This is a genomic window from Rubellimicrobium roseum, assembly GCF_006152145.1.
GTDB lineage: Bacteria > Pseudomonadota > Alphaproteobacteria > Rhodobacterales > Rhodobacteraceae > Rubellimicrobium > Rubellimicrobium roseum.
On sequence record NZ_VDFV01000028.1, the window covers coordinates 1 to 49,686 of the forward strand.

The following is a 49,686-nucleotide window of genomic DNA, read 5'->3' on the forward strand; positions in this document are numbered from 1 at the left end:
CGAGGAGCTGCTGCCCGAGGAGCTGCGCGGCCTCACTTGATCTGCTGCTCGGCACCCGCGCGGGAGCGGAGCCGACGCTGCTCTCGCCGACCTACTGATCGAAGCCTTGCCATAAAACGAGCCTCTACTACGCAAACAGCGATGGACCGACACAGGCCGCCTCAGTCCACCGCAGTGCCTTAGACGCTGACCCGTAACATCTGCCAGGAGTGAGGCGGCAAGTCGACGCGGGCGATGCCATCCTCGACCACAGCCCCCTGTCCGGGCCGGGGCACGACCTCGTTCGGCCGCTCCACGCTGTTCACGACGTGCAGGTCCGGATGGGCGATGACCTGATGATCGATCACCCGGGCCGTCGTCCCGAAGCCCTGAAGCGAGAGGTCCACCGAGAGCGTCTTGGACGGATGACGGTTCACGGCGAAGAAGGTGACGACCTTCTCACCTTGATCGAGCACCCCAGCCACGTCGAGATAGGGCACCTCTCCAGCCATTTCCGTTTCGTAGCTCGGCGAATCGACGGCAAGTTGCAGGGCCGTGCCACGCCCATAAAGCGAGGTGAGCAGGAAAGGCCAGTAGGTGGTCTGCCGCCAGGCGGGGCCGCCGGGCTCGGTCATGATCGGGGCAATTACGTTCACGATCTGCGCGATGCAGGCGATCTTCACCACGTCCGCGCGGCGGATGAAGGTGTTGAGCGTGAGCCCCACCTGCAGCACGTCCTCGAAGTTGTAGATGTCCTCGAGCAGGCGGGGGGCATGCGGCCAGCCCTGCATCCCCTCGAGGATGGAGCGGTCCTGTTCGTGGGAGTGGTACCAGACGTTCCATTCGTCGAAGCAGATGGCCACCTCGCGCTTGGAGCGCTTGTTGGCCTTCACGACGTTGATGACCGACTGGATGGTGGCGATGTAGGTGTCGAGCTTCGAGCTCAGCGCCAGATACTCGGCCGTGTTCTTGGCCTTGTTCTGTGAGTACATATGGAGCGAGAGGTAATCCACCGTGTCGTAGGTGTGCTCCAGCGTGATTCGCTCCCACTCGGGATAGGTGGGCATGTCTGGCTTAGAGGACCCGCAAACCACGAGTTCCAGCTTTTTGTCGAACGCCCTGAGCGCCTTGGCGACCTCGCCCGCCACCCGCCCGTACTCGACGGCGGTCTTCTGACCGATCTGCCAAGGCCCGTCCATCTCGTTGCCGAGGCACCAGAGTTGGCAATTCCATGGCTCCGCGCGACCGTTCTTCTTGCGAAGATCGCCCCAATAGGCGCCCGTCGGTCCATTCACGTATTCAACGAAATTGCGGGCTTCGTCGAGCCCCCGCGAGCCGAGGTTCAACGCGAGCATGGGCTTGGTCCCGACAAGCTCGCACCAATCCATGAACTCGTGGATCCCGACGGCATTCGACTCCGAGGTGTGCCAGGCGAGGTCGAGCCGCGTGGGGCGGCTTTCGCGGGGGCCGATGCCGTCCTCCCAGTTGTAGGAGGACACGAAATTGCCGCCGGGATAGCGGATGAACGGCATCTGGAGCGCCCGCACGAGCTCGGCCACATCTCCACGGAAACCCTGGGCGTCGGCCGTCGGATGCCCCGGTTCATAGATGCCCGAATAGATGGCGCGCCCTAGGTGCTCGAGGAAGCCCGAGTAGATCCGGTCATCGATGCGCGAAATGGTATAGTCGCGATGCACCGTGACACGCGCCGTCAACGCATCGCCTTCCGCCGCGGTCCCGCTGCTACGGGCCCCAACCCTGACGTTCATCTTTGTATCCTCCCGCCGCGCATCTTGGCGCACTATTCGTATCGTGTTGGTCGATACTTATCCGGAGGAGGGATGCAGTGGTCAAGCTCCGTCTTCGTCAGCGGCGCCGGATGAGCCTCAGAAGGATGTCCTGATCGTAATTTCCGAAACCGCGCCCGAAGATGTTGATGCCGCCCGGGTGCCGGGCATCTTCCCGGACCGCGACCGTGAGCCTGATCGAGCGGTGATCCGACAGGCTCAGGTCCTTTATGCTGACGGGAGAGATCTTCATCCCGTCGACGAAGGACCCCTCGGGCGTCACCCGGAAGCTCTTGAGCATCCCGTACTGACTTCCCTTCAGCTTCCACCAGTCGGGCGTGTAGACCCCTCGCTTGTCGCCGAAGTCCCCGGGCGAGGTCCACGTCCCGATCTCGACCCCGTTGATGGAGACCGTGATGTCGGAGGGCCAGTTCGGGGAAGTCCCCGGAACCTCCGACGACAGCTCCATCGATACTTCCAAGACGGCGACCTCCCCGCCCAAGATCCTGGCATTGTTGGGAAACTGGTATTCGACATAACCGCGCATGAACCAGATGAGCGCGGCACCCATCCGACCCGGATCGAGGAAGCTGTCGGGCACGTCGAGCAAGCCGACCACGCCGTGGGGCGAGCAAAGGCCGCAAGGCGCGCTGACGTGGCAGCTCGTGTAGAGGCCAAGCGGCATCGCGGTCTCGATGGTGTCGGAATTCGTCGGCTGGCCGGCGTCCTTGAAGGTGACCAGGACCTCATCGAAGAGCGTGTGGCAGAGCTTCTGGGTGCCCTTGCGCGCGCGCTGGTTCTCGGACCGTACGAGGCCGGCATCCTCAAGGATCTGGATGTTGGCCGAGACGCTCGACTGCGGCAAGCCAGTCGCCGCCGAGATCTCATTCACGTTCAAGGGGCCTGAGCGTAGCAGCTTGAGGATGCGGGCGCGGGCCGGGGACGCGAAGGCCCTGAGCACCAGCTGGTCCTCCTCGGGGTCCACGATGAGGAAATCGCGGGCCATGGCCATGTCCTTCACGTCAGTTGGTTCAGTGGGTGACGCTAGCAGGTTTCTTGGTGCATTCAACGCGGCGTGAGCAGGCAAGGAACTAAAAGCGCCTCTTGGTCCGCAGATAAGCGACCGGAGCAGGCTACGAACCGGGCAGATCAGTATGTAGCACGAAAACTGTTGAGAATGGCGACCGAGCGGCTACAGTGCTCGCAACAAGGCGGCGAAGTGCCGCAACAACGGGAGGAAAGCATGAACGCAGTGTCGAGATTCGGCGCGGCCGCAGTAGCTGCGCTTGTGGTGGCGGGACCTGCCGCCGCGCAGGAGACCGTGGTCTGGTGGGACTTCCTGAGCGGCGGCGACGGCGTGCGCATGAAGCAGCTGATCGACGACTTCAATGCCGCGCACGACGGCCAGATCGCGATCGATGCCACCACGCTCGAATGGGGCACGCCGTTCTATTCCAAGGTCCAGACCTCAGCGGCCGTCGGCGAGGCGCCGGACATCATGACCTACCACGCGAGCCGAATCCCGCTCGCCGTGGAGCAGGGCGTGCTTCAGCCGATCACGGAAGCGGACTGGCAGGCGATGGGCCTCTCTCCGTCCGACTACGACCCGGCGACCCTGGAGGCTGCAACCGTCGATGGGCAGATCTACGCGGTGCCCTTCGACACCCACCCGATCGTCCTCTACTACAACAAGGACGTCCTCGCGGAAGCGGGACTCCTGACAGAAGATGGACTACCCATGGGTCTCGACTCGCGGGAAGGGTTCACGGCAACTCTGCAAGCGCTCAAGGATCACGGCGTAGCCTTTCCGATGGCGAGCGTGACCGCCGACGGGAACTTCATGTTCCGCACGATCTACTCGCTCATGGCCCAGCAGGACGGCGAACTGCTGACGGACGGCGAGTTCCTCGCCGGCGACAACGGAGAGAAGCTGCAGAACGCGCTTTCCGTCCTGGCCGAATGGACCGAGGCCGGGCTCCAGTCCACCTACACCGACTACCCCGCCACCGTCGCGCTCTTCACCTCGGGCGAGGCCGCGATGATGATTAACGGAGTCTGGGAAGTCCCGACGATGATGGACGCGCAGGCCGCCGGCAACCTGTTCGAGTGGGGCGCCGTCGAGCTTCCCGTGATCTTCGACCATCCCGCGACCTATGCGGACAGCCACGCCTTCGCGATACCCGCCAACCAGGGCGTGGAGATGTCGCCCGAAAAGCGTGCCGCCGTGCTCGAGGTGATGGGCTGGATGGCCAAGAACTCGCTGTTCTGGGCAACCGCGGGGCATATCCCTGCCTATGGTCCGGTCACGCAGTCCGAGGACTACAAGGCCATGCAGCCCAACGCGACCTACTCGTCGCTGACGGCCAACATGATCTTTGATCCCAAGACGCCGCTCGCCGGGGTCGCGGGACCGATCTTCGATGTCATGTCCACCTACTTCGTGCCAACGCTCAACGGCGAGATGGACCCGGCCGAGGCCGTCGAGGAAATCCGTTACGAACTGAACGACATGTAAGAGCGAAGCCCCGGGGCGCCCTTCCGGCGCCCCGGACCCAATTCGCCGCCGGGAGAGCCGCACATGCTCCGGAATGCCAAGAAGGAAGCGCTCATCGCCCTGGTCCTAGTCGCGCCTTTCGCGGCCATCTACGGGCTGGCTTTCATCTACCCGACCATCCAGATGTTCCTGCTGAGCTTCACGGACGCGCCGCTGATCGGGCAGGGCGACTACGTGGGCGTCGAGAACTACGCCCGGCTGCCTGGGGACCGTCGCTTCCAGACGGCCCTATGGAACACGGGATACTTCGTGGTCCTCAGCGTGATCCCGGGCACCTTCGTGGCCCTGGCGATCGCGCTTGCCGTTGACCGGCTGAAGGGCCGCTTCCAGTCGCTCGTGCTTGCGCTCTTCTTCCTCCCCTACATCCTTCCGGTCTCCGTGGTCTACCTGATCTGGGACTGGACCCTGAACTTCCAGTTCGGGATCGCCATGCACCTGTTCGACCTCCTGGGCATCCAACGGGTGCCGATCTTCAAGTCGACGGCCTGGTTCATGCCCGCCGTGGCGCTCGTCACGGTCTGGTGGACCTGCGGCTTCTCGATCCTGCTGTTCCTGGCCGGCCTGCGGGCCATTCCGGCCGAGATATATGAGGCGGCCGCCCTCGACAACGCGGGCCGGTGGACGACCTTCCGGCGAGTTACTTGGCCGCTCATCTGGCCCGTGACGGCGTTGGTGCTGACGATCCAGCTCATCCTTCAACTCAAGATCTTCGACCAGGTCTACCTGTTCTCGACCGGCGGGCGCCCCAACGACAACCTCGTCCTCGTCTACTACATCTTTCAGCGGGCCTTCCAAAGCGACCAGGGCGGCCGCGCCGCCGCCATCGCGGTGGTCCTCTTCGTCATGGTGGTGATCGTGTCGGTCTTCAACTTCCAGCTCGTGCGGATGAGCCGCGGGAGGGCGCAATGACGGCACTGCCAGCCCAGGGCATCGCGCCCTTGCAGCGGATCCAACGGCTCAACGTCGCCGGGGCTATCCTGTCCATCCTCACCGTCGTGGCCGCGGTCATCTGGGCCTTCCCGATCTACTGGGCCGTCGTGACCTCTCTGAAGCCCGAGAACGAGACCGTCCGGGCCGCCGTCGAACTCTGGCCCGAAACCCTCACCTTCGAGCACTACCGCTTCGCGCTCTTCGAGACCCAGATCGGGAACTGGTATCTGAACTCGCTGGGCACGGCGTTCGGCACCATGATCCTGACCGTGAGCTCGTCGCTCCTGTGTGGATATGCCATCTCCCAACTGCGCTTCCCGTTGCGCCAGCCGCTCTGGTGGCTCATCCTGGCGAGCTTCATGGTCCCGACCCAGACCCTCATCATTAACCACTTCGAACTCGTGGCAAACCTCGGGCTCCTGAACACCTGGGCCGGAATCATCCTTCCGCAGCTGATCCACCCCGTGGTCATCATCGTCTACAAGCAGTTCTTCGACGGCGTTCCCAAGGAGTTCCGGGAGGCCGCCGTGATGGACAACGCCTCGGAGTGGCGGATCCTCACGCGCGTCTACATCCCCATGAACTGGGGGGTGACCACGGCGCTCTGCATCGTGACCTTCATCTGGTCGTGGAACGCCTTCTTGTGGCCGTTTCTTGCGGTGACCCGGACCGAGGAGATGACCATCACCGTAGGGATCACGCAGGTGAACGACGCCTTCGGGGTCTACTACGCCCGCCAGCTGTCCGCGGCCGTCCTGGCCGGCCTGCCGGTGGCGCTCGCCTATCTGATCTTCCAGCGGCGCGTCACGCAGGCGATCACTTTGTCAGCCGGGATAAAGGGCTGAAGGATTAAGGGTTGAAGCGGAAAGAAGGGGGGCGTCACCCACGCCCCCCATGGTTTCAGGCCATGGCCAGGGAGCCGGCAGCCGGTTCCGCATGCCAAGCCCGCCCAGCCTGATCGAAAAGGTGGACTTCGCTCCGGTCGATCTCCAGCCCCACATGCGCGCCCGCGGCAAGGGAGGAGCGGCCCGTGTCCTGGGCCGTCACGCTGGCCCCATCCGGCAGGCGCACATGGACCAGGGTCCGGTCGCCCAGGCGTTCGACCACGGTCGCCTCGCCCTGGAGATCGCCGCCGGCGGGGGTGACCCGCAAGCTCTCGGGGCGGATGCCGAGCTGGTAGCGACCGGCTTCGGCGACGGTGACGTGGAGGGGCAGCCGCACTCCGGACGGCAGGACCGCCCCACGATCCGTGCCCCGCCGCTCGACCGTCACGTCGATGAAGTTCATGGCGGGACTGCCGACGAATCCCGCGACGAAGCGCGAGGCGGGACGCGAGTAGACTTCCATCGGCGTCCCGATCTGCTCGATCCGGCGGTCGTTGAGGACTACTATCCGGTCCGCCAGCGTCATGGCCTCGGTCTGATCGTGGGTCACATAGATCATCGTGGACCTGATCCGCTGATGGAGTTCCGCCAGTTCGACCCGCGTCCGCACGCGCAACGCCGCGTCGAGGTTCGACAGTGGCTCATCGAAAAGGAATGCCCTCGGCTCCTTCACGATGGCGCGCCCGATCGCCACCCGCTGCCGCTGCCCCCCCGAGAGCTGGGCCGGGCGCCGGTCCAAGAGTTGCCCTATTTCCAGAATCCGCGCCGCTTCGCCCACCCGGCGCGCAATCTCGTCCGAAGCCATCCCGACGTTGCGCAGTCCGAATGCCAGATTCTCACGCACCGTCATATGGGGGTAGAGCGCATAGTTCTGGAAGACCATCGCCACACCCCGCTGGCCGGGAGGCAGGCTCTCGCACCGCGTCCCACCGATGGTGAGCGTGCCCGAGTCGATCGTTTCAAGGCCGGCGATCATGCGGAGAAGAGTGGACTTGCCCGATCCTGACGGTCCAAGGAACACCACGAGTTCGCCCGAGCGTATGGCGAGCGACACGTCGTCGATCACCGGCACGGCCCCATAGCTCTTGGAGACATTGGTCAGCACGATTTCGGCCATGTCTTGCTCCTCCCCGTTTTCCATTCATCCTTGTGGATATAGATCAATAGTCAAGGATCAAATGACCGGGGCAGGGCGGCGACAGTTACGTCGACTTGGTGGGCACGACCATTGACCGGCCTCTCGCCTTCGAAGGTGCCAACGTTACCGTCATCGACAATGTTGCGGAGCCGGCCCGCCGCGCCGCCGAGAGCTTCGACGTGACCAGCGTGGTGGGCCGTGCCTCCCATTCAGGCGTCCTCGAGAAGGCCGGCGCTCAGAACGCCGGCCTGCTGATCGCGGTCACGCGCTCGGACGAGTTGAACATGGTGGCCTGCCAGGTCGCCCATTCGCTCTTTTCGGTGAAGCGGCGCGTCGCCCGTGTGCGGCACAACGGCGACCTCGCCCGATCTGGAGGAACCTCTACGCCAGCGACCAACTGTCTATAGACGTCATCATCTCCTCCAAGCTGGAGGTGGCCAACGGCATCATGCAGCGGCTGAGGACGCCGGGGGCGTTCGATGTGGTCGCTTTGGCGGACAGGCGCGTCCAGCTCCTGGGTATCCACTGCAACACCGAAACCTGCAGCGCCTCTGGCCACGGAATCCGCGACCTTCCCGGACGCTTCCTCGACGCCCACGTAGTGGTCTTGGCGCTGGCGCGGGAGGGGCGCGCCTTCGTTCCCACCGGAGACGACATCATCGAGCGTGGCGACGACGTGTTCGTGGTCACTACCCCCGGGGCCTTGGCCGGGTTCATGGACGCCTTCGGCCACAAGGAGCAGATCGCGCATCGCATCGTGATCGTCGGCGGCGGCGGCAATGTCGGGCTGAACCTTGCCCAGCAGATCCGGCGCCGCTTCGGTGTCGCGTCGCTCAAAGTGATCGAGGCGAGCCGTCCTCGGGCCGAGTTCATCGCGCGGGAACTCGGCTCCTCGGTGGTGATCCTTCAGGGCAACGCTCTCGACCGTGAGGTTCTGGGGGAGGCCAATGTCGGCGACGCCGAGACCCTCGTGGCCGTCACCAGCGACGACGAGACCAACCTCTTCGCCTCATTGCTCGCGAAGCGCAGAGGTTGCGAACGGACGATCACGCCCGGCCTCAATCTTTGGCAGGCTTTTCGGATCACTCCGCTGAGCTGGACCGCCGTGGCGCTCTTCGGGGCCTTGCCGCTCTTTCTGTCCGACCACTCTCAGTTCGAGCGCAACGCCAATAACGCCGTCGTCGAAGCCATGTCCGGCCTGACCACGACGGGTGCCACGATTCTCGTGGGGCTCGACCATGCGCCCCCCGGCATCCTTCTCTGGTGCGCCCTGCTCCAGTGGATGGGCGGCATCGAGATCATCGCCGTGGCGCTCGCGATCCTGCCGACGCTTGGCGTAAGCGGCTGGCAGCTCTTGCGGACCGAGAGCTCGGACCGCTCCGAGAAGGTAATGCCCAAGGTGAAGCAGATCGCCCTCGCGATCTTTGGCGTCTATGTTCGGCTACCCTGCTTTACACGTCGAGCTACCGCCTCCTCGGGATGACCACCTTGAGTCCAGCGCTCACGCCCTGAGTACCGTGTCCGCGGCCGAATTCTCCACCTCCGACAACTCCCTGGGTCACTGGGACCTCCCGGCCCTGCACTGGGTGCCCACCCTGGTCATGCTGACGGGCAGCACCCCCTTCGTCCTTTACGTGCGCCTCCTGCGGGAGGAGGGAGCGGCGCTTTGGGATCAGCAGGTCCGCACGTTCCTCACGGTGCTGGTGATCGTCGTCGCGGGGCTGACGATCGGACTCGTCGCCACGGGGCAGCATGGCGCGGCCGACGCCCCGCGCCACGCAGCCTTCAACACGGTCTCGGTGGTGACAACGACCGAATACGCCACGACGGACTACAGCCTATGGGGGGATGCCGGCGTCGCGGCGTTCTTCGTGCTTACCTTCCTAGGGGGCTGCACCGGCTCCACCATCGGCGGCATGAAGATCTTCCGGTTCGAGGTGATGTGGATCCTGCTCCGGCGCCACTTCCTGCTGCTCCTGCCTGCTCGCGCCCTTGTAGCGAAGAAATACGCAAGGCGCCCGCTGCCCGAGGACCTGGTTGGGTCCGTGGTGGCATTCCTGGCACTCTTCTTCGTCTGCTACAGCCTGCTGACGGTCTCGCTGATGGGCTTGGGCCTCTATTTCCTGACAAGCGCCAGCGGAGCGGCGACGACGCTGGCCGTTGTGGGTTCTGGCCTGGGCTAGACTAGCGGTTCGGCGGGGAACTTCTCCACGCTCCTAGATGGCGCCAAGTGGCTACTGTCCTTCGCTATGCTGCTTGGGCGGCGGGCGTTCATCACAGTGCTGATCGTGTTCGTGCCCAAGTTTTAGCGCGGCTGAGGCTGGCACACGGACCCGTCAAGGTCCTGGCGAGTTCGCACGCGATGGGCGCGCCTCGTTCTGGATTGCCGACCGGCGTCACAGCGGGCAGGCTTGGTGCGAGGGTCTGAAGGGAGTGCCTGATTGGACGGAGATGGCGTAGACGCAAGGCCCGCCTCGGACATACTGCGCCCCGGCGACACCTGCTGGCGTATCGCGCACGCCGACCGGCTTCGCGTGATCGTCGATGCCGCCGACTATTTCGCGACCTTCCGGTCCGTCGCCCAGGAGGCCCGGCACAGTCTGCTGCTCATCGGCTGGGACTTCGACACCCGCATCGAGCTTGACCGAGCCGATGGCCACTCCGAGGTGCCCAACCGCCTGGGACGTTTCCTGAGCTGGCTGGTCCGGAACCGGCCCAATCTTCAGATCCATATGCTGGAATGGGATGTGGGCCTGCTGCTGGCGCTCGGCCGGGGGTCCACGCCGCTGCGGGTTGCCGACCTCGTGTCGAGCAAGCGGGTCCGGCTCCAGCTCGACCACGCTCACCCGGCCGGGGCGGCCCATCATCAGAAGATCGTAGTGATCGACGACGTGCTGGCCTTCTGCGGCGGCATCGACATGACGGCCGGCCGGTGGGACACCCCAGCGCACCAAGATCACGATCCCCTTCGCGTCAGCCCCACCCTGGGATGGCGCTTTCCGCCCTGGCACGACGTCACCACGGTAGTGGACGGGGACGCCGCCCGCGCCTTGGGCGACCTCGCCCGGGAGCGTTGGAGGAGGGCCTGCGGCGAGGAGGTCGCACCGCCCCCGCCGACCGCGCCGATCTGGCCGGAGGGGCTTGTTCCAACGCTGGAGGATGTCGAGGTGGGGATCTCGCGCTCCGCGCCGGACTATGACGGGCGGGACGGGGTCCGCGAGATCGAGGCGCTTTACCTAGATATCGTCAAGTCCGCGCGACGGCATCTTTACATCGAGAGCCAGTACTTCGCCTCTCGCCGCATCGCCGAAGCCATGGCCGAGCGGCTGCGCGAGCCGGACGGGCCGGAAATCGTGGTGGTGAACCCGCTTTCCGCCCAGGGCTGGCTCGAGGAGGAGGCCATGGGCTCGGCCCGGGCCAAGCTGCTGCGGATGGTCCGGCGGGCTGACCGCTACGGTCGCTTCGGCCTCTACACGCCGGTGGCCAAGGGCGGCACGCCCATCTACGTCCATGCCAAGGTGGTGATCATGGACGACCGGCTGCTGCGGGTGGGGTCTTCCAACCTCAACAACCGCTCCATGGGCTTCGACACTGAATGCGACCTGACGGTCGAGGTCGGGCCGGGCGACCCGGACGGGGCCAACCGGCGCCGGCACATAGCGGCGCTCCGGGCCGATCTCCTGGCCGAGCACCTCGGTGTGCGTCCTGATGATGTGGAGGTCGCGTTGGCGCAAGCTGGTGGCTTCCTCATCGGCGCCATCGAGGCGCTGCGCTCCGATGGGCGTTCCCTTGTGCCCTTCAAGCCGCCGGAACTGAATGCCCTTGAAGAGGAGGTCCTAGCCGAGAACGAGCTTCTCGACCCGGAACGCGCGTCAAGGCGCTGGCGCCCGCTCAGCCTGCCTAAGCGGCTGCCTTGGTCAGCAGCTTAAAAGAACCTGATGCTAACTTGCTCCCAAACTTGTCACGGTCCTGTTCGTGGCCACGATCGGCTTCTGGAACATCTCGGGCGCGATTCAGGGTGGGGTGAGACAGCGCGCCAGGACGCTCGCATCGTGCGGGATATCCGTTCGAAGGGAGAAGACGAGACAAAAAGCGTCGATGGAGTCCCGTTCAACGGAGCTTTGAAGCAACCCGGACCGCAACGGGGTCGGTGACTGTGCCAGCAGAAGACGGCGCCACGTCGTTCGAGATGCGTCTCCTTGGGACGCATTGACCACATGTTCATCCGCCCTGTGAACCAGCATGTGCATCGCGGAGTGCACCGGGATGTACAAATGAGAGGGGGTCTCCTACTCCGAGGAGCGAGAGCACAGCCATCTCAATAGCTTGGTAAGTCTATGGCTCCGGCGGTAGGGGCCGGACCGACACCCCGAAAGCAATTGAGTCAGCAGGATTTTCGCCCGATTCCGCGTGCGACTCCGACGATGTGTCTCAACGTGTGCCGTACCTTGTGCACCTGTTCAAGGGAATTCGCCGCAAACTTGTTCGACACAGACGAGAGGAGCCATTTGGAAGATAACTGCCCTTCTCCGCCTTACGATCTATCGGCGAGCAGGGGGAGAAGGAGCGAGAACAGCTCGGCTTGAGAACTGATGCCGCAGCGACTGTAGAGTTGCTTACGAAAGACCTTCACGGTCTGAGCCGCGACATCGAGCCTCAAGGCGATCGAGGCAGTGGAATGTCCCCGCAGGATCAGAAGGGCGACCTCGGCCTGGCGGGGCGACAGATGAATGCCATGCACTGTCCGAAGTGCCTGTATCAGCTGTGCGGCCACGTCCGGCCGGGGCGCGGACTGCATGGGAAGCGTCTCCCAATGCGACTCCGCGAGAGCGACGACAAGCGGCGCGAGCCTGTGACAAACCTCGATGTCTCGAGGGGAGAAGGGGCGGCCCGAGGACGCATCACGCCCGAGGCAGATGAACAGCGACACGTCCTGCGCGGGGTAGGCAATGTAGCTCAACTCATCGAGAAGCGTTGTCTGCTGGTAGTATTCAACGAAGTAGCGGCTGCGGTGGAAGGCGTCAGGCGCCACGTCCGTCAGCCGGTAAAGCCCGGCGGGCACATGGTTCAGGTGCAGTTCGTGATACGGGTCGAGAAGGTAGGCCCCGTCGAGGAAGATCGTCTCGATCCGGGCAAAGACCTCCGGGCTCGTGGAATGGCGGTACAGGATCTCAGGCGAGGCCGAGTCGCGGTAGGCCAGGATGATGATGTTGTCGGGCGCCACGCATCGGCAGAAGAAGTGCCATAGGGCGCTCTCGAACCCCGTCCGGCCCAGCCGTCGCACGACCTCGGCCAACTGACGCTCGGCCGAGTTGGGCAGCGCCTTCATCCCGTATACCTCCCGAGGGGTATATACCTCCTCGATCAATCTCGTACCTCTGGGAACGCCCAGAACAGGGGGTATGAGGTAGCATGAAGGCCGCCATCGAGCTTCGTCAAGTTGTCAAGCGCTACGGGGCGACGACCGCGCTCCATGGGGTGACGCTCGAGATCGGGGACAACGAGTTCTTCACGCTGCTGGGACCGTCGGGCTGCGGCAAGACCACGCTGTTGCGGATGATCGCGGGCTTCGAGGATGTCACCGAGGGGCAGATCCTCCTGTTCGGAGAGGACATCTCGGGGCGGGAGCCGAACCGGCGGCCCGTGAACACCGTGTTCCAGCAATACGCCCTGTTTCCCCATATGTCGGTCATCGACAACGTGGCCTTCGGGCTCAAGATGAAGGGCATGGACCTCGCGTCGCGCCGCCAGCGCGCGGGACGGATGCTGGAGATGGTGCACCTGTTGGCCTTTGCCGACCGCCTGCCGTCGCAGCTGTCGGGCGGGCAGCAGCAGCGGGTCGCGCTGGCCCGAGCGCTCGCGCCGGAGCCCAAGGTCCTCCTCCTCGACGAGCCGCTGTCGGCGCTGGACCTCAAGCTCCGTCAGGCGATGCGGGTGGAGCTGAAGCAGCTCCAGGAGGAGACGGGTATCACCTTCGTCTTCGTCACCCATGACCAGGAGGAAGCGCTGACCATGTCGGACCGGATCGCGGTGATGAGCGCGGGTCGTGTCCAGCAGGTCGGCCCCCCGCGTGAGATCTACGAGGCGCCGGTGAACCGCTTCGTGGCCGATTTCATCGGCGAGACGAACCTTCTGGAGGTCGAAGTCGAAGCCGTGGAGGGGGGCATGGCCCGCGTTGTCCTGCCGGGCGGGCACCGGATCGCCTGTCCCGCCGCCGCCGGCACCGCCGGGCGGCACCACCTGTCGATCCGGCCCGAGCGGCTGGCCATCGCGTCCCAGGGCGGCGAGATCGAGGCCACGGTGGAGCGGGTCGTGTATCTCGGCACCGACCTCCAGATCATCACCCGGCTCGACGGCGGGGCGGCCTTCGACGTGCGGCTCCAGAACTCGGCGCGGGTCGCGGTGCCCGCGCCCGGCACGCGGGTCGGCCTACATCTGGAGGAAGGCGCTGCGCGCCTTCTGGCCGACTGATGGCGGCGCGACGGCCGGGCGAGCGGAGCCTTCTCGTCCCCCTCCTGCTGCCGACCTGGGCGATGATCGGCGTCTTCATGGTCCTGCCAGTGGGGGTCATGGCGCTCTATTCCTTCCTGACCCGTGAGTTCCGGGGCGGGGTGGACTGGACCTTCTCTCTCTCTGCGTACGACCAGTTCTTCTTCGACCGCGGCCTGTTCGGGGACGAGGCTCCCCGCCTCCAGTGGGCCTACATCTCCATCTTCTGGCGGTCGATCTGGCAGGCGGTCATCGCGACTGTCCTTTGCCTCCTCGTCGGGTTCCCGACGGCGTGGTTCATCGCGACGCGGCCCGCCCGCTCGCGCGGCGTATGGCTGTTCCTCATAACCGTGCCCTACTGGGTGAACCTGCTTATCCGCACGGTGTCGCTGCGGTTCCTGTTGCGCGATACCGGGCCCCTGAACCAGGGCCTGATGAGCCTCGGTCTCGTTGACGCGCCGCTGCCGGTGGTGAACACCAATCTCGCGGTGCAGCTTGGTCTTTTCTACAGCTACCTGCCCTTCATGGTGCTGCCGATCTACGCCGCCGTGGAGCGCTACAACTTCGCCCTGTCGGAGGCCGCGGCCGACCTTTACGCCAGCCGCTGGACGACCCTGAGGGAGATCGTGCTCCCGCTCGTCAAGCCCGGCATCGTCGCGGGGTGCCTTCTCGTCTTCGTGCCGTCGCTTGGCGCGTTCCTTGCGCCCGACCTCCTGGGAGGGGCCAAGACCTTCATGATCGGCTCCCTCATCGACGAGCAGATCAAGGGCAGCCAGGGGAACTGGCCCTTCGGCGCAGCCGTGGCGGTCATCCTGATGACGCTGGTCCTGATCGCCCTGGTCGCCTACGCGCGGTCGGTGACGCGGGAGCGGTCGGCATGAAGGGTGTGCGTCATTACCCGGGCTTCACCGCCATCGCGCTCGGCTGCCTGTTGGTGCTCTACGCGCCCATGATCGTGGTGGGGATCTACAGCTTCAACGGCTCGACCTCTCTCACCACCTGGGGCGGGTTCTCGCTCCGCTGGTACGCCGACGTCTTTACGGGGGAGGAGGCTGAGCGCTTTGGCATGGCCACCTGGAACTCGCTCACCATCGCGTTCATGGCCGCCACGGTCTCGACCGTCATCGCCACGGCCGCCGCGGTCGCGATGGTCCGGGGCGGGCGCTTCCGGGGGAAGGCGGGGACCTTCGCCCTCATCAACCTGCCGCTCATGGTACCCGAGATCGTCATCGCGGTCGCCACGCTGATCTTCTTTTCCACCATCGGGCTGGAGACCGGCTACCTCACGGTGCTGATCGCCCATGTCACGTTCTGCATCCCCTTTGCTTACCTTCCCATCTCGGCGCGTCTCCAAGGGATCGAGGGGACCTACGAGCAGGCGGCGCGCGACCTCTACGCGTCCCGCTGGCAGGCCTTCAGCCTGATCCTCTTGCCGCTGATGGCGCCCGGGATCGTGTCGGGCTACCTCCTCGCCTTCATCATCTCGCTCGACGACTTCATCATTACGAACTTCGTCAAGGGCGCGGGGATGGAGACGCTGCCGACCGCCATCTTCGGATCGGTCAAGCAGGGGCTCAAGCCCAACATCATGGCCATCTCGACCATGCTCCTCGTGGTCTCGATCCTGTTCGTCACGCTCAGCTACCTCATCAACCGCAGGGGGCAGAAGACCCTCGTTCAGCAAGGAGATCGCGCATGAAACGACTTCTCGGGGCCGTCGCCCTCTCGGCGCTCGCCTCGGCCGCCCAGGCCCAGGAGGAGCTGAAGGTCTACATCTTCTTCGAATACATCCCCCAGGAGCTGGTGGAGAAGTTCGAGGCCGAGACGGGCATCGACGTCACGGTCGACACCTTCGACAGCAACGAGGCCATGCTCGCCGCGCTCAAAGCCGGGCGACTGGGCGAGTACGACGTGGCCGTGCCCGGCGACTACATGGTGGAGATCCTGCGAAACCAGGGCCTCGCAGACACCTTCACGCCCGAGGAGCTTCCGAACTTCGGCAACATCGACCCGCAATGGATCGACGTGCCCTTCGATCCGGGCCGAACCTCGTCCATCCCCTACCAGTGGGGCCTCACGGCCTTTGCGGTGAACCGCGACGTGTATCAGGGGCCCATCGATTCCCTGTCCATCATCTTCGATCCGCCGGAGGAGCTGTCGGGCCGCATCAACGTGCTCGACAGCCAGGGCGAGGTTCTGGCGCTCGCCTCCATGTATCTGGGCATCCCCCAATGCACGCAGGACCGCGACCAGCTCCGGGCGCTCAACGACATGCTTCAGGAGGCGCGCCAGCACTGGGCGTCCTTCGGGTCGGACACCTCCAAGGAGGTTCTGGTCTCGGGTGATGCGGCGGCGGGGATGATCTACAACGGCTTCGCCACCAAGGCCCGGGACGAGGGCGCGAACATCGAATACGCCTTCCCCAAGGAAGGGTCGGTGATCTGGATGGACAACGTCGTCCTCCTCAGGGACGCGCCCAACCGCGATAACGCGCTCCGGTTCATGAACTTCCTCCTCGACCCGGAGAACGCGGGCGCGGTCACGAGCTATGCCGCCTATCAGGCCGGGGTGCTGGGCGCGGAGGAGTTCACCGACCCCGCGATCCGCGACTCGCCGGAGAACAACCCGCCCGAGAGCGTGAACCTAGGCGATTTCGTCATGGCCTGCGACGAGACCACCCAGGCCACCTATGACGCGATCTGGACCAACCTGAAACAGTGAGCCGAACCGCGCCGGGACCCCTCCGGTCCCGGCGCTCTCTGATGCCACAACGGCAGGGGCTTCGACCCTCGATGGAGGATTCATGAAGATCGCCATCTGGCAGGACCGCTCCCCCTTGGGCGACACGGAGGCCGCGCTCGGTCGCCTGACCTCGGCCCTTGCCGCGGCGGGGGCCATGGGGGCCGCCACCCTTGTCGCGCCCGAGGTCTATTTTCCCGGCTACAACCAGCCCGACATCCCGGCCGCCGCCCTGGCCCGTGACGCGGCCGCGATCCGACGCCTGTCCGACGCCTGCCGTTCCGCGTGCTGCGGCCTCGTCGTAGGCTATGCCGAACGCGACGGCGACCGTCTCTGCAACAGCGCCCTCGCCCTCGACGCCCAAGGGCGCGAGGTCGCCAACTACCGCAAGATTCAGCTTTATGGCGCCCGCGAGAAGACGATTTATGCGCCGGGCGAGGGCTATGCCACGTTCGACCTCGGCGGCGTCCGCGCGGCGCTGCTCATCTGCTACGACGTGGAGTTCGCGCCCCACATCGCGGAGCTCGCGGCGCGCGGGGCGCAGGTCATTCTTGTCCCCACGGCGAACATGCACCCCTTCGTCCACGTCGTCCGCCACACCGTCCCGGCCATGGCTGCAAACCACGGGGTCACTATCGCATATGCCAACTTCTGCGGCGACGAAGGAGACCTCCGCTACACCGGCGGGTCGCTCATCGTCGGACCGCACGGGGAGATCCTGGCCCAGGCGGGCGAGACTCCGGCGCTCCTCGTGGCCGAGATCCCCGATGCCGACCTGTCGCGCCTGTCCACCCAGGCCGCTGATCTAAGGAGAATGCCCGATGCCCAAGGATAGCCGCGACACCCGCTACGACATCCTGTTCGAGCCGATCCGCATCGGCCCGAAGGTCGCGAAGAACCGCTTCTACCAGGTGCCCCACTGCAACGGGGGCGGCTACCGCGACCCCTCCGCCGTGGCCGAGATGCGCCGGACCAAGGCCGAGGGCGGCTGGGGCGTCATTTTCACCGAGCAGACCGAGATCCACCCCACCTCGGAGATCACCCCCTTCATCGAGCAGCACCTTTGGGAGGATCGCGACATTCCCGCTCTCGCGCGGATGGCCGACGCGATGAAGAGCCACGGGGCGCTGGCCGGGGTCCAGCTGGCCTATTCTGGTGTCAACGGACCCAACCTTTACTCGCGCGAGGTGCCCTTGGCCGTGAGCGGCGGACCGATCCTCACCTTCACCGCCGATCCCGTGCAGGCGCGCACCATCGACCGGGAGGACATCCGCGACATCCGCCGCTGGTTCCGCAACGCTGTCCGCCGGAGCCAGACCGCCGGTTTCGACCTCGTCTGCTTCTACGGGGCGCACGGCTTCGGCATCCTCCAGCACTTCCTGTCCCGCGCCACCAATCAGCGGACAGACGAATACGGCGGCTCGCTCGAGAACCGGGCGCGCTTCCTGCGCGAAATCGTCGAGGACGCCCGGGAGGAGACTAAGGGCGCGCTGGCCGTTACGCTTCGCCTCTCCCTGCACGAGGCTGGCGCGATGGGCTTCTCCAACGCCGAGCTTCGAGACTTCATCGAGATGCACGGGGACCTTCCAGACCTTTGGGACCTCGCCCACGGCACCTGGGAGCAATGCTCCGGAACGTCGCGCTTCAAGCCCGAGGCCGCGCAAGAAGATCTGGTCCGCGGGATCAAGGCTCTTACCACGCGGCCAGTCGTGGGAGTGGGCCGCTTCACCAGTGCCGACGAGATGGTGCGGCAGGTCCGCTCCGGCGTGCTCGACTTCATCGGCGCGGCACGGCCCTCCATCGCGGACCCGTTCCTTCCCCGAAAGATCGAGGAGGGCCGCTTCGATGACATCCGCGAATGCATCGGCTGCAACATCTGCGTCAGTGGCGATATGACGGGCGGCATCTCGCGCTGTACGCAGAACACCGCCTTCATGGAGGAATGGCGAAAAGGCTGGCACCCTGACCGCGTGCGGCCCAAGGGTGTGTCCGAAACCGTGCTTGTCGTAGGCGCGGGTCCCACGGGGCTGGAAGCGGCCATGCAACTGGGACGGCGCGGCTACCGTGTGACACTGGCCGAGGCCTCCTCAGCCTTGGGCGGACGGGTGGCGCGCGAGCGGCGGCTGCCTGGACTGTCCGCCTGGGGCCGCGTGGCCGACTACCGGACGGGCCAGATCACGCCCATGCCGAATGTGGAGATCTACCTCGAAAGCGCGCTCACACCCGAGGACGTGCTGTCCCTGGGCTGCGAGCACGTCGCCATCGCTACGGGCGCGGAATGGCGGCGCGATGCGGTCGCGCGGTTTCACCTCGCCCCCATCCCGACCGACCCGGCCCTACCGGTCTACACGCCCGACGACCTCATGGCGGGGCAGGGACCTACCGGCGGGCGGGTGATGCTGTATGACGACGACCATTTCTACATGGGCTCGGTTTTGGCCGAGATGCTGGTTGCGCGGGGCTGCGCGGTCGATTTCGTCACGCCGGCGGCCATCGTCGCGGACTGGACGCGCAACACGCTGGAGCAGCCGACGATCCAGCGCCGTCTTTTGGAGATCGGCGTGACGCTGCACCTGTCGAGGGCCCCGCTGTCCGTCGGCCCCGACCGGGCGATCTTGGCCTGCACTTATACGGGGAGCGAGAGCGTCCTGGCTGCCGACGCGGTGGTCATGGTCACCTCGCGGCTGCCCAAGGACGGCCTCTACCATGCGGTGCGGGCGCTCGACTGGCCGGGGGCCGGGATTCGAAGCGTGAAGCTGATCGGCGATGCCGCCGCGCCCGGGCCCATCGCCTGGGCCACTTACGCGGGCCGCCGCTACGCCGAGGAGCTCGACGAGCCGGATCGTGGCGACGCGCTGTCGTTCCGGCGCGAGATCGCGGAACTGCTGCCCCACGTGCCCCTCACCCCGGCCTGACCCAAGGAGGTTCCGATGCTCGACCATTCTCACGACTCGTGGAAGGCCAAGGCCCAGGCGCTCCGCTTCCGCCATCGGGCCTTCATCGGAGGTCGCTTCGTTGATGCAGCAGGGGGCGGCACCTTCGACAGCATCAACCCGGCCACCGGCGAGGTGCTGGCCCAGGTCGCTGCCTGCGAGGCGGAGGACGTTGACCGGGCGGTGGTCGCCGCGCGCCGGGCCTTCGACTCCGGCGTCTGGTCTCGCGCCGCGCCGTCCCACCGCAAGGGGGTCCTGCTGAGGCTCGCCGGGCTGATCCGCGACAACCTCGAGGAGCTGGCCCTGCTCGACTCGCTCGATATGGGCAAACTGGTGAAGGATGCGGCGACCATCGACGTGCCCGGATCGGCTGGCATCTTCCAGTGGTATGCCGAAGCCATCGACAAGCTTTACGACGAGGTCGCGCCGACGGGGCAGGGAGACCTCGCGCTCGTGCGGCGGGTGCCCCTGGGGGTCGTGGGGGCGGTGGTGCCCTGGAATTTCCCCCTCGACATGGCGACCTGGAAATGCGCGCCGGCGCTCGCCGCCGGGAACTCGGTCGTGCTCAAGCCCGCGGAGCAGTCGCCCCTGTCGGCATTGCGTCTGGCGGAGCTGGCCGCCGAGGCCGGTGTGCCGGAGGGCGTGCTGAACGTCGTGCCGGGACTCGGCGCGACCGCCGGCCGGGCGCTGGGCCTCCATGGGGACGTGGACTGCCTCGCCTTCACGGGGTCCACCGCCACCGGCAAGCTCTTCATGCAGTATTCGGGCCAGTCCAACCTCAAGCCGGTCTGGCCCGAGACGGGGGGCAAGAGCCCGAACCTCGTCTTCGCGGATTGCGACAACCTCGACCGGGCCGCGGACATGGCGGCCTTCGGGATCTTCTTCAACCAGGGTGAGGTCTGCTCGGCCAACTCGCGGCTCTACGTGGAGCGATCCATCCGCGACGCCTTCGTCGAGAAGTTGGTGGAGCGCGCAGAGGCGGCCCAGCCCGGCGATCCGCTCGACCCCGCCTCGCGCATGGGCGCCATCGTGGACGAGCGGCAGACCCGGAAAATTATGAGCTTCATCGAGGGAGGCCGCGCGACGGCGCGCCTCGTGACCGGGGGGGAGCGGGTGAGCGTGGATGGCCGCGGCTGCTTCGTCGCTCCCACGATCTTCGAGGATGTGCGCCCCGACGACCCACTGGCGCGGGAGGAGATCTTCGGGCCGGTGCTGGCCGTGGTCCCTTTCGACACGGAGGAGGAGGCCGTGCGGATGGCGAACGACTCGCTCTATGGCCTCGCTGCTTCGGTCTGGACCGATGACCTGGGCCGCGCGCTGCGGGTGTCAGATGCGCTGCATGCAGGCACCGTATCCGTGAACACGGTGGATGCCCTTTCGGTGGGGACACCCTTCGGTGGCATGAAGCAGTCGGGCTTCGGGCGGGACCTGTCGTTGCATTCGCTCGACAAATACACCGCGCTCAAGACGGTCTGGATCAAGTACGGCGCGTGAAAAATGGACAGCCTCGACATCCTCGCCCGGCTTTTGGCGCATGACAGCGTGAGCCGGAATCCGAACCGCGCCCTGGTGGACGAGGTGGCGGCACTCCTGCGCGGGGCGGGGCTAGATCCGGTGATCCTGCCCGATGCCTCGGGCGGCAAGGCGAGCCTCTTCGTGACGGTCGGCCCCGCCGACCGCGCCGGGGTCATGCTGTCGGGGCACACCGATGTCGTCCCTGTGGAGGGGCAGGCCTGGACCGTACCACCCTTCGCGCTCACCCGGCGGGATGGGCGCCTCTACGGACGCGGGACCGCGGACATGAAGGGCTTCGTCGCCTGCGCGCTGCGGGCCGTGCTGGACGCCGCGCATCGCCCCTTGCGCACGCCCCTGCACCTCGCGCTGTCCTATGACGAGGAGCTGGGCTGTCTCGGCGTGGGCTCCCTGATCGGGATGCTCTCCCAGGCCCCGCAGCGCCCCCTCCTCTGCATTGTGGGGGAGCCCACGTCCATGCAGGTTGCCACCGGGCACAAGGGCAAGATCGCGCTTCGGGCCACCTGCACGGGGCGAGAGGCGCATTCCGCCCTCGCCCCGCTCGGCCTCAACGCCATCCACCTCGCGGCCGATCTCCTGTCCCGGCTCCGCGCGTTGCAGGAGCGGCTGGAGCGCGAGGGGTCGAGGGACGCCGACTACGACGTGCCCTACACGACCGTACATGCGGGCCGCATCGACGGGGGCGTCGCGCTCAACATCGTGCCGAACCGCTGCATTCTGGACTTCGAGATTCGCAACGTGGTGGAAGACGACCTCTCCGCGCTCGTAGCCGATCTGCGCGCAGAGGCCGCAACCATCGCCCAGGCAGCTCGCACCCACGCGCCGGAGGCCAGCATCGCGATCGAGGAGCTGTTCTCCTATCCGGGCCTGGGGACGCCCACGGATGCCGGGGCCGTGCGCTTCGTGCAGTCGCTCACGGGTGCCAACGGGACGATCAAGGTGGCCTTCGGGACCGAGGGCGGGCTCTTCTCCGAGCGGCTGGGCGTGCCCACGGTGATCTGCGGCCCGGGCTCCATGGCACAGGGGCACAAGCCCGACGAATACGCCACCGAGGAACAGATCGCCCGCTGCGACGCCATGCTTTCGCGGCTGCTTGATCGGTTGGAGGCCGGGCTCGACCAGATACCGGACGCCGCCTGAGGCGGAGCCGGGCCGGGGCAGGCGAGGCCTGGGTGCCGACACGGCAATGGCGGACATGGCGGGCGGCGAGGTCTTGGCAGGAGGCCTGACGATGTGCGGCATTCCTTCCGTTATGGCACGGAATTTTTGGATGGCAGGTTAACGGCCCCACCGATCAGTCCGTCCGGACGCCCGGAATCGACGTCGGGGTGACGAGCGCGCGGCAATGGGCCTCGAAGGCGTCGGTGACGCGGGTGGGGCGAATCCCCTGGAGCCGCGCCATCCCGAGGCGAAGCGCGCGGGGCCCCCCCGAGAGCGGGCGGTAGACCAGCGGCTTGCCGTCCGGCGCGAGCTCGGATGCCGGCCGGACGTTCACCAGAAGGAAGCCGAAGCCGTTGGCGACCATGGACCGCGCAAGCGCCATGTCCCGCGTGCGCTCCGCGATGCGGGGAGCGAGGCCCTCTGGTCCGAAGGCCGAGAGGAAATAGGCGGTGCTTCCGGGCAGATCGAGCAGAATCATCGGGTGGTCGGCGAGGTCGGCGGGCGTCACGGCGGGGCGACGGACCAGCGGGTGGTCGGGGGGCAGCGCGACATGGGGCGGGATGGGGGCGAGGGGCTCGAACCCGATGCCGGGCGGCACGTCGAGGTCGTAAGTCAAGCAAAGGTCGAGGGTGCCTTGCCGCAGTCCCTCCATGAGGCCCGCGTGGTCGCCCTCCACCTGCCGGACCTCGACCTCGGGGTGCTGGAGTTCGAAGCGGGCGCGCAGTTCAGGCAGGACCAGGGCAGAGAAGCTGGACAGGCAGCCGATGGACAGGGGGCCCGACACGCTGGAGCGCAGGTCGGCGGCGAGGACCACGACCCGTTCGGCCTGTCGGAGCGCGTCGCGAGCTGCCCCGACGATCCGGTGCCCCCCGGGCGTGAGCGCCAGGCCATGCGCGTGGCGCCTGTGGAAAAGTTGGACGCCGAGCTCGGCCTCGAGTTGGGCGACGGCGGTCGAGATCGACGGGGCTGAGATGTGGAGCCGCTGGGCCGCCTGGGCGATCGATCCTTCCTCGCCTACGGCGACGAGGTATTCCAGTTGGCGGAGGGTGACTCGGAGGGCCATGGCCCCGGTTGTCCCGCGAAGCGCGGCGGGGCTCAAGCCTCAGGGATCGCCGGGAACGCCATAGGAGGGAGACGCGGAGGGGTCGAGCGCCCGCTGGACATAGGCGCCCATCTGCGGACGGTACACGGCCCAGGCTGTGCCAAGGGCGGCGATGGGGTCATCCTCCGTCCAGTCAATGCGGAGGTCGGCCAGGGGCCAGGGCTGGTCGTCGACGAGGAGGAGCCCCGCGGAATGGACCGGCCCGGCCTCGCCGCCTGAATCCCGTCCGGCCGTTAGGGCCACCATCAGCCGGTCCCCTAGATGGCCTTGTGAGCCGTCGAAGGCGTCGAGCATGGCCTGGGGGACGCCCTCGTGGGACAGGAGGTTCCCGCCTGCCACCGCGTCCCGTCCCCTCGCCTCGGACCAGAGGCCGAGCGCGTGGACTCCCGAATGGATGGCCGGGGGGCCGTCGGTGCCGACCGCGAGAACCTGCCGCCACTCCATCGCTGCGCCGCCGCGCCTCAGGATCACGACGGCCTCCTCGGCGGTGGCGCCCTTCGCCATGAGGTCGAGGGCGCGCGGGCCGAGGCGAGGGTCGGTAACGTTCTGGCTGGCGACCGCGCCCACGCCGGCGCGGGCATGGGCGCATCGGGCCGCGACCGCGGGGGAGGAGGACGAGATCACCATCCCGAACATAACGGTGCGGGCGCAGCGCGCGACAAGGGAGAAGGTCATGACCCTAGTCCGGGATCACGGCGGTGGCGTCGATCTCCACCAGCCAGTTCGGGCGCGCCAGCGCCACCACGACGAGGCCCGTGGAGACGTAATGGATGCCGGGCAGCATCTCGCCTAAGGTCCGGTAGACCGGCTCGCGGTGGCGCACGTCGGTCAGGTAGATCACGAGCTTGCAGATGTGCTCGGGCTTCGCGCCGGCTTCGGAGAGGAGCTGGAGGATGTTGTCCACCGCCTTGCGCGTCTGTTCGGCCGGATCGTGGCTGTCGATGTCGCGCCCGGTGTCGAGGTCCTGCGGGCACTGGCCGCGCAGGAACACGGTCGTCCCCCGCGCCACCACGGCATGAGCGAGGTCGTTGGACAGGCGTTGTTCAGGGTAGGTGTCGCGGGTGTTGAAGGGGCGGATCCGGGTATGGGCCAAGGGGTCCTCGTGACGGTCAGGCGGTGAGCGGCGCGGGCGCGCGGGCGGCGATGCGATCGGCAATCTCGCCCGCGTCCCGCCAAGCGCCCCAGATGAAAGCGGAGCCGCGGCAGGTCAGCCAGGGGAGGCCCACGAACCAGAGCCCCGGCTGGGGGGAGGCGCCGCGGTCGTGGACGGGCCTGCCGGCCGCGTCGAAGGTGCCGGCCTTGAGCCAGCCGAAGTCGAAGGCGTAGCCGGTGGCCCAGATGATGGAGTGGATGCCGGCCGCCTGGAGGTCGAGGTCGAGGATCGGCTGGGACAGGCAGGCCGGGTCGGGAAAGGTGCGGCGCGCCTCGGCGTCCTCGGGGAGGTCGAGGCCGTGACGCGCGGCATGGGCGTCGGCTTCGTCGAGGACCGACAGGTAGTTCGCGTCGCCCCTCGCGATGTTAACCGCTAAGTCGGGGGCGAGGCGGAGGCGCCCGTCCGAGAAGCCCTCGGCGCGGCCGAGGAGGGTGATGCCCTCGTTTCCGAGGCGGCGGAAATCGATGGTCTCTCCTCCGCGGGCGCCGGAGACGGCGATGGTGACATGCTCTGTCCCGGGGGTGCGGGCTCGGGCGTCCCACTTGCCGAGAGCGCCGAGCCACCATGTGAAGTCGCGGCCCCGGTAGCGGCGGGGCGGACGGTCGTGGGGGCCTACGCAGAGATGGACGGCCCGGCCGGCGCGGTTCAGCTCGTCGGCGATCTGGGTGCCCGACGAGCCGGCGCCGACCACGAGGACGCCGCCTGCGGGGAGCTGGTCCGGGTTCCGGTAGGCAGCGGAGTGTATCTGAAATGGAACGGCGTCGCGCGGGACGAAGTCTGGCACGATGGGCCGCTGGAAGGGACCGGTGGCCGCCACAAGGTTTCGCACCTCGATAGGTCCCGCGGTCGTCTCGATGCGGAAACCCGCGCCCGAGGGCAGGGGACGTGCCTCGGTCACCTCGACGCCGCAGTGGATCGGGGCGGCGATGCGTGCGGCGAAGCATTCGAAGTAGGCGACGATCTGGTCCTTGGAGGCGAAAGCGTCGGGATCGAGGCCGTCGAACTCTTGCGCGGGGAAGCGATCGTGCCAGGCGGGGCCATTCGCCACGAGGGAGTCCCAGCGCTCCGACCGCCACCGTTCCGCTATCCGCTGCCGTTCCAAGACGAGGTGGGGCCGTTCGAGCCGGCCCAGATGCGCGCTCACGGCCAGACCGGCCTGACCGGCCCCGATGATGAGGGTCTCGACCTCTTCCACTGACATCCTGCCCCCTCAGCCATTGAGCCGAGCCCACCGCATTCGGGCCGACTCCGAACGCCAGTCTAGCGAAGCGACAGTTGGCGCGAAAATAGGATATGGCTTCGCCCCGGTTAGGCGCGCCCTAGGATCGGTGCTGTCCGACATCAGACGACCCGAGCCGGCGAGGATCCTGCCCCGATCTCCGGCGAGACGAGGAAAGAGAGCACCGAAGGCCAGCCGCGCGCGGGAGATCGGGCGCAAGCGGCGCCACGGCTGGGACCGCGGCTTTACCCCGCAGGAGGATGGCGTCTCCTCGATGCCAGATTCCGCGACGGCAAGCCGGGCGCTGGGCCCACACGCACCTTCTTCCGGCGCGGGCAAGAAGTCGCGGGCGGGGTCTGTCGAGGTCCTGCCGCTGACCGTCAGAACAGGTCGAGGTTTCGCAGAACCTCTGGCCAGCGGTCCAGCCTCTCGCGCGTTCGTTCCGGATCCCTCCCTGCCACGGAATGGGTGATGAGATTGAGCAGCGTGGCGAGAGGCCCCGTGCTTTCGAGAAAGGTCCCTACTTTCGTGGGGGCAAAAAAGACCAGCGGAGTGTGCCGCGCGGCCCACGTGTTGAGTTCGTCCGTCACGACGACGGCAGACATGCCCGCCTGCCGGGCCATCTGGACGATAGGCTCAGCCTGTCGGGCATAGGGAATGGTGTCGACCAGCAGCAGACAGTTCCGGGGCGCATGGCCTGGCGGGTGGATCCACTCGGCCAGGCCCGTATCGTGAGGCGAGACGAAGCGCACCGACGGCCGGACGATCGAGAGGCGCCGGGCGAAGTCCTCGGCCAGGCCCCGAACGGTCTGGAACCCTGTGACGAAGACATCGGACGCGCCCTCGAGGGCCAGGACAGCGTCGGTCCATTCCGGCCGGGCGATCTGCGAACCCAAGCCCAGCACCGCCTCGGCGTCCCGCTTGATCAGCGTCCCGATCTCCCCCTCCAGCAGGCGCAGGGTGCGTCCCACAGCGTCGAGGTGCAGGTTGGCCGCCGAGGCCTGGAGGTCTGTCTTTAGGGCGGGCAGTCCCTTGTAGCCCAGGCGGCGGAAGAACCGGCTCACCGTAATGGGGCTCACGCCCGTCTTGGCGGCGATGCTCGCTCCGGTTTCGAGGCCGATCGTGCCCTCGTTCAAGATGAGCCACTGCGCGATGGCTGCCTCTGATTTGGTCAGTTCTGGTCGAACTGCCCTGAGACGGGCAGAGAAGGAGGACTCCGGAGCCTTGGCGACCGAGCTGCTCATGCCATCTTTACATCATCATAGGGTGATTGTTAGCGTTCTGTCATTGGACCTAACACGGCCCGGACCTTCGCGCCAAGGTGGAACCGCCCCGAGCAGAGGGCGGCCACTGCTGAACCAATGGGGATGACACCATGATCGCACGATTGGCTGGACTCGCCTTTCTGGCCTCCACCACGGCGCTTGCGGCGCAGGACGCCGGCACGCTCGCGCTCTACAACTGGGGCGACTACATCAACCCCGAGGTCCTCCAGCGCTTCACGGAAGAGACGGGGATCGAGGTGACGCTGGACACCTACTCCTCGAACGAGGAGATGCTGGCCAAGATCCAGGCGGGCGCCACTGGCTACGACATCGTCTTCCCGTCCGTCCACATGCAGGACATCATGCTCCAGCTCGGCCTGCTGGAGCGGACGGGCATCAACGAGAGCCCGAGCTTCGCCAATATCGACCCGGCCTTCCTGCGCTCGTCCCAGGACCCCAACGGCGAGTACTGCCTGCCCTATGCCTGGGGAACGGTGGGCATCTACTACAACGAGGACGTGACCGGACCCATCGCCGGCTGGGAGGATTTCTTCGCCATCCCCGAGCGGACCGGCGGCAAGATCAGCCTGCTCGACGACATGCGCGAGGTCATGGCGATCGGCCTCATCATGACCGGCGCCTCGGTCAACTCGGCCGACCCGGCCGAGATCCAGGCCGCAACCGACTACATCCTGTCCCACAAGGAAGACGTGACCGCCTTCACCTACGAGAGCATGGCGCTGATGTCCTCGGGGGATCTGGCTGCGGCGCATTTCTTCGTGGGCGGCAACGTGTTCTTCACCGAGACGCCGAACATCAAGTACGTCATCCCCGCCGAGGGCGGCACGATGTACCAGGAGAACATCTGCGTCCTCGCCTCGGCGCCGAACAAGGAGGCGGCCATGCGCTTCCTCGAGTTCTACCTCCAGCCCGAGATCGCGGCCCTGAACGTGGCGCAGCAGTTCAACGGCACGCCCAACGTCCCCGCCAACGAGCTCACGCCGGAGTTCATCCAAGGGAACCCCAACATCAACGTGCCCCCCGAGACGATGGAACGTCTCCAGATATTCGAGGACCTGGGTGCCGCGCTGCGCGCCTATGACCGCGCCTGGAATACCATCCGGACTGTGCAGTGAGACAGAGGAGGGCGGCCTTGGAAGGCCGCCCGTGCGACCGGGGGCTTCGATGACGGCACTTCTCGAGATCCGCGGGGCGCGGCGGCGCTTCGCCACGCCCGAAGGGGGCCATATCGCCGCTCTCGACGGCGTAGACCTTGATGTCGGGGGCAACGAGTTCGTCACGCTCCTGGGCCCATCCGGCTGCGGCAAGACCACGCTTCTTCGCGCCATCAGCGGCTTCGAGCAGCTCGATGGGGGCTCCGTCCGGCTCGATGGCGCGGATCTCGGAGCGCTGCCGCCCTTCCGGCGGCCTTTGAACACGGTATTCCAGAGCTATGCCCTGTTCGGGCACATGACGGTGGCGCGGAACGTGGGCTACGCACTCGAGGTCCGGGGCGTGGACCGCGCGACCTACGAGCGGGAGGTGGGCCAAGCGCTGGAGAAGGTCGGCCTGTCGGGGATGGGCGCGCGCAAGCCCTCTCAGCTTTCGGGCGGGCAACGGCAGCGGGTGGCCCTGGCACGGGCGATCGTCGCGAAGCCCAGGCTCCTCCTGCTCGACGAACCGCTGTCGGCGCTCGACCGCAACCTGCGCCAGCAGATGCAGCTCGAGCTCAAGGACCTCCAGCACCGCCTGGGCATCGCCTTTGTCTTCGTGACCCACGACCAGGAGGAGGCGCTGACGATGTCCGACCGCGTGGTCCTGATGCGTGCAGGCCGGATCGAGCAGCAGGGCAGCCCCCGCGACATCTACCGCCGCCCTCGCAGCCGCTTCGTGGCCGAGTTCATCGGCGAGACCAACCTTTTCTCCATCACGGTCGAGCGGATCGAAGGCGGGCTCGCGGTCGGGCGCACGGCACAGGGCCTCGCGCTGTGGCTTCCGGCGGCGGGCCTGCGGCCGGGGCAATCGGCCGTGGCCGCGCTCCGGCCGGCCGACTTCACGCTAGAGGACGGCGACATCGCGGGTCAGGTCTCGCGATCGGTCTACTTGGGCTCGGACCTGCACCTCTTCGTCAGGCCCAACGCGGGCGGCCCCGAGATCCGCGTCACCGCGCGCGACCGGGCAGGGGCCCCGGAGGTGGGGACGCCGGTCAGCCTCGGCTACGATCCCGCCGCGGCCCATGTCTTGGAGGAGGCGTGATGGCGGCCCCGCGCGAAAGGATCGTGCTGGCCGTCCTCCTGGCGCCGGCAACGCTGATCCTGGGCGTGTTCTTTCTTCTGCCGCTTCTCATCGTCGCGCTGTTCTCGGTCCTGATGCCTGGGCTTTACGGCGGCGTGGAGTGGGCCTTCTACCATTGGAACTACGGGCGGATCTTCGGCTGGGCCGACGGGCTGATGGAGATCTTCGAGCCCATCTACCTTCAGATCCTGCTGCGCTCGCTTGGCTTTGCGACCCTCACGGTCCTGCTCTGCCTCATCCTCTGCTACCCGGTTGCGTTCTGGATGAGCCGTCTTCCCGAGCGGTGGCGGCTCCTGTTCCTGTTCCTCGTGACGCTGCCCTTCTTCTCGAGCCTGATCGTCCGGCTCTACGCCTGGCTCCTGATCCTGCGGCCCTCGGGCCTCCTCAACCAGGGGCTCCTGGCGCTCGGGGTCGTGGATGCGCCGCTGGATATCCTCTATACGCCGGCCGCAGTCGTGCTGGGCATGGTGTACATCATGGTTCCCTTCATGTTCCTGCCGCTCTTCGCGGCGGTGGACAATCTCGACCGCAGCCTGGTCGAGGCCTCCTTCGACTTGGGCGCGACGCGGGCGCAGACCTTCCGAAAGGTGATCCTGCCACAGACCCTGCCGGGGATCGTCGCGGGCTCGGTGATCGTCTTCATCCCCTCCGTGGGCAACTTCATCGTCCCGGACATCCTGGGCGGGGCCAAGGGCCTGATGATGGGCAACCTGATCGAGCAGCAGTTCCTGTCGGCCCGCAACTGGCCCTTCGGCTCGGCCCTGGCCATGGTCGTCATGTCGGTCGTGCTCATGGTGCTTCTCACCATGGTGGCGCGATCCCGACGGGTGAGGGGCTGAACGATGCAAAGCCGCCTGGGCTGGGCCGTCCTGACGATTGTCGCGGTCCTGTTCTTCGTCTTCATCTACGCGCCCCTCCTTGTCATCGTGGTCACCTCGTTCAACGCCAACCCGGTGAACATGCTGATCTGGGACGGCTTCACGCTCGACTGGTACCGTGGCCTCCTTGGCCTCGGGGAGCGGGCGACCGATGTGAGCAACCGCGCCCTCTACATCGAGAGCACTGACCAGCTCCTCGCAGCAGTTCGGAACTCGCTCACCGTGGCCGCCGCCACGACGGCGATCTCGACCGTTGTAGGGACCGCCACGGCTCTCGCGTTGGCGCGGCACAGGTTTAAGGGCCGAGGGGTCTACAGCGGCGGCCTGCTGCTGCCCATGATGATGCCCGACATCGTGCTGGGGATCGGGCTCCTGATCTTCTTCGTCACGATCGGGATGCAGCTCTCGCTTCTGACGATCATCATCGGGCACTGCACGTTCCTGATCTCCTACGTTTACCTCATCGTCCAGGCACGGCTCGCGGGTCTCGACCCCGCGCTTGAGGAGGCCTCGGCCGATCTGGGAGCCTCGGAATGGACCACCTTCCGGAAGGTGCTCCTTCCGCAGCTCGCGCCGGGGATCCTGGGCGGGGCGCTGCTGGCCTTCGTGATCTCCATGGACGACCTCGTCATCACCTACTTCATCGCAGGGACGGGCAGCACGACCCTTCCCGTATACATCTTCGGGATGATCCGCCGCGGCGTGAAGCCCGAGATCAACGCCATCGCCACGATGATCATCCTGGCCTCGATCCTGATCGCAGCCCTGGGCCTGTGGCTGCGCAGCCGAAAGACCGACTGATATGATGCGTCCCCGCGCCCGCGACCTCGGGCTGCCCTTTCCCGGCGAGCCGGGCCCATTCAACGCCATCACCGACGTCCCGGGCGTGGAGGTTGGATTCTGCACCCTCACGGATCTGTCGCGCCGGATGCGCACGGGCGTGACCGCCGTCCTCCCGCGCGGGAGGTTGCCCGAGCCGCAGCCCGTCTGGGCCGGGCACTACTCGCTCAACGGCAACGGCGAGATGACGGGCACCCACTGGATCGACGACGCCGGCTACTTCATGGGGCCGGTCCTCATCACCAACACGCATGGGGTGGGGGCGGCCCATACCGGCGCTACCCGCTGGATGATCGACACTTATGCCGACTTTTTCCGGAACGGCCATGCCTGGGCCATGCCAGTGGTGGCCGAAACCTATGACGGCGTCCTGAACGACATCAACGCCATGTTCGTCGAGCCGCATCACGCCGTCGCCGCAATCGAGGACGCGCGGACTGGTCCCGTCGCCGAGGGATCGACCGGCGGCGGCAACGGCATGATCGCCTACGAGTTCAAGGGCGGCACCGGGACGGCCTCGCGGCGCGTAGTCATTGGCGGGGAAACCTACACGATCGGCGCGCTCGTGCAGGCCAATCACGGGCTCCGGCCGTGGCTGACGATTCTGGGGCAGCCTGTGGGGCGGCTCATGCCCGAGGGCGCGCTCTACAGCACGGAGATGGGGTCGATCATCGTTCTGCTCGGCACGGACGCGCCGGTGTCGGGCCTTTCACTTCGGGCGCTCGCCAAGCGCTCGGCCATTGGGATCGGCCGGGGTGGCACCCCGGGCGGGAACAATTCGGGCGACATCTTCCTCGCCTTCTCAGTCGCCAATCCCGGCCCGATGCCCCAGCGGGCGGCGGTCCTCCAGGACGTGCGTCATCTCAACGGCGAATACCTCGATCCTTTGTACCTTGCCGGCGTCGAGGCCATCGAGGAAGCCGTGGTCAATGCCCTAGTAGCAGGAGAGGACGTGGAGGCCGTGAAGCCCGCGGGCAGGATTTGCCGTGCCCTTGATGCAGAAGGCTTGGCCAAGCTGTTCACCTCCGCCTGACCTTTAGACGAGGAAGGCTGATCCGACGGTGGGGGCCGAAGTCATTCCTACAATCCTGTTGACTCAGCAGGATTTTCGCCCGATTCCGGTGCGCCTCCAGCGATGTGCCTCAAGGTGTGCGGTACCTTGTGCACTGGTTCAAGCGGCTCTTCTCGGGTGCCCGCGACAGTTCAGTTGCTAGAGACGCCCGCCGCATACGCACGTGCATGGAAGGTAGTCGCCTGATCATGTGATGTCCAGCGTTGCGGGCGAAGGTTCAAATCCTGCCCCCGCAACCATTCGAACCTCTGTAACACCAAGTGGTGAAGGTTCGTTTCTGCTGGTTCGAACGGTGCGGCGGAGCCGAGGCGCGCGACCAGTGTTGCGTCAGCTTATGGCGAACATGCGACGTCTGTCCTGAGTTCGCTCTGGCCTACTTCTTCTCTCGTCGACTAGGCAGAAGTGCTGTTAGGACTTCGGGCGGGGCGGGGCGACGCCACACCGTCTGGAAACTCTCGGCGACATTGGCGCGCGTCACGGGAACGCCGGGCAGGGCTACCCAGTCAGGTGTGAGTTGCCCGAGCATGGCCAGGATCGCCGTCTGCGCCGCGATCACGCCCTGATAATGAGGCTGCTGCGCAGCGACGGCCACGACCGGACCGCCTCGGGCCAAGCTTGCCGCGACGTCTCGTCCCAAGTCGATCGTGGCGACCGGGCCTGACCAGCCATGTCGCGCCAGAGCGGACAGCGCCTCGCGCCCCGGGGTGTCCCAGACGACGAAAAGACCGGCGAGGGACGGATGCGCGGTCCAAAGCGACAGGGCTGTCTCGCCGGCGACCCGGATGGAGCCGAAGCGCGCGGTCCGCAGCGTGACGTCCGGCCGCTCCCGCCGCATCCACCGGCCGAAGGCGAGCTCGCGCTCGTTGGTCGCAAAGAAGTCGGCGTCGTAGCCCAGTACGCCGATCTCAGCGCCCTTGGACAGGTGCGGCGCCAGGAGCTCGGCCGCGATGCGCCCCAAGCCCGAGTTGTCGGCGGAGACCAGGGCCACGTAGTCCTTGCCGGGCAGGAGACCCGTGGGCACGTTGTCGAGGAGGACGAGCGAGATTCCGGCCGCGGATAGCCGCGCATGAGCCGCGGCCACGGCGGCGTTGGCCACGGGCAGGGAGATCACCGCGTCGGGGGCCTCGTGCAGCACGCGGTCGAGGGCGGCGATCTGCGCCTCGGGCGAGAAGCCGCAGTCCACGACCTCGATCACCGCCGTGCCGCAGTCGCCCAAAGTCCCGGCGAGGCCCTGGAGCTGCTGGCGCGCGAAGTCGCTCTCGAGCGTGTGCATGACGATGGCGACGCGGAAGCCCTTCTTCCGGGCCGCGTCGATGTCGGCGGGGGCAAGGGCCACGCGCTGCGGCGGCGAGGCGCGCTCGCCATGGGGGCCGAGACCGGCGATCGACATGGATGTCCTTCCCTCAGGTCCGGTCATTGCGGGGAGCGGCCGGCTTGGCGGGTGCGGGAGGCGGGTCCTCGAGGCGATCGCGCAGCGCCGCGAAGCCCGGGTGGGCCATCGGGCGGCCCTGGAGGACCCAGTCTTTCAGCATCGGTGGGGCGAAGAGGCCTTCCACTGCCACCATTGCAGCCCCCACAAGGCCCGCCGAGCTGCTCATCTGCGACCGCACGATCCGGAGGTCGCGCGTCACCAGAGGATGGGACGCGCCATAGACCGCCTCGCGCACCGCCGCGAGGAGGATATCATTCGACTGGGCCACCGATCCCGAGAGAACGATGATCTCGGGATTGAGGGCGTTGGCCAGGGTCGCCACGACATGGCCGATGAGGCGACCGCTCTGGGAGAGGATCTCCATGGCCGTCCGGTCGCCCATCTGGGCGGCCTGGCTGACCTCGGCGGCACTGAGCGCGCCGTGGCGGCGATGGAGGTCGGCCAGCAGCGTGCTCCGGCCCTCCTCGGCGGCGGCCTGTCCCTCGCGGGCGATCATCTCGGAGCCGGCGAGCGCGTCGAGCGTGCCGGTCCGCTCCCCGGTCTGGACGGGGAGCTGCCCGATCAAACCCGCCGCCCCCATCGCGCCGCGCCAGAGCCGCCCGTCGCAGACGAGCCCGGCCCCGATGCGCTTGCCGACCTTGACGAACAGCATGGCCGTGCAGCCAATCCCGGCGCCACCATGGAGCTCGCCCATCGTCATCGTCTCGACGCTGGAGCGCATCCAGACGGGGGCACCGTAGCGCCGCACGAGGGTCTCCACGAAGAAGGTGCCCTCCCAACCCGGCAGGATCGGCGGCGTCTCGGTGAGGAAGGTCCCTCCGGCCTCGGCGACGGGGGCCGGCACGGAAAGGGAAACCGCCCAGGGAGCGGCGCCCGGCCCGCTCTGGCGCGACAGGATCCAGTCGAAGAGCGAGGTCACGCGGTCGAGGATCGCCGCCGCGGGCTCCGTCAGGTCCACGGGCTCGTGGTGCTCCATGAGGAGGCGGCCGGACAGGTCCGCGATGCCCACACCCAGCGCCGTCTGGTCCAGCGTCGCCACCAGCACGCGCCCCCTGTCCGCCGCGAAGCGGACTAGGCGCGGCGCCCGGCCCCCCGTCGCTGCGCCGAGTTCGCTCTCGTCCACGAGGCCCAGCTCGGTCAGGAGCGCCAAGCGGTCGGCGACGATCGCCCGGCCGAATTCGCCCACCCGCTCGATCTCCTGGCGGGTGGTGGCTTGGCCAGTACGCACGAGATTGAGGATCTCGATCACGCTTCCGCTGGCGGTCTCGGAGCCGCGGGGACGGCCCCGGCCGCGCGAGCGCGTCCCTTCATCCTCACGGTCCAGCGCCTGCATCCGAGCCTCCCTGGTCCGGAAGCGATAAAAGCTTCGCTTCGGTTCTGCAATCTCAAACTTATGTTGAAGATAGGCATAAGGTGGCCGGCATATGCTCCATAAAGGTTGACCTGATCCGATTCGCGACGTAACAACCGTAACAACGGGACAACGAAGCGGGGGGAGGCGCCGAGATGACCGAGTGGAAGCTCGCCTATCATGCGAACTGCTGGGGCGCGCTGGGCGGGAACGCCGTCGGCGTGACCTCGATCACGCAGCTCAGCTATCGCACCTTCGGCGAGATGGACCGCGCCTTCTCGGACATCGCGGCGGCGGGCTACGAGGGCGTCGAGGTCTTCGACGGCAACCTCCTCGACGTGCCAGCTGCCGAGATGCGTCGGCTGCTGTCCGACGCGGGGCTGACCTTGGTCGCCACCTATGCGGGCGGGAATTTCATCTTCGACGACATCCTGCCCGAGGAGCTGGCCCGCGTCACCCGCGCCGCCGACCGTGCGGCCGAGCTCGGCGCGCCGCATCTCGTGGTCGGCGGGGGCGCCAAGCGCTTCGAGGGGACCCGCGACGGTGACTATGCGAAGCTTGGCGCGGCACTCGACCGCGTGAAGGAGATCGCTGAGGTGCGGGGGCTCAGGGCGCACTACCACCCGCATCTCTCGACCATCGTCGAAGGGCCGCAGGAGGTGCACCGCATCTTCGGGCTGACCTCGATCGACTTCTGTCCCGACACCGCGCACCTTGCCGCCGCCGGTGGCGACCCGGCGCGGCTGATCCGCGAGCTGCGCGACCGCATCTCCTATGTGCACCTCAAGGGCTTTCAGAAGGAGCCCTTTGCCTTCACGCCGCTCGACCGCGGCGATGTGCCCACGGGCCCGATCCTCGAGGCGCTGCGCGAGGCGCGTTTCGCGGGCTGGGTCTGCACTGAGCTCGACGCCTGGCCGGATCCGGCCGAGGGGGCGCGGCTCAGCATGGATTACCTGAAGCGGGCCTGACGGCCCAACATCCCCGGCATCGCCGGGTCTCTGGGAGGAGACGACAATGATGAACCGACGCACCCTGCTGGGCGGGGCGGCGCTGCTCGCCCTTGTGCTGGGCGCGCTGCCGGCGGCGGCCGATCCGGCCGAGGCGCTGGCCGCGCTCCAAGACCAGGTCCTGTCCACCGGCCCGAACGGCGAGGAGCCGACCGCCGCCTCCGAGGTGACTCTGACCGACGAGGAGATCGAGCAGATCAAGGGCATGGGCGCCACCGCCGCCATTGTCCTTCACTACGGCGGCAACGACTGGTCGCGCGCCCAGGTCGCGGGCCTTCAGGACCAGTTCGCCAAGATGGGCATCGAGGTTATCGCCGTGACCGATGCGGGCTTCAAACCCGAGACGCAGGTGGCGAACCTCGAGACCGTGATGGCGCAGGCGCCCGACATCATCGTCTCAATCCCGACCGACCCAGTTGCCACCGCCTCTGCCTACCGCGCCGCCGCTGAGGCGGGCGCCAAGCTCGTCTTCATGGACAACGTGCCCCAGGGCTTCACCGCCGGGACGGACTACGTATCCTCGGTCTCGGCCGACAACTACGGCAACGGCGTGGCCGCCGCGCATCTGATGGCGCAGGCGCTGGGCGAGGAGGGCGGCGAGATCGGGGTCATCTACCATGCAGCCGACTTCTTCGTGACGCGCCAGCGCTACGACGCCTTCAAGGCGACGATCGAGGAGAACTATCCCAACATCCAGATCGTCGCCGAGCAGGGGATCGGCGGGCCCGACTTCACGGGCGACGCCGACAAGGCGGCCTCGGCGATGCTGACCTCGAACCCCAACCTCAAGGGCATCTGGGCGGTCTGGGACGTGCCGGCCGAGGGCGTGCTGTCGGCCGCCCGCGCGGCGGGACGGGACGACATCGTGATCACCACAATCGACCTGGGCGAGAACGTCGCGATCTCCATGGCGCAGGGCGGGCCGGTCTACGGGCTCGGTGCGCAGCGGCCCTTCGACCAAGGCGTGACCGAGGCGATCCTCGCGGGCTATGCGCTCCTGGACAAGGAGGCGCCGGCCTTCGTGGCGCTGCCAGCGCTGCCCGTGACCAAGGACAATCTTCTCGAAGCCTGGGAGACCGTCTACCACGCGCCCCCGACCGAGAACGTTACGGCCTCGATGGGTCAGTGATCCCTGCCAGCGGGCGGACATGAACGATCCGCTCGCTCCCCTTCCCCTTCCGGAGATATCCCGATGACCCGCGTCATGAACGTCGCCATGATCGGCGGCGGTTTCATGGGCAAGGCGCACGCCATGGCCTACGCCTCTATGCCCATGTTCTTCTGGCCTGCCCCCGCCATTCCCCACCGCAAGATTGTCGTGGACGTTACCGACGCGGCTGCCGAAGCGGCGCGCGAGCGGTTCGGCTTCGAGGAGGCCTCTTCGGACTGGCGGGCCGTGGTGGAGCGCCCCGACATCGACGTGGTGGACATCTGCACGCCCAACAACGTCCATGCCGAGATCGCCATCGCCGCGGCCAAGGCGGGCAAGCACATCATCTGTGAGAAGCCGCTGGCGCGGACGATCGAGGAGGCCCGCGCCATGGCTCAGGCCGTGCGCGAGGCGGGCGTCATCCACATGGTCGCCTTCAACTACCGCCGCACGCCCGCCGTGGCGCTCGCCAAGAGGTACATCGAGGAAGGCCGGGTCGGCCGCATTCTCAACTTCCGCGGCACCTACCTCCAGGATTGGTCCGCCGATCCTGACGGCCCGCTCTCCTGGCGCTTCCAGAAGCGGATCGCGGGCTCGGGAACGACGGGCGACATCGCGACCCATGTCGTGGACCTCGCCCACTACCTCGTGGGGCCGATTGCCGAGGTGAACTCGATGGTCCACACCTACGTCAAGACCCGGCCGATCCAGCAGGGCGGGGTGGACAAGCTCGGCGCCTCCGAGAAGTCGGCCACCGCCGAACGGGGCGAGGTGGACGTGGACGACGAGGTGATCTCCATGCTCCGTTTCGAGAACGGCGCGGTGGGCTCCCTTGAGGCGTCCCGCAACGCCTGGGGCCGGAACAACTTCATCACGTTCGAGATCCACGGCACCGAGGGCTCGATCCACTTCAACTACGAGCGCCGCGACGAGCTCCAGGTCATGTTCCGGAACGACCCGGCCGATGCCCGGGGCTTCCGCACCATCTACACCGGCCCGGCGCATCCCTATGGCGAAGGGCTCTGGCCCATTCCGGCCCTCGGCATTGGCTACTCCGAGACCAAGATCGTTGAGTGCCGCGACTTCTTCGCTGCCATCGCCCAGAACAAGCTGCCCTCGCCCAACTTCGAGGACGGACTCAGGACCGAGTATGTGGCCGATGCGCTCCTGCGGTCCGGCGAGACTGGGCACTGGGAGCGGGTCGAGGGGGCGGCTGGCACCGAAAGGCAGTGGACGAGGGCGCAAGCCTGATCCTCGCAAGACTTCACAGAACCAACAGGAGGAGGCCCACCATGAAAGCGAGTTATATCAGCCTAAGAAGTAGGTTCACGGCGAGCACGGGTATCGCGCTGTGCTTGGCTGGCCTGCCCGCTGCGGCCGATACTGCGCTGCCCACCGTCGAAGGCCCGATCCCCGAAACCGAGACCTCGCAGATCTTTACGACAGGCGGTACTGATCTTGCCGCGCATGGTTATGAGATCGCCGAGTACCTCGTATCGGGCGAAGCGAACGTCTACAACTGGGGTTCGGACGGTGCGGCCGAGACGCCGCAGGTCGTTGTGCCGGATGCGCCTTACACCACACGGATGATTATTCGCCGCCCGTCCAATCCGCAGGACTTCAGCGGCACGGTCTGGGTCGAGTTGAACAATCCCTCGCGTGGCTGGGACGTTGAGGTGCAGTGGCCGGTCCTCCAGGACAAGGTCATGCGGGACGGTGACATCTGGGTTTCTATCACTGCCAAGCCCAACGTCATCGCCTCGCTTCAGCGCATTGACCCTGAGCGCTACGGCCGCCTGTCGATGGCGAACCCTGTCCCGGCCGAGGAGCAAGCCTGCGGGCTGCTGCCCGATGACGAGGGCTACGACGAGAACCTGTCCCGCCTCTACGAGAACGGCCTTGTCTGGGACATGATCAGCCAGATCGGTGCGCTGGTGCGGGATGGTTCGGAGGGTTCGCCCTTTGCGCGCTATGACGTCGAACATGTCTACGGGACAGGCGAGTCCCAGACAGGGTTCTTCATCAACACCTACGTCAACAACTTCGCCAATGATGCGACCCTGGCGGATGGACGCCCGGTCTACGACGGGTTCGTGTCGGCTTCGGGCGCGGGGCGGACGGTCCCGATCAGCCAATGCGTCGAGGCGATGCCCGTGGACGACCCGCGCGGGCAGCTTCCGGCCACGCATGCACCGTTCATCCGTGCCGACGCACAGGGCGATGTCTTCTTGCTTGGTAGCTACAGCTGGCGCCGTGAGGATAGCGACGATCCGAAAGCGGGCTACCGCCTCTACGAGATCGCTGGTGCCCCGCACGGACCAGCCTTCATCACCAACTACCAGCCCGATCCTGAAGCGATCAAGAGAGCGGGCAACCTGCCGACGCAGGTGGCCTACGAATACGGCGGCGCGGAAGCCACGGCGAACCACCTTCCGCGTCAGTACCTTGAGGCGGCGATGTACGCCAACCTCGAGCGTTGGGTTGAGGATGGCACGCCGCCGCCCAAGGCTGAGCCCATTGCTACCAAGCCCGGCACGTCCGAGACCCTGTTCGGTGACACAATCGATGCGACGTTCGCCACCGACGAGCATGGAAATGTCCTGGGCGGGGTGCGCAGCCCTTACCTCGATGTGCCCACGGCGACCTATTACGAGAGTGCGACCCCGACTGAGGGGCTGCCCTACGCCTGGTCCTTCGGCCACCAAGAGGACTTCGGCACCGCCAAGCTGCACCAACTCTATGGGGTGGTCGGCGCCCATCAGAACTACCTCGAGCAAGTCAAAGAATCGGTCGAGGCGCTGCAAGCCGAAGGATGGCTGCTGCCCGAAGATGCGGCAAGGATCGTCACCGAGGCGGAACTGAAGCCCGTTCCCTGAGGCAATGAGGAGGCCGCGCCTCGGCGTGGCCTCCTGCCATTTTCAACAGAGGCCATCATGACGGATTTAGCTTACGGTACCAAGTCTGGTCCTGTCAGCAACGTGGCCGCCGCGCCTGCGGCCGTCCGCATGACAAGCATCTCCAAATCGTTCGGCGGCGTCCGCGCCCTCGACGGGGTGGACTTCGAGGTGCTTCCGGGTGAGGTCCACGCCCTGCTCGGCGGCAACGGCGCGGGCAAGAGCACGATCCTCAAGGTGCTGAACGGCGTCCACAAGCCGGACGCCGGCACCGTCGAGGTCAACGGTCGGGTCCTCACCGCGCACACGCCCGAGGAGTCCCGCGCCGCCGGCATCGCGATGAACTACCAGGAGATGAGCCTCATCCCGACGCTCACCGTCGCGCAGAACGTCTTCCTGACGCGCGAGGCACGGACGGGGCAGGGCCTCATTGATGACAAGGAGGCCGAGCGGCTCACGGCCCAGATCTTCGACCTGCTCGAGGTGCAGGTCGATCCCCGCGCCCGCGTGGGCGACCTTGGCGCGGGCCAGAAGCAACTGACCGAGATCGCCAAGGCGATCGGCAAGGACGCCAAGGTCTTGGTCCTCGACGAGCCCTCGACCGCGCTCGCCGTGTCGGACGTTGAGCGGCTCTTCATCTTCCTGCGCAAGCTCAAGGCCAAGGGCGTGGCTATCATCTATGTCAGTCACCGCATGGACGAGATCGCCCGCATCGCCGACCGCGCCACGATCCTGCGCGACGGGCGGCACGTCATCACCGCGCCGCTCTCGGAGCTGCCTATCGACAAGATGATCGAGCACATCGTCGGCAAGAGGTCCAAGGGGCTGGCCGACGTGGTGCGAAGCGACATGGCCCGGGGCGAGGTGCTCCTCGAGCTCAAGAACGTCACCGGGCTGCACAAGCCCGACAACCTCAGCCTCGCGGTCCACCGGGGCGAAGTCGTGGGCCTCGCCGGGCTCCTGGGCTCGGGCCGCTCGGCCACGGCGCGGGTGATCTCCGGGGTGGAGCCCGCCATCCGGGGCGAGATCCTGGTGAAGGGGCAGCCTGTGACGCTGCGCAAGGCCGGTGACGCCATTGCGGCAGGCGTGGCGCTGGTCCCTGAGGACCGAGCGCGGCAGGGGGTGATCCCCGCCCACTCCGTGGCCTCGAACCTGACGCTTGGCATCCTAGACCGACTCCAACGGGGAGGGCTCGAGGATCGCGCCAAGGTTCGCGAGGTTGCCGACGCACAGATTGCCCGTCTGTCGATCAAGACTGCGAGTCGCGACCACGCGGTCTCGACCTTGTCAGGCGGCAACCAGCAAAAGGTGGTGATCGGGAAGTGGCTCGCGCTCGACCCCGACGTGCTCGTGCTGGATGAGCCCACGGCGGGTATCGACATCGGATCCAAGTCCGAGATCATCCGGCTGGTGCGAGACCTCGCGGCCCAGGGCAAGGCTATCGTCTTCATCTCGTCCGAGCTTTCCGAGCTTCTCGTCGCCTGCGACCGGATCGTCGTCATGGCCGACGGGCGCGCCCACTTTGACCGGCCGCGCGCTGCCTTCGACGATCCTGAGGTGCCTGAGCACGACTCCGGGCACCGGCTTCAGGCCGCCGAGCGCAAGCTGCAAGTTGCCATCCAGCAGGCCCTGACCGCAGGGCAGGAGAGGTCCCATGTCTGACGCATCCCTCGCCGCCCGCAAGGGTCGCGCACCCAGCCCGTTTTTTGCCAACTGGCGGCAGTACATCATCTACATTGGATTCGTTGTCATCTTCCTCGTCTTCGCGGCGACGCTGAACGACAAGGGGTTCCTGAACCCCAACAACCTCCTCAATATCGTCCGCCAAACGGCGATGATCGCGGTAATGGCCATCGCCATGACCTTCGTCCTCTCGGCGGGCGAGATCGACCTTTCGGTGGGCGCGGTCGCAGGTCTGACCACGGTGACGGTCGCTATGGCCATCGCGGCGGCCGGGCCGGTGGCAGGCGTGCTTGCCGGGCTGGCCACGGGGCTCGCGGTGGGCATGTTCAACGGCTGGCTCACCACGCGGATCGGTATCCCGTCCTTCCTCACGACGCTCGCGATGATGGGCATCGCCAAGGGCGTCGCCATGTGGATCTCGGACACGGCGGCCGTGCCGATCTTGTCGCCCGGCTATTCCTGGATCTTCGGCGGGGGCTCCATCGGTCCCATCCCGGTCCTCCTCCTTTGGACGTTGATCCTGGGCGTCGTTGGCCACGTCGTGCTGCGCCGCACGGGCTTCGGGCGGCGGGTGCTTGCCACGGGGGGCGGTGAGACGGCCGCGCGCTACTCGGGGATCGACACGCGCTCCGTGAAGTTCCGCGTCCTCGTCATTTCCTCCATGGCGGCAGCGCTCGCGGGGATGCTCTATGCGGGCCGCCTCCAGTCCGGGCGCTTCCAGCTTGGCGAGGGGGACGAGCTGTCGGTCATCGCGGCCGCCGTGCTGGGGGGCACGAGCCTCTTCGGCGGGATGGGGACTGTGATCGGCACCATCGTCGGGGCTCTGATGATCGGGCTCATCAACAACGGGCTTATCCTGATGGGCCTCGACTTCAGCCAGCAGCTCATCGCGCGGGGTGGGATCATCATCCTGGCCGTGGCGCTCAGCCAGAAGAAGTCCTGATCATGGTACCTGTCACGATCATCGGAACGGTGGTGGCGAAGCCCGAGACGCGCGAGGAGCTGGAGCGGCTCCTCGCCGCGCAGGTCGAGCCCACGCGGGCCGAGCCGGGCTGCCTCAACTACGACTTCCATGCCGACGCTGAGGATCCCTGCACCTTCGTCTTCTACGAGAACTGGAGGAGCCAGTCCGATCTCGACGCGCATATGCTCATGCCGCACCTCTGGCCACTCGTCTCACAGATCGACCGGCTCCTCGCCCAGCCCGTGGAGATCCGGCACCTGACCATGTTGAGCGAGATGGCCTGAGCTGGGCCGAACGGTATTGAGGCTCAGTGGGATCAGGCCCGAACAATCATTCGGACCCTCGTTGAGTAAGTATCAAGGGCTCGTTGGTCTAAGGGCTGAATGGCCCTCGGCGCAGACGAGTCAGCCAGAGAGTGCGAGCTATTGGATCCCTGCGGCCCGGAGTCCCTTGAGATAGGCTGGGTTCCGTTCCGCCACGGCGGGTGGCACGCTGGCAGCCAGCTTCTCCATCGTCAGCCCCGGATGGCTCTCCAAGAGCTTGCGCGCGGCGGCCGTTGCGTTCTCGACATCGCCGATCCGGCCATAGAGGCTGGCCAGGAGGCGATAAGCCCAGGTGATCCCGGGCGTGTTCATGAGCGCCTCGTGGATCATGCGGATCGCCAGGTCGTAGTTGCCCAGTTCCGCCTGTGCTCCTGCCGCGCCGATACGCATGTTGAAGAGAAAGGGATCCAGCGGCGAGAGGCGCTTTGCCCGATCGAACTCGACGAGCGCCTCCGCAGGCCGTCCATCATATACCAAGGCCCACCCCAAACGCAGCCGCCCCCAGGCGTTGTTGGGGTCGAGATCGAGGGCACGGCGCACGAACGCCAGAGCGCGCGCGCTGTCTGCGACTGCCATGGAGTGGGCCGCGCTGATGGCGACCAGCGCGGACGCATCGTCTTCCACCCGTTCCGCGGCGAGACTGGCCAGACAAAAGGCCTCTGCCCGGTCGGCTGCGGCGTCCTCCGACCACATGTAGCTGGGTTGTTGCACGACCGCCCAAGCCTTGTAGGCGAGGGCTCGGACATCGTGAGCGTCTACCGCGATAGCCCGCGAGAGCAGCTCGATAGCCTTGGCGTTCTCCTCGCACCGATGCGCCCAGAAGTGGGGCAGGGCGCGCAGGACCAAGGCCCGGGACTCGTTGGTGACGGTACAGTCCCGGTCCACACAAGCGATCTCGGCCGCTCGCACCTTCCCGGGCAGCTGGCCGGCCACCTGGGTTGCGATCCGGTCCTGAAGCTCGAACAGGTCGCCCACCGTATCCTCGAAGCGATCCGACCAGAGCGTGTGGCCGGCGGCGTTCAGGAGACTTACGCCAACCCGCAGCCGTTCGCCGGAGCGACGGATCGTTCCTTCGACCAGGTACTCCGCGCCCAGGATCCGGGCTGCGGTCCGCGCATCCGGCCGCTGATCGCGTAGAGCAAAAGCGGACTGGCGCGCGATGACGTGGAACTCGTGGACCCGGCTCAGGGCCGAGGTGATCTCGTCGACGAGGCCGTCAGCCAGAACGTCGGAGGGGCTGTCTGCCAGGTAGTGGAACGGAAGGACCGCCAACGCCGGCAGGCCGTCCGACCAGGTCGGGGCCTCCGGTGGCGTGGTCTTCGCCTCACCGGGGCCCTCGACCTCGACGGGAGCTATCAGGCGGAAGCCGCGTCGGGCACAGTCTCGATGACCCGTTGGGCTTTGCCGCTGTCGCCCACGGCCTTGCGAGCCGCGTTGATGCGGGCGCTGATGGTGGCGTCCGACACGATCAGCCCATCCCAGACCTCGGCAATCAAGGTGTCGTGCGTCACCAGATCGCCGCCCGAACGCGCCAAGAGATGCAGCAGATCGGAGACCTGTGGCTCGACGTGCAGGACTTGGCCGTCCCGCTCGAAGACGTGGCGGTGGGTGTCGAGGCTACAGGCGGCGAAATGGTACTTCACGGATGAGGTCCAGGGCTGGCTGGGCGAAGCTTACCACGGACGGCCGTGGCAGCAGTGTCAGACGCGAAAGACAAGCCAATCACAAGACATTCGCAAGAGCGCATTCAAGCACAAGGACCGCGCCTCGGAGAGGATGGCACCAAACTGCCTTAGGGAGGCTGACATGCACCCCGTCCACGAGATCACACGACCCACCGTTCTGCCCGCGCCAACGCCGCTGTTCCGCCGCCTGCTCGACTGGCTGGTCGAAGTCGATGCCCGCTACCGCGAGGCGCGCCGGATCGAAGGATTAACGGAGGAGCGCCTGCGCGACGTCGGGCTGACACGGGCCGATTTCACTCGCAGGTGAGCGCGTCGCTTTCGGCCAAAATTTCGTTCCACCTACGATCTGCACAGCCTCGCACGAGCCAAGCTACGCTTCCATGTCGACGTCCCGTGTCTCGCGGCCGATCAACAGGGCTATGAGCGTGACGTGACCAGGGCCATGGCTGAATCGCTGAGGTATGGGTGTCGGGCGAGGGGACCTTCCATTTCTCACTGTGAACAGGCGAGGATGCCATCTTAGCTGTGGGAAATCACGCGCTGTGGACCGCGCTCTCGCACCCTGACGACGAGAAGCAATCGAGAGCCCGCACGTAAGCGGACTTTCTTGACCTGAACGCCTCCGGTCGCCAGTCAGAGCGGCGCGGGCCTTCCTGGCCGAGTCGGAGAAGAGCCTGCGGCAGCATCGCGCTCACCTGGCCCGGCTCCTGGGCTAGGGACTACCCCGCGAGGCGAGCGGGCTGTTGGAACACTGGAGAAAGCCGCGAGACTGGGAGCCATGCCGGACCTGCTGACCCAAAGGGACCACCGCGCCCGGGCCGACCGCGAGATCGCCAAAGGCGACCCCCGGGGTCGCCCGCCGAGCCCTCCGGGTCGAGCAGTGGCGTGCTGTGGGGCAAGACACCCGCCGGCGCGAGGCGGTGCTGGCGGAGAGGGTGCAGTCCCTGGATCTCCTGCGCGAGATCCGCGCCGAGATCGATCGCAGCACCGAGGAGATCGTAGGCGGTCCTGACCCCCACGGCCCCGATCCAGTCCCGCATCGCGAGGCGCTCCTTCTTGCTGTGCCAGAAGCCTGATCACAGGCCTACAGCATGGGAAGCCGGCGCGGCCGGGGGCCAAGCGGGAACACGGCGTCGATCCGGGCGAGCTCGGCTTCCGTCAGCCGCAGCGCGCCTGCGGCCGCGTTGTCGGCGGCGTGCTCGGGGCTGGACGCCTTGGGGATCGTGAACAAGGATGGCCGCCGCACCAGGAACCGGAGGGCCACCTGGCGCGCGGTCGCGCTGTGGTCTGCTGCGATGTCCTCCAGCACGCTGCCGCCGGGTGCGCGCGGGCCGGGAAAGCTGCCATGACCGAAGGGGCTGTAGGCGACCACGGCGACGCCGTGCGCCTCGCACCAGGGCTGCACGGCGTGCTCGATCGCGCGCTCCTCCAGGTTGTAGAGCACCTGATTGCAGGCGATCCGGCCCTCGCCCCCGGCAGCCCAGGCGGCATCGAGGTTGGGCACGTCGAAGTTGCTCACCCCCCAAGACAGGATCTTGCCCTGTTCTCGGAGTCGCTCGAAGCCGGCGAAGGTGTCCTCGAGCGGGTGCGGACCGGGCCAGTGCAGGAGGTAACAGTCCAGCCGGTCGGTGCGCAGGCGCGCGAGCGAGCGCTCGCAGGCCGCCACGGTCCCGGCACGCGAGGCGTTGCTGGGGAGGACCTTGGAGACGAGGAACACCTCGTCCCGCCGCCCGGCGATGGCTTCGCCGACCACGGCCTCGGCATCGCCGTACATCTCGGCGGTGTCGAGGTGGGTCATGCCGAGATCGAGGCCGCGGCGCAGGGCGGCGACCGCGGTGGGCCGGTGCGCGTCGTCGATGTACCAGGTTCCCTGGCCGATGACTGCCACGTCGCGCGGCACGGAACCGAACGGGCGCCGCTCCATCCCCTCCGGTTCCGACGGAGACGAAGGCGCGTGCTGCGCAGCGCCGGCTGGGGCGGCAGGTTTCATTCGGCCGCTGCCTGCCGTGATGGCCCACGTGCGCTGGCGAACAGCTTGATCACCTCGGGGTTGAAGGCCGGGATGTCGTCGGGTTTGCGGCTCGTGACGAGGCCCTGATCAACGACGACGTCTTGATCCACCCACTGCGCCCCGGCATTCTGGAGGTCGGTCTTCAGCGACGGCCAGGAAGTCAGGCGCCGCCCGTGTGCGGCGCCCGCCTCAATGATGGTCCAGGGGCCGTGGCAGATCGACGCCACGGGCTTGCCGGCGTCGAAGAAGGCCTTCACGAACGCGACCGCCTCGGGCAAAGCCCGCAGTTTATCGGGGTTGATGACGCCGCCCGGAAGAAGGAGCGCGTCGAAGTCTTCGGGCCGGGCGCTGTCGAGGGCCATGTCCACCGGGAAGGTGTCGCCCCACTCCTTGAAGTTCCAGGCCTTCACCTGGCCGTCCATGGGCGACACGAGCCGGGTCTCGGCGCCTGCCTCGTCGAGGGCCTGGCGCGGCTCGGTCATCTCGACCTGCTCGAAGCCGTCCGTCACCAGGATCGCGACCTTCAGTCCGTTGAGGGTTTCAGCGGCCATGTTCGTGTCTCCGTTCGACAAGAGTTGGGTTTGGGCGGCGCTCACCGCCCGCTCAGACGCACCGGCCCGCTCGACGAGAAGACGCGACCGCCCTTCGAGGACAGGGCGCTCGGGATGGGTGACGCACGCGCGCAGCAGCCGCAGCCGGCGGGATGGGACGCCTTCGGGGCACGTGGGCTGCTCACATGACGCTCGTTTGAAGCAAGGGCGCTGCGCCGGGTCGGGTCCATGCCGGCGATGGCGGGGGCCCTGCGGAACGTTCGCGACGCCTCGGCCCCGCAGGCCGGGCAGGCGCAGGGATCACGGAACTCCGCCATCGGCCGCATCGCCGTGAACGGCCCGCACGCTGGGCAATCGTAGTCGTAGTTTGGCATGGCATCCTCGAGGCGCGAAGCGACGGAGCGGCCGAGGGAACAGCCGCCCCGCTGGGGTTGGTCGGTCACGCGGCCGGCTTGAGGACCACCTTGGTCCAGCCGTCGTCGCGCGCGTCGAAGTGCTGGTAGGCGTTGGGTGCGTCACCCAGCGGCAGTTCATGCGAGACGATGAAGGACGGCTCGGCGCGGCCCGTCGAGATCAGGTCTCGCAGCTGCCGGTTGTACGCCTTGACATTGCACTGGCCGGTGCCGATCGTCTGACCCTTGAACCAGAAAAGGCCATAGTCGAAGACGATCTCGCCCTGCTTGTAGAGCGGATCCTGGGGCGCCGGATCCTGCGGCGTGTAGACGCCGACCACCCCGATGCCGCCGGTGAACTTCACTGACCTTACCAGGTCGTTCATGGTCATGTTGGGGTGCTCGTGGCCGTCCGGGTCATGGGCCTGGTAGCCAACGCACTCGCAACCGCGGTCGGCGCCGAGGCCGTTTGTCAACTCAAGGACCTGGTCCACCGGGGAGCCCTTGGAGTCGTCGATGGTCAAAGCCCCGATCGAGCCTGCGAGGCGCAGACGGTCGGGATGGCGGTCGACGACCATGACCATGCAGGCGCCCTTGATCATCGCGGCGTGAGCCGCCATGAGGCCGACCGGCCCGGCTCCGTAGATGACGACCGACTCGCCGGGACGCAGTCCTGCGAGCTCGGTAACATGCCAGCCGGTCGGGAAGATGTCGGCCAGCATCACATAGTCGTTCTGCCGCTCCTCCGCGTCCGGCGGCAGCTTCAGGCAATTGTAGTCGCCGTAGGGGACGCGAAGAAGGTCGGCCTGACCGCCCCGATAGGGTCCCATATCGGCGAAGCCGTACGCGGCACCGGCCATGTTCGGCATGACGCTTCGATCCGCCGTGGTCAGGCAGAAGGCGCTCAGGCCGCGCTCGCAGTTCTTGCAGAACCCGCAACCGATGTTGAAAGGGATGGCGACCCAGTCCCCAACCTTCACCCGGTCCGCCGCGTCGCCCACTTCGGCCACCTGGCCGAGGTTCTCGTGCCCGAACACGCCGCCCTGCGGGAAGTCGGTTCGGCCCTCATACATGTGCAGGTCGGAGCCGCAGATGTTGGTGCTCGTGATCCGTACCAGAACGTCCGTCGGCCTCTCGATCCGCGCGTCCGGCACGTCTTGCACCGCAACATCGCGCGGTCCGTTATAGACAACTGCTCTCATCGCGTTCTCCCAATCTGTAGCCGCATGCTCGCCAGGGAAAGTGTTGTGCAGTCTCCGGCGGACTATACGGTTCATCCCTTAGGGGTTGAACCATCGGTCGAGTTGGGCCCCAGCCGTCAGGTCTTGATTGGTCCCTATGTCGGGGATTGTCATACTTCCATTGGCGTTCAGCGGCTCAGCTTCAGTGGCCGTGTAGGCGCAATTTTTCCATTGGACCGGCGTTCTGAGGAACTGTCCGGAACTTTCGTGAGGTGGTCGATTTACAGGACAGGGAGCAGGCAGGCGGGTCTTCGAGGGATCTCACCCCCTGCAACTATTGGAAAGCTCGCCACAAACCGGGGCCGCATAGTGTTTAATGCGCGCCGCTTGGTGTGATACCTGCGGCCAAAGCGATCTGGAGCAGTTCGGTCAGGCTGCCCGCATTGAGGCGGTTCATCACCTGGGCGCGGTGAAGTTCCACGGTGCGAGGGCTGATCCCGAGCTTCTGACCAATGGACTTGTTGGTCCCGCCTCCGAGCAGGCCGACGAGCACCTCACGCTCGCGGGGCGTTAGCCTGGCCACGCGGGCATCGGCGTTCTCATCGCGAGTCGTCAGCCGCACCATGGCATGACACTCCGCCAGGGTCTTTGCCAGCAACGTGCGGAGAGACGCCTCGTCCTTCGCGATCACGTAATCCGTGGCGCCTGCCTTCATTGCTGCAACCCCGGTCATGGCATCGGTGGTGGGTGCATCGAGCGCGACCGTCGGCAGCGGGATCGACCGTGCCCTGAGTTCACGCAGGATCGAGAGTCCCTCCTTCCTTCTCCTGCGTAGGTCTACGAGCACGCACCCCGGCGCGAGCACCGTGGCAACGTCGAGGAAGGTGGAGGCGCTATCGAAGATCTGCGCCCGGTGTCCGATCGAGCGAACAAGGCCCGCCAACCTGCGGACCTCAGCGGCCGTGGTGCTGACGATATAGACCTGGTTGACCTCCTCTTGGGTCAGGTCCTCGGTGATCCCGCCGATCCGGGTCACGTTGCGGCGTTGTTGCGCAACTCGAGTTGAGGCCGAGTTCGCCCCTTTCCCCTCGAGGTCAGGCGACGCGCGTGA

Annotated in this window: 47 protein-coding genes; 29 read left to right on the forward strand and 18 right to left on the reverse strand. The window is 66.8% G+C overall.

Annotated elements, in window-relative coordinates; all coding sequences use genetic code 11:
• Window positions 1–179: 179 nt before the first annotated feature.
• Both arfA and FHG71_RS15455 read right to left on the reverse strand, forming a co-directional pair.
• Window positions 180–1,694: an arabinosylfuranosidase ArfA gene (arfA, locus tag FHG71_RS15450; RefSeq protein WP_139082601.1), complete on the reverse strand. Its 1,515-nt coding sequence runs from the start codon at window positions 1,692–1,694 to the stop codon at window positions 180–182.
• A 151-nt stretch (window positions 1,695–1,845) separates the two neighbouring features.
• On the reverse strand, window positions 1,846–2,772 hold the full coding sequence (locus FHG71_RS15455; RefSeq protein WP_139082602.1) for an ArsR/SmtB family transcription factor: 927 nt from the start codon (window positions 2,770–2,772) through the stop codon (window positions 1,846–1,848).
• A 237-nt stretch (window positions 2,773–3,009) separates the two neighbouring features.
• Here FHG71_RS15455 and FHG71_RS15460 point away from each other — a divergent pair, with 237 nt between their 5' ends.
• The 3 genes from FHG71_RS15460 (at window position 3,010) to FHG71_RS15470 (ending at window position 6,095) form a co-directional block, all read left to right on the forward strand.
• Window positions 3,010–4,281, forward strand: a complete 1,272-nt coding sequence (locus tag FHG71_RS15460) for an extracellular solute-binding protein (protein ID WP_139082603.1) — start codon at window positions 3,010–3,012, stop codon at window positions 4,279–4,281.
• 63 nt (window positions 4,282–4,344) lie between these two features.
• Complete coding sequence (locus FHG71_RS15465; RefSeq protein WP_139082604.1) at window positions 4,345–5,229, forward strand: carbohydrate ABC transporter permease; 885 nt, start codon at window positions 4,345–4,347, stop codon at window positions 5,227–5,229.
• On the forward strand, window positions 5,226–6,095 hold the full coding sequence (locus FHG71_RS15470; protein ID WP_139082605.1) for a carbohydrate ABC transporter permease: 870 nt from the start codon (window positions 5,226–5,228) through the stop codon (window positions 6,093–6,095). Before FHG71_RS15465 ends, FHG71_RS15470 begins: the two co-directional genes overlap by 4 nt.
• 55 nt (window positions 6,096–6,150) lie before the next feature.
• On the opposite strand, the gene FHG71_RS15475 is transcribed toward FHG71_RS15470, so the two are convergent.
• Entirely contained in the window at window positions 6,151–7,251 is a 1,101-nt protein-coding gene (locus FHG71_RS15475; protein WP_139082606.1) for an ABC transporter ATP-binding protein, read from the reverse strand.
• A 98-nt stretch (window positions 7,252–7,349) separates the two neighbouring features.
• Between FHG71_RS15475 and FHG71_RS15480 the strand changes: the two genes are divergently transcribed.
• The 4 genes from FHG71_RS15480 to FHG71_RS15495 all read left to right on the forward strand — a co-directional run bounded on the left by FHG71_RS15480 (window position 7,350) and on the right by FHG71_RS15495 (window position 11,201).
• A complete protein-coding gene (locus tag FHG71_RS15480) occupies window positions 7,350–7,679 on the forward strand; it encodes an NAD-binding protein (RefSeq protein ID WP_218014109.1) in 330 nt (109 codons plus the stop codon).
• Window positions 7,680–7,720: 41 nt separating this feature from the next.
• Entirely contained in the window at window positions 7,721–8,755 is a 1,035-nt protein-coding gene (locus FHG71_RS24595; RefSeq protein ID WP_139082608.1) for an NAD-binding protein, read from the forward strand.
• On the forward strand, window positions 8,706–9,455 hold the full coding sequence (locus tag FHG71_RS24600; RefSeq protein ID WP_139082609.1) for a potassium transporter TrkG: 750 nt from the start codon (window positions 8,706–8,708) through the stop codon (window positions 9,453–9,455). The genes FHG71_RS24595 and FHG71_RS24600 overlap by 50 nt, the downstream gene beginning before the upstream one ends.
• 258 nt (window positions 9,456–9,713) lie before the next feature.
• Window positions 9,714–11,201 (forward strand): phospholipase D-like domain-containing protein, encoded by a 1,488-nt coding sequence (locus tag FHG71_RS15495; RefSeq protein WP_139082610.1) that lies wholly within the window; start codon window positions 9,714–9,716, stop codon window positions 11,199–11,201.
• 605 nt (window positions 11,202–11,806) lie between these two features.
• On the opposite strand, the gene FHG71_RS15500 is transcribed toward FHG71_RS15495, so the two are convergent.
• Window positions 11,807–12,601 carry a response regulator transcription factor gene (locus FHG71_RS15500; protein WP_139082611.1) on the reverse strand — a complete coding sequence of 265 codons (795 nt, stop codon included), beginning with the start codon at window positions 12,599–12,601 and terminating at the stop codon, window positions 11,807–11,809.
• An 83-nt stretch (window positions 12,602–12,684) separates the two neighbouring features.
• On the opposite strand from FHG71_RS15500, the gene FHG71_RS15505 reads away from it, so the two are divergent.
• The 8 genes from FHG71_RS15505 (at window position 12,685) to argE (ending at window position 22,106) form a co-directional block, all read left to right on the forward strand.
• The gene (locus tag FHG71_RS15505; RefSeq protein WP_139082612.1) at window positions 12,685–13,743 is read left to right on the forward strand and encodes an ABC transporter ATP-binding protein; all 1,059 of its coding nucleotides are present in this window, start codon (window positions 12,685–12,687) and stop codon (window positions 13,741–13,743) included.
• Window positions 13,743–14,642, forward strand: a complete 900-nt coding sequence (locus tag FHG71_RS15510; RefSeq protein ID WP_139082613.1) for an ABC transporter permease — start codon at window positions 13,743–13,745, stop codon at window positions 14,640–14,642. Before FHG71_RS15505 ends, FHG71_RS15510 begins: the two co-directional genes overlap by 1 nt.
• Entirely contained in the window at window positions 14,639–15,460 is an 822-nt protein-coding gene (locus FHG71_RS15515; RefSeq protein WP_139082614.1) for an ABC transporter permease, read from the forward strand. The genes FHG71_RS15510 and FHG71_RS15515 overlap by 4 nt, the downstream gene beginning before the upstream one ends.
• Entirely contained in the window at window positions 15,457–16,482 is a 1,026-nt protein-coding gene (locus FHG71_RS15520) for an extracellular solute-binding protein (protein ID WP_139082615.1), read from the forward strand. The genes FHG71_RS15515 and FHG71_RS15520 overlap by 4 nt, the downstream gene beginning before the upstream one ends.
• An 82-nt stretch (window positions 16,483–16,564) precedes the next feature.
• Entirely contained in the window at window positions 16,565–17,335 is a 771-nt protein-coding gene (locus FHG71_RS15525; protein ID WP_139082616.1) for a nitrilase-related carbon-nitrogen hydrolase, read from the forward strand.
• The gene (locus FHG71_RS15530; protein ID WP_139082617.1) at window positions 17,322–19,415 is read left to right on the forward strand and encodes an oxidoreductase; all 2,094 of its coding nucleotides are present in this window, start codon (window positions 17,322–17,324) and stop codon (window positions 19,413–19,415) included. Before FHG71_RS15525 ends, FHG71_RS15530 begins: the two co-directional genes overlap by 14 nt.
• A 15-nt stretch (window positions 19,416–19,430) precedes the next feature.
• Complete coding sequence (locus FHG71_RS15535; protein ID WP_139082618.1) at window positions 19,431–20,927, forward strand: aldehyde dehydrogenase; 1,497 nt, start codon at window positions 19,431–19,433, stop codon at window positions 20,925–20,927.
• A 3-nt stretch (window positions 20,928–20,930) separates the two neighbouring features.
• Complete coding sequence (gene argE / locus FHG71_RS15540; protein WP_139082619.1) at window positions 20,931–22,106, forward strand: acetylornithine deacetylase; 1,176 nt, start codon at window positions 20,931–20,933, stop codon at window positions 22,104–22,106.
• Between the two features lie 154 nt (window positions 22,107–22,260).
• Here argE and FHG71_RS15545 read toward each other — a convergent pair whose 3' ends face one another.
• The 5 genes from FHG71_RS15545 to FHG71_RS15565 all read right to left on the reverse strand — a co-directional run bounded on the left by FHG71_RS15545 (window position 22,261) and on the right by FHG71_RS15565 (window position 26,845).
• Window positions 22,261–23,190 (reverse strand): LysR family transcriptional regulator, encoded by a 930-nt coding sequence (locus FHG71_RS15545; RefSeq protein ID WP_139082620.1) that lies wholly within the window; start codon window positions 23,188–23,190, stop codon window positions 22,261–22,263.
• A gap of 39 nt (window positions 23,191–23,229) precedes the next feature.
• Window positions 23,230–23,904 carry a DUF1028 domain-containing protein gene (locus FHG71_RS15550; RefSeq protein ID WP_139082621.1) on the reverse strand — a complete coding sequence of 225 codons (675 nt, stop codon included), beginning with the start codon at window positions 23,902–23,904 and terminating at the stop codon, window positions 23,230–23,232.
• Window positions 23,905–23,908: 4 nt separating this feature from the next.
• Window positions 23,909–24,322, reverse strand: coding sequence for a RidA family protein (locus FHG71_RS15555; protein ID WP_139082622.1), 414 nt, complete (start codon window positions 24,320–24,322; stop codon window positions 23,909–23,911).
• Between the two features lie 16 nt (window positions 24,323–24,338).
• On the reverse strand, window positions 24,339–25,583 hold the full coding sequence (locus tag FHG71_RS15560) for a flavin-containing monooxygenase (protein ID WP_139082623.1): 1,245 nt from the start codon (window positions 25,581–25,583) through the stop codon (window positions 24,339–24,341).
• Between the two features lie 398 nt (window positions 25,584–25,981).
• A complete protein-coding gene (locus FHG71_RS15565) occupies window positions 25,982–26,845 on the reverse strand; it encodes a MurR/RpiR family transcriptional regulator (protein ID WP_139082624.1) in 864 nt (287 codons plus the stop codon).
• A 131-nt stretch (window positions 26,846–26,976) separates the two neighbouring features.
• Here FHG71_RS15565 and FHG71_RS15570 point away from each other — a divergent pair, with 131 nt between their 5' ends.
• The 5 genes from FHG71_RS15570 to FHG71_RS15590 are packed head-to-tail and all read left to right on the forward strand — an operon-like array spanning window position 26,977 to window position 31,912.
• Window positions 26,977–28,002: a polyamine ABC transporter substrate-binding protein gene (locus FHG71_RS15570; protein WP_139082625.1), complete on the forward strand. Its 1,026-nt coding sequence runs from the start codon at window positions 26,977–26,979 to the stop codon at window positions 28,000–28,002.
• 49 nt (window positions 28,003–28,051) lie between these two features.
• Window positions 28,052–29,122: an ABC transporter ATP-binding protein gene (locus FHG71_RS15575; RefSeq protein ID WP_139082626.1), complete on the forward strand. Its 1,071-nt coding sequence runs from the start codon at window positions 28,052–28,054 to the stop codon at window positions 29,120–29,122.
• Window positions 29,122–30,000, forward strand: coding sequence for an ABC transporter permease (locus FHG71_RS15580; protein ID WP_139082627.1), 879 nt, complete (start codon window positions 29,122–29,124; stop codon window positions 29,998–30,000). The genes FHG71_RS15575 and FHG71_RS15580 overlap by 1 nt, the downstream gene beginning before the upstream one ends.
• A 3-nt stretch (window positions 30,001–30,003) precedes the next feature.
• Window positions 30,004–30,840: an ABC transporter permease gene (locus tag FHG71_RS15585; RefSeq protein WP_139082628.1), complete on the forward strand. Its 837-nt coding sequence runs from the start codon at window positions 30,004–30,006 to the stop codon at window positions 30,838–30,840.
• 1 nt (window position 30,841) lies between these two features.
• Window positions 30,842–31,912, forward strand: a complete 1,071-nt coding sequence (locus tag FHG71_RS15590; RefSeq protein WP_139082629.1) for a DmpA family aminopeptidase — start codon at window positions 30,842–30,844, stop codon at window positions 31,910–31,912.
• 412 nt (window positions 31,913–32,324) lie between these two features.
• Here the strand turns inward: FHG71_RS15590 and FHG71_RS15595 are convergent, their stop codons facing one another.
• Window positions 32,325–33,341 (reverse strand): substrate-binding domain-containing protein, encoded by a 1,017-nt coding sequence (locus FHG71_RS15595; RefSeq protein WP_139082630.1) that lies wholly within the window; start codon window positions 33,339–33,341, stop codon window positions 32,325–32,327.
• A 13-nt stretch (window positions 33,342–33,354) separates the two neighbouring features.
• Entirely contained in the window at window positions 33,355–34,716 is a 1,362-nt protein-coding gene (locus tag FHG71_RS15600; RefSeq protein WP_139082631.1) for an ROK family protein, read from the reverse strand.
• A 173-nt stretch (window positions 34,717–34,889) separates the two neighbouring features.
• Here FHG71_RS15600 and FHG71_RS15605 point away from each other — a divergent pair, with 173 nt between their 5' ends.
• From FHG71_RS15605 to FHG71_RS15635, 7 genes are all read left to right on the forward strand, one after another.
• Entirely contained in the window at window positions 34,890–35,702 is an 813-nt protein-coding gene (locus FHG71_RS15605; RefSeq protein WP_139082632.1) for a sugar phosphate isomerase/epimerase family protein, read from the forward strand.
• Window positions 35,703–35,751: 49 nt separating this feature from the next.
• A complete protein-coding gene (locus tag FHG71_RS15610) occupies window positions 35,752–36,870 on the forward strand; it encodes a substrate-binding domain-containing protein (RefSeq protein ID WP_218014110.1) in 1,119 nt (372 codons plus the stop codon).
• 63 nt (window positions 36,871–36,933) lie between these two features.
• The gene (locus FHG71_RS15615; protein ID WP_139082634.1) at window positions 36,934–38,142 is read left to right on the forward strand and encodes a levoglucosan dehydrogenase; all 1,209 of its coding nucleotides are present in this window, start codon (window positions 36,934–36,936) and stop codon (window positions 38,140–38,142) included.
• Window positions 38,143–38,183: 41 nt separating this feature from the next.
• Window positions 38,184–39,767 (forward strand): alpha/beta hydrolase domain-containing protein, encoded by a 1,584-nt coding sequence (locus tag FHG71_RS15620; protein ID WP_139082635.1) that lies wholly within the window; start codon window positions 38,184–38,186, stop codon window positions 39,765–39,767.
• A gap of 57 nt (window positions 39,768–39,824) precedes the next feature.
• Complete coding sequence (locus FHG71_RS15625) at window positions 39,825–41,447, forward strand: sugar ABC transporter ATP-binding protein (RefSeq protein WP_139082636.1); 1,623 nt, start codon at window positions 39,825–39,827, stop codon at window positions 41,445–41,447.
• Window positions 41,440–42,411, forward strand: coding sequence for an ABC transporter permease (locus tag FHG71_RS15630; RefSeq protein ID WP_139082637.1), 972 nt, complete (start codon window positions 41,440–41,442; stop codon window positions 42,409–42,411). The genes FHG71_RS15625 and FHG71_RS15630 overlap by 8 nt, the downstream gene beginning before the upstream one ends.
• A gap of 2 nt (window positions 42,412–42,413) precedes the next feature.
• A complete protein-coding gene (locus FHG71_RS15635; protein WP_139082638.1) occupies window positions 42,414–42,716 on the forward strand; it encodes a putative quinol monooxygenase in 303 nt (100 codons plus the stop codon).
• A gap of 138 nt (window positions 42,717–42,854) precedes the next feature.
• Here FHG71_RS15635 and FHG71_RS15640 read toward each other — a convergent pair whose 3' ends face one another.
• Entirely contained in the window at window positions 42,855–44,027 is a 1,173-nt protein-coding gene (locus FHG71_RS15640) for a tetratricopeptide repeat protein (RefSeq protein WP_139082639.1), read from the reverse strand.
• A gap of 83 nt (window positions 44,028–44,110) precedes the next feature.
• Window positions 44,111–44,398 carry a winged helix-turn-helix domain-containing protein gene (locus FHG71_RS15645; RefSeq protein WP_139082640.1) on the reverse strand — a complete coding sequence of 96 codons (288 nt, stop codon included), beginning with the start codon at window positions 44,396–44,398 and terminating at the stop codon, window positions 44,111–44,113.
• Between the two features lie 163 nt (window positions 44,399–44,561).
• On the opposite strand from FHG71_RS15645, the gene FHG71_RS15650 reads away from it, so the two are divergent.
• Complete coding sequence (locus tag FHG71_RS15650; RefSeq protein ID WP_139082641.1) at window positions 44,562–44,747, forward strand: hypothetical protein; 186 nt, start codon at window positions 44,562–44,564, stop codon at window positions 44,745–44,747.
• A 583-nt stretch (window positions 44,748–45,330) separates the two neighbouring features.
• Complete coding sequence (locus FHG71_RS15655) at window positions 45,331–45,516, forward strand: hypothetical protein (RefSeq protein WP_139082642.1); 186 nt, start codon at window positions 45,331–45,333, stop codon at window positions 45,514–45,516.
• 8 nt (window positions 45,517–45,524) lie between these two features.
• Here FHG71_RS15655 and FHG71_RS15660 read toward each other — a convergent pair whose 3' ends face one another.
• The 5 genes from FHG71_RS15660 to FHG71_RS15680 all read right to left on the reverse strand — a co-directional run.
• Window positions 45,525–46,364, reverse strand: coding sequence for an aldo/keto reductase (locus FHG71_RS15660; protein WP_139082643.1), 840 nt, complete (start codon window positions 46,362–46,364; stop codon window positions 45,525–45,527).
• Between the two features lie 62 nt (window positions 46,365–46,426).
• Window positions 46,427–47,002: a type 1 glutamine amidotransferase domain-containing protein gene (locus FHG71_RS15665; protein WP_139082644.1), complete on the reverse strand. Its 576-nt coding sequence runs from the start codon at window positions 47,000–47,002 to the stop codon at window positions 46,427–46,429.
• Window positions 47,003–47,043: 41 nt separating this feature from the next.
• Window positions 47,044–47,376, reverse strand: coding sequence for an FmdB family zinc ribbon protein (locus tag FHG71_RS24765; RefSeq protein WP_139082645.1), 333 nt, complete (start codon window positions 47,374–47,376; stop codon window positions 47,044–47,046).
• Between the two features lie 65 nt (window positions 47,377–47,441).
• A complete protein-coding gene (locus tag FHG71_RS15675) occupies window positions 47,442–48,548 on the reverse strand; it encodes a glutathione-independent formaldehyde dehydrogenase (RefSeq protein ID WP_246045474.1) in 1,107 nt (368 codons plus the stop codon).
• Window positions 48,549–48,948: 400 nt separating this feature from the next.
• The coding region (locus FHG71_RS15680) for a response regulator transcription factor (RefSeq protein WP_218014112.1) at window positions 48,949–49,686 on the reverse strand (738 nt) is incomplete at its 5' end.

What these genes read in the sequence shown, in the direction of transcription:
- FHG71_RS15545 (WP_139082620.1), bottom strand. Translation starts at nt 23,190, where the DNA reads ATGGCCCTCCGAGTCACCCTCCGCCAACTGGAATACCTCGTCGCCGTA.
- FHG71_RS15560 (WP_139082623.1), bottom strand. Translation starts at nt 25,583, where the DNA reads ATGTCAGTGGAAGAGGTCGAGACCCTCATCATCGGGGCCGGTCAGGCC.
- FHG71_RS24595 (WP_139082608.1), top strand. Translation starts at nt 7,721, where the DNA reads ATGCAGCGGCTGAGGACGCCGGGGGCGTTCGATGTGGTCGCTTTGGCG.
- FHG71_RS15590 (WP_139082629.1), top strand. Translation starts at nt 30,842, where the DNA reads ATGATGCGTCCCCGCGCCCGCGACCTCGGGCTGCCCTTTCCCGGCGAG.
- FHG71_RS24600 (WP_139082609.1), top strand. Translation starts at nt 8,706, where the DNA reads ATGTTCGGCTACCCTGCTTTACACGTCGAGCTACCGCCTCCTCGGGAT.
- FHG71_RS15475 (WP_139082606.1), bottom strand. Translation starts at nt 7,251, where the DNA reads ATGGCCGAAATCGTGCTGACCAATGTCTCCAAGAGCTATGGGGCCGTG.
- FHG71_RS15525 (WP_139082616.1), top strand. Translation starts at nt 16,565, where the DNA reads ATGAAGATCGCCATCTGGCAGGACCGCTCCCCCTTGGGCGACACGGAG.
- FHG71_RS15570 (WP_139082625.1), top strand. Translation starts at nt 26,977, where the DNA reads ATGATCGCACGATTGGCTGGACTCGCCTTTCTGGCCTCCACCACGGCG.
- FHG71_RS24765 (WP_139082645.1), bottom strand. Translation starts at nt 47,376, where the DNA reads ATGCCAAACTACGACTACGATTGCCCAGCGTGCGGGCCGTTCACGGCG.
- FHG71_RS15635 (WP_139082638.1), top strand. Translation starts at nt 42,414, where the DNA reads ATGGTACCTGTCACGATCATCGGAACGGTGGTGGCGAAGCCCGAGACG.
- FHG71_RS15510 (WP_139082613.1), top strand. Translation starts at nt 13,743, where the DNA reads ATGGCGGCGCGACGGCCGGGCGAGCGGAGCCTTCTCGTCCCCCTCCTG.
- FHG71_RS15515 (WP_139082614.1), top strand. Translation starts at nt 14,639, where the DNA reads ATGAAGGGTGTGCGTCATTACCCGGGCTTCACCGCCATCGCGCTCGGC.
- FHG71_RS15465 (WP_139082604.1), top strand. Translation starts at nt 4,345, where the DNA reads ATGCTCCGGAATGCCAAGAAGGAAGCGCTCATCGCCCTGGTCCTAGTC.
- FHG71_RS15605 (WP_139082632.1), top strand. Translation starts at nt 34,890, where the DNA reads ATGACCGAGTGGAAGCTCGCCTATCATGCGAACTGCTGGGGCGCGCTG.
- FHG71_RS15665 (WP_139082644.1), bottom strand. Translation starts at nt 47,002, where the DNA reads ATGGCCGCTGAAACCCTCAACGGACTGAAGGTCGCGATCCTGGTGACG.
- FHG71_RS15455 (WP_139082602.1), bottom strand. Translation starts at nt 2,772, where the DNA reads ATGGCCCGCGATTTCCTCATCGTGGACCCCGAGGAGGACCAGCTGGTG.
- FHG71_RS15520 (WP_139082615.1), top strand. Translation starts at nt 15,457, where the DNA reads ATGAAACGACTTCTCGGGGCCGTCGCCCTCTCGGCGCTCGCCTCGGCC.
- FHG71_RS15615 (WP_139082634.1), top strand. Translation starts at nt 36,934, where the DNA reads ATGACCCGCGTCATGAACGTCGCCATGATCGGCGGCGGTTTCATGGGC.
- argE (WP_139082619.1), top strand. Translation starts at nt 20,931, where the DNA reads ATGGACAGCCTCGACATCCTCGCCCGGCTTTTGGCGCATGACAGCGTG.
- FHG71_RS15530 (WP_139082617.1), top strand. Translation starts at nt 17,322, where the DNA reads ATGCCCAAGGATAGCCGCGACACCCGCTACGACATCCTGTTCGAGCCG.
- FHG71_RS15575 (WP_139082626.1), top strand. Translation starts at nt 28,052, where the DNA reads ATGACGGCACTTCTCGAGATCCGCGGGGCGCGGCGGCGCTTCGCCACG.
- FHG71_RS15505 (WP_139082612.1), top strand. Translation starts at nt 12,685, where the DNA reads ATGAAGGCCGCCATCGAGCTTCGTCAAGTTGTCAAGCGCTACGGGGCG.
- FHG71_RS15600 (WP_139082631.1), bottom strand. Translation starts at nt 34,716, where the DNA reads ATGCAGGCGCTGGACCGTGAGGATGAAGGGACGCGCTCGCGCGGCCGG.
- FHG71_RS15535 (WP_139082618.1), top strand. Translation starts at nt 19,431, where the DNA reads ATGCTCGACCATTCTCACGACTCGTGGAAGGCCAAGGCCCAGGCGCTC.
- FHG71_RS15595 (WP_139082630.1), bottom strand. Translation starts at nt 33,341, where the DNA reads ATGTCGATCGCCGGTCTCGGCCCCCATGGCGAGCGCGCCTCGCCGCCG.
- FHG71_RS15500 (WP_139082611.1), bottom strand. Translation starts at nt 12,601, where the DNA reads ATGAAGGCGCTGCCCAACTCGGCCGAGCGTCAGTTGGCCGAGGTCGTG.
- FHG71_RS15660 (WP_139082643.1), bottom strand. Translation starts at nt 46,364, where the DNA reads ATGGAGCGGCGCCCGTTCGGTTCCGTGCCGCGCGACGTGGCAGTCATC.
- FHG71_RS15650 (WP_139082641.1), top strand. Translation starts at nt 44,562, where the DNA reads ATGCACCCCGTCCACGAGATCACACGACCCACCGTTCTGCCCGCGCCA.
- FHG71_RS15470 (WP_139082605.1), top strand. Translation starts at nt 5,226, where the DNA reads ATGACGGCACTGCCAGCCCAGGGCATCGCGCCCTTGCAGCGGATCCAA.
- FHG71_RS15625 (WP_139082636.1), top strand. Translation starts at nt 39,825, where the DNA reads ATGACGGATTTAGCTTACGGTACCAAGTCTGGTCCTGTCAGCAACGTG.
- FHG71_RS15565 (WP_139082624.1), bottom strand. Translation starts at nt 26,845, where the DNA reads ATGAGCAGCTCGGTCGCCAAGGCTCCGGAGTCCTCCTTCTCTGCCCGT.
- FHG71_RS15550 (WP_139082621.1), bottom strand. Translation starts at nt 23,904, where the DNA reads ATGACCTTCTCCCTTGTCGCGCGCTGCGCCCGCACCGTTATGTTCGGG.
- FHG71_RS15630 (WP_139082637.1), top strand. Translation starts at nt 41,440, where the DNA reads ATGTCTGACGCATCCCTCGCCGCCCGCAAGGGTCGCGCACCCAGCCCG.
- FHG71_RS15610 (WP_218014110.1), top strand. Translation starts at nt 35,752, where the DNA reads ATGAACCGACGCACCCTGCTGGGCGGGGCGGCGCTGCTCGCCCTTGTG.
- FHG71_RS15460 (WP_139082603.1), top strand. Translation starts at nt 3,010, where the DNA reads ATGAACGCAGTGTCGAGATTCGGCGCGGCCGCAGTAGCTGCGCTTGTG.
- FHG71_RS15585 (WP_139082628.1), top strand. Translation starts at nt 30,004, where the DNA reads ATGCAAAGCCGCCTGGGCTGGGCCGTCCTGACGATTGTCGCGGTCCTG.
- FHG71_RS15620 (WP_139082635.1), top strand. Translation starts at nt 38,184, where the DNA reads ATGAAAGCGAGTTATATCAGCCTAAGAAGTAGGTTCACGGCGAGCACG.
- FHG71_RS15580 (WP_139082627.1), top strand. Translation starts at nt 29,122, where the DNA reads ATGGCGGCCCCGCGCGAAAGGATCGTGCTGGCCGTCCTCCTGGCGCCG.